Consider the following 55,205-nt stretch of genomic DNA (forward strand, 5'->3'; position numbering starts at 1 on the left):
TTTCTAATAAGCATATGAGTTTATCGCGCCTGATCGGTGGCTTCGTCCGCAGCCATTGGCGTCCTTACGCAGCCGCCGGCGCCATGCTGACCGGCGTTGCCGTCATCGGTATCTGTATTCCGCGCCAGATCGGCTATATGGTTGATGGCCTGGCGGCGGGCAAGCTTGGGCCTGAGGCTTTGTGGCAGGCGATCGGCCTGCTGCTCTTGCTGGGCGTGGCAAATTATGGCTTGCGCGTCGCCTGGCGCATGAAGCTCTTTTCGGCCGCTTATCAATTGGGCGTTGAGCTGCGCACGCGCTTCTACCGCCGCTTGTCGCTGCAAGGTCCGCAATTCTTCCAGAAGCAGCGCACCGGCGACCTGATGGCCCTGGCCACCAACGACATCGATGCGATCGAGATGGCGGCTGGCGAAGCAATGCTGGCCGGTTTTGACGGTTCGCTCACCCTGCTGCTGGTGCTGGGCATGATGCTGGTCGGCGTCGACTGGCGCCTGGCCTTGTTCGCGCTGATTCCGTTCCCGCTGATGGCCTGGGCTTTCTGGCGCATCTCGTCGCATATCCATACCGCTTCCGCCGATTCGTTGAAGCGCTTCAGTGCCTTGAATGATCATGTGCAGGAAACGCTGTCCGGGGTGCGTACCCTGCGTGCGCTTGGGCTGGAACAGCGCAGCAGCAGGCGTTTTGAAGAACTGGCTGGCGCCGCTGCCGACGCCAGCCTGACTGCCCAGCGCTGGGAAGCGGCGTACGAGCCCGCTGTCGGCCTGACGCTCACCGCGGCCACCGGCCTGTCGCTGGGCCTGGGCGGCTTTCTCGTGTGGCGCGGCGAATTGACCATTGGCGAGCTGACGTCTTTCAGCATGTACCTCGGCCAATTGATCTGGCCGATGTTTGCGGCGGGCTGGGTGCTGTCGCTGATCGAGCGTGGCCGCGCTGCTTACGCGCGCCTGCAACCGATGCTCGATGCCCCCTTGAGCATCGAGGACCATGGCACCCTGCCCCATGTGGCGCCCGGCAACCTCGAACTGCGCGGCGTGGGCTTCGCCTATCCCGGCCAGCACGAGCCGGCGCTGTCCGATATCTCGCTGACCTTGAAGCCGGGCCAGACCCTCGGCCTGGTCGGCCCGACCGGCGCCGGCAAGTCGACCCTGCTGCGCGTGCTGCTGCGCCAGGTCACGCCAACGCAGGGCAGCGCGCGATGGAGCGGCCACGCGCTGGACCAGTACACGCTGCAGGCGCTGCGCGCGGCCATCAGCTGGGTGCCGCAGGAAACGTTCCTGTTCTCGGCTTCGATTGCCGACAATATCGCGCTGGCCAAGCCCGGCGCCACGCGTGCGGAAGTCGAGCGCGCAGCCAGCCTGGCTGCGATCCACGACGACATCCTGCTGTTCCCGCACAAGTACGAGACCGAAGTCGGCGAGAAGGGCATCACCTTGTCCGGCGGCCAGCGCCAGCGTGTTGCAATCGCGCGCGCCCTGCTCTCGGACAACGATTTGCTGCTGCTGGACGATGCCTTGTCCGCAGTGGACACCGGCACCGAAACCGCCATCCTCGAACACCTCGAAGAACTGCGCCGCGCCCACGCCAGCCGTTGCGCCATCATCGCCAGCCACCGCCTGAGCGCCGTGGTCGATGCGGACCAGATCGTGGTGCTGCAGCATGGCCGCATCACCGAATCAGGCACGCATGAAGAATTGCTTGCGCTGAACGGCTGGTACGCCAGCCAGTGGCGCTACCAACAACTGGAGGCCAGCCTTGACGCAGCCTGATAAAACAAGCGCGCGCGAACAGACGCGCCAGGCCGTCGGCCTCCTCAAAGAAGCTTCCGGTCCGGACCTGCACCATCTCGGCTGGGCCGTGCTGTGGCTGGCCTTTGCAGCCGGCATGGAAGTGCTGGGTCCCCTGCTGGGCAAGCGCCTGATCGACGAACACCTGCTGCCAAGGCACCTGGACTGGACCCGCATGGCCCTGCTGCTGGGCGGCGTGCTGCTGACCGGCTGGATCGCCACCTGGGTGCGCTACCTGCAACTGGCCCGCCTGTCCGGCGTCGCCATGCGTTCAGTGCAGCGGCTGCGCGAGCGCGTCTACAGCCACGTGCTGCGGCTGCCGATGGCCTTTTTCGATCGCGCCATCACCGGCCAACTGGTGTCGCGCGTGACCAACGATACCGAGGCCGTGAAAGGCCTCTACATCCAGGTCCTGTTCGTGATCCTGGACAGCACCATCGTCCTGGCCGGCACCGTAGCCGCCATGGCTTGGCTGGATTGGCGCCTGATGACCCTCGTGGTCGCGCTGCTGCCTTTCGTGCTGGTGATCGTGTGGGCTTACCAGCGCCTGAGCGCTCCGGCCGTGACCCGCGCCCGCCAGCTGCGCAGCGACATCAATGCGCAGATCGCCGAATCCATCGGCGGCATGACCGTACTGCAGGCGAATAATGCGGAGCAGCGTTTCGGCGAACGCTTCGCGCAAACCAACGCGGAACACTACACGCAGCGCCTGGCCGAGATCCGCGCCAACGCCTGGCTGCTGCGTCCCGCGCTCGACATGCTGAACATCCTGCTACTGGCGTCCGTGATCTTCATGTTCGGCCAGCGCGACATGAGCGCGGCGGAAGTGGGCGTGCTGTATGCCTTCATCAACTACATCGCGCGCGTCATCGAGCCGCTGATCCAGATCACCATGCAGTTCAGCCAGTTGCAGCAATCGGTGGTGGCGACATCGCGCGTAGCGATCCTGCTCGGCGAACAGAGCGCGCCGGAACATCGCAGCGCTGCCGGCTCCCATGTGCGCCACGCCGCCAACGATGACGGCGCCCCCGCCATCGATATCCGCGCGCTGGATTTCGAATACATCGAAGGCCAGCGGGTGCTGCACCAGTTGTCGCTGGAGATTCCGCAAGGCGCCTTCTTCGGCATCGTCGGCCACACCGGCAGCGGCAAGTCGACCCTGCTGTCGCTGCTGCTGCGCTACTACCCCGCCCCGCACGGCAGCATCCGCATGAATGGCATGCTGCTCGATGAAATCGACAACGAGCAGTTCCGCGCCGACGTGGGACTGGTGCCGCAAGATCCCTTCCTGCTGGCCGCTTCCGCTCGCGAAAATATCGACATGGGCCGCGGCCTGCCGCGGCAGGAAATCGAGGCCGCGGCGCGTGCGGCGCACTGCCACGACTTCATCATGGCGATGGAAGACGGCTACGAAACCGTGCTGGGCGAAGGCGGCTCGCGCCTGTCCTCCGGCCAGAAGCAGCTCATTGCCATTGCGCGCGCACTGGCGGGCAAGCCGCGCATCCTGCTGCTTGACGAAGCCACCTCGCGCATCGATTCGCACACCGAACAGATCGTGCAGGTGGCGCTCAAGGAACTGCGCGGCCAGGTCACCATCATCGCCATCGCGCACCGCCTGTCCACCATCCGCGAGGCGGACCGCATCATCGTGCTGAACCACGGACGCATCGTGGAACAGGGGCCGCACGAGGATCTCATGCAGATTGACAACGGCTTGTACCAGCGCCTTTACCTTTTGCAACAGCTCGCCGCCTGATTCTGGTTTCCGCACGATAAGAATTACTAGTTGCCTGGTAGTCGGGGTATGCTGTCCTCCAGAGGGGGGACAGCGCCATGCAAAAGAACCTATCCATCAAACGTATCTTCCTGGCGTTTTTTGCCATTACGGTCGTGCTGGCAACACTGACCATGCTGGCATTGCTCCGTGTCTCCAGCAAAGGGGCGGAAGCCAAGCAGGCCGCCGATTCGCGCTACCAGTCCTATCTGCTTGCCGACGAATTGCGGCAAAGTTCGGACGACCTGACCCGCCTGGCGCGCACCTATGTGGTGTCGGGCGAGGCGGCTTACGAGCAGCAGTACATGGACATACTGGCCATCCGCAACGGCCAGAAGCCGCGCCCGAAAAACTATGAACGCATCTATTGGGACTTCGTCGCCGCAGGTACGTCGGTGCCGCCCTCCTCCGGTCAGGCCATCGCCTTGTCGGAGCTGATGAAACGCGCCGGCTTCACCGGCCAGGAATTCGCCAAGCTGAAGGAAGCGGAAGCCAACTCCAACGAGCTGGTTCACACCGAGGTCATCGCGATGAACGCGGTCAAGGGCAAGTTCGATGACGGCAAGGGCGGCTTCACGCGCGAAGGCCCGCCCGATCCGGAGATGGCCCGCCGCATCATGCATGACAAGGCCTACCACCAGAACAAGGCCAGGATCATGCAGCCGGTGAATGAGTTCCTGGCCCTGCTCGACGAACGCACCAGCGCCGAAGTGGCTGCAGCCAGCACCGCCTTCGAACGCGCCCAACGCCTGGCGCAGGCGCTGCAAGCCATGTCGGTCATCGCAGCCGTGGCATGCCTGCTGTTCGCTTACCGTTATATCCGCTCGGGCCTGCAACAGGCGATCGATACCGCCGAATGCATTGCAGGCGGTGATTTGAGCCGGGACATCGACTCCAGCCGCAGCGACGAAATCGGCCAGCTGCTGCAAGCGATGGAGCACATCAACAAAGGCCTGGCGGAAATGATCGGCAATATCCGCAACAGCACCGATCAGATGACAGTGGCCACCGGCGAGATCGCCAAAGGCAACGCCGACCTGTCGGCCCGCACCGAAACGCAGGCTTCCTCGCTGGAGGAGACGGCCAGCGCGATGGAGAACCTGACCGACACCGTGCAGCAGAACGCCAGCAACGCACAGCAGGCCAACCATCTGGCAGCAGATGCGGCGCAGGTGGCGGAGCAAGGCGGCGACGTCGTCTCGCAGGTGGTTGCCACCATGGGCGCGATCAAGGATAGTTCGGCGCGCATCAGCGACATCATCGGCGTGATCGATGGCATCGCGTTCCAGACCAATATCCTGGCGCTGAATGCGGCAGTGGAAGCTGCAAGGGCGGGCGAACAAGGGCGCGGCTTTGCAGTGGTGGCGTCGGAGGTGCGCAACCTGGCGCAGCGCAGTGCGGCCGCGGCCAGGGAAATCAAGGAATTGATCGGCACTTCGGTGTCGCGTGTGGAAGAAGGCGGACGGCTGGTCGATGCAGCCGGCGATACCATGCAGCGTATTGTCGCTTCGGTGCACAAGGTGGCCGGCATCATGGGGGAAATTACCAGCGCCAGCCAGCAGCAGGGCAGCGGCATCGGCGAAGTGAACCAGGCGATCGGACAGATGGATGCGATGACGCAGCAAAATGCGGCACTGGTCGAGCAAGCTGCTGCCGCGGCGGAAAGCTTGCAGGAGCAAGCCCAGGCTCTGGCGCATGCGGTCAGCATCTTCCGGCTGAAGGGCGGCGCCGTAGCCGCCAAAGCGCGCACCGGGGTCGCGCTGGCGGCCAAGGCGCCGGCAAACGTGGCGGCACCCCGCGCCACAGCCAGGGCCTCCGGCCGCAACGCTGCCGGCGCGGCTCCGCCCCGCTCAGGCGACCCGGAGCGATCCCGGCGCGCTACGGCGCGCAATACGGCGCCGGCAAGCGAAGGCTGGGAAGAGTTCTAAGCGCTGCGCCAGCGGCTGGCGTGCACGAATCCCGCGGCCCACGCGAGGCAGCCCGCAATCGCCCATGCCGACACGGTCGCCGCGTTTGCGGAGCCATTGAAGCCGACCAGGTCCAGCGCGGCTTCTTTCGGCGTATTGAGCGCGATATACCAGGTGAACAGGAACAACGCCAGGAACAGCCGCGACCCGCGCGTCAAGCCACCCAGCAGGCTGGCGGCAGATGCCAGCGCCAGCACGCCGGAAACTGCAGCAACAGCGCGCAGCGGAGCGTCGAGCGACCAGCGCAGGGCCACGATGGCAAGCGGCAGGGCGAGCACCAGGCTGGCCGCCCACTGCCGCAGGTAGCGCCGCGCCAAGCCTCCAGGCAGCGCCGCGGTCATCGCATCCGCCCCGCTCTGCCAATCGCGCGGCGCAATGCCGCACACAATCATGCCCCACCCCGCCACGCCGGCAGTCATCACGCCCGGAAGGACCTCGGGCGCGGCCAGCGCTGCCGCCACGGTGCCCGCTGCAAGAACCAGCGCTGCGGAAGGCGACATGGACAGCACAAGCGCCACTTCCGCCAGTACTTCGCCAGCAAAGCCCGGCACGCGCATCGCCAGTCCCGGCAAGGGCCGCAACACCACCGCCACCGGGCGCAGCGCACGGTCGGCCAGCGCCAGCAGGCGGTTGCCGCGCACCGATCGTGGCCGCACCCGGTCCGGCGAATAACGATGGAAGAACAGGGTTGCCGGCACCAGCAGCAGCATGGACAGCGACAGCGTCGCCGCACGGATGCCCCACGCTTTCAAGGTCCACAAGGACGCCGGAAAGAGCAGCGTCGCTCCAGCCGGATCGAAAGCACTCCGGCCGAGGACAAAGGATGTCGTCGCAAAATGTTCGCGCAGTGTCGTCACAGCCACCGACAGCCCCGAGAAATCGAGAAACATCGGCCACAGCGCTCCCGGGCTCTCGGTCACGCCAACCAGCGCGCCAAACTGCATGCACCACAGGAAGAAGAACAATACGTCGCCGCGCTTGCCCAGCAACGGCCCGATATTGTCGAACAGGACCGCGCAGGCGGCCGCGTAGCTGACGATCGGCAGCAGCATCAGCAGATAGGTTTGCAGGTAGACCAGCACTTCGATCGGCCCTTCGCCGCGCAAGGCATGCAGCGCCAGGGTGGAAGCAAGGTAGGCAAACACGAACAGCACCAGGTACGCCACGCCGCCCAGCCAGCGCCCGGCAACCAGCAAGGCATTGCTGGCGCCTGTTGCACCGATCACTGCGCCCATGCCGCTTTGCAGGTCGTCTGCAACGCGACCGCGCACCAGGTAGAAGCCTGCCAGTCCGAGCAGCATGCCGGCGATATGGGCACTGCCAAAGGCCAGCGCCTGGCTGGTGTACAGCACACGCTTTTGGTCGATCATCATCATCGTGACGCCATCGGCCGGATCGGAAATGCCGAGCCAGCACAGGGCCATCGCCGCCAGCAGCGCCACCAGCGTGGACCGCCGGCGCAGCCGCAAGCGCACTTCATTGAGCGCCATGACACCGATTGCATTCATGCGGCCTCCGCGAGCGGTTCCGACAGCGCATAGCGTTGCGCCATCAGCGCTTCTTCCAGGCTCGGCTCGACCGCATGCGCGCCCGCAAACGGCTGCCCCGGATGCGCCACGCGCAGCTGCACCTGCGGGCCCTGGCGTTGCGCCTGCAGCACATGGAAGCGGCTGCGCAGCGCATCGTAATCGGCGGCATCGACGCTGGCCTGCCACACCTGGCCGCGCGCCCGCTGCAGGATGGCGTCCGGCGTTTCCAGCGCCAGCAAGCGGCCCTTGCGCATGATGGCCAGTTGGCCGGCGATGCTCTCCACATCCGGCACGATATGAGTCGACACGATCACAAGCTTGCCGAAACCCAGTTCGGACAACAGGCGGCGGAAGCGCAGGCGCTCTTCCGGGTCCAGGCCCGCTGTCGGTTCATCCACGATCAGGATATCGGGATCGTTCAGCAGCGCCTGGGCGATCCCCAGGCGGCGCCGCATGCCGCCCGAGAACGATGCCGCCGGCCGCCGCGCATGCTCGGACAGGTTCACCAGTTCCAGCAAGTGGCGAATGCGGGCGGGATCGCGCACGCCCTTCAGCGCAGCGAAATACTGCATGCACTCCAGCGCGCTCAGGTTCGGATAGACCCCGAACTCCTGCGGCAGGAAGCCAAGGCGGCGCCGCATCGCATCCGGATTGCGCACAATGTCCTGGCCATCGAACAGGATGCTGCCGGCAGTCGGCCGCGACAGCGTGGCGACCAATTGCATCAAGGTGGTCTTGCCGGCGCCATTGTGACCAACAAGCCCGACCACGCCACTACCAAGTTTCAGGGAAACGTCATCCACCGCTTTCAGTTCGCGGAAGGCCTTGCTGACATTGCGCAATTCGAGCATCTTGTTTTCGCCTCAAGTATGTTGTTGAAGCAAACTTTATCGAGCCAGCGGCGGGCCCGCGCAGGAAATGCGATGAACGGTAAAAATCGAGGGCCAAGCGGAAAGCGATGGCAAGTAGTTTCACAAGTGGAAATTCCACTTGCATTTTCCCCACAGTTGGGGCGTCTATCATGCAAATAGTGAGTGGCATTGCGGATTTCCCGCTTGCAACAGGCATATAATGAACCGCACACGCTGCTCATGCGACCCCAAGGACTCAAGTTGCCAGGCTTTCCGGTTTTGACGATTTCCAAGCGCCTCCGAACGCTGGCGGGCGCCTGCCTGCTTGCGCCCTGCCTTGCATTTGCCCAGTCGCCCCTCGACAGCGAAATCGCGCAGATCCGCGAACTGGTGCGTTTCGTTCCCGACAAGGCCCTGGTCCAGTTGCAGCAGATGGAACCGGTGGCGCGCTCCGCCCCGCCCCTGACCCGCGCCGAATTCCTGGCCCAGCTCAGCCTGACCCACCGCAGCCTGGGCAAGCATGACGTGGCGCTGGCGCTGGCCGAAGAACTGCATGACTTCGGCCGTGCCCAGGACAACAAGATCATCATCGCCAAGGGCTTGCTGACCAAGGCCTACGTGCGCTCGGCGATGAACGAGCGCCAGGTGTCGCACGAACTGGCGTTCGAAGCGGAAAAGCTGGCCAGCGACACCAACGACATGTTGCTGCGCGTGCAGTCGACCATCACTGCCGGCCAAAGCTACGCTGAACAGGGCAATTATCCCGTGGCCCTGATTCGCCTGCAGTCGGCAGTGGAGCTGGCGCAAAAGGTCGAGAGCGACAAGGTACCGCTGGCCAGCGCGCTCAATGCGCTCACCCTGTTCTACACCCAGGTGCGCGAATACGACAAGGCGTGGGAAACGCTGGGCGAAACCTTCGAAGTGTCGGAGACCCTGAATTCGCCGGGTCGCATGGCGATCGCCAACAACACCGAATATGGCCTGGCGGTCGACACGCAGCAATACAAGCGCGGCATGCGCGCCCTGCTGGCCAACCTGGACCTGACCCGCAAGCTCGGCGCCAAGCGCATGATCGCCACCACGCTGGTGAACCTGTCCGATATCAACCTGAAGCTGCACGATTTCCCCGCCGCGCTGCGTTTTGCCAACGAAGCTTCGGCCGCCGCGCGCGATGCGAACGACGATGCCAACGAAGCCACGGCGCGCATCAATGCCGGCCAGGCCTACATGGGAACCAACAAGGTCGCGGAAGGAAAGAAGTCCTTCGCGCTCGGCATGGCCTATTACGAAAAGACCGGCGACAAGCCCGAGCTGCAAGCCCTCCTGACCGAATACGGCGAAGCGCTGGAACGCGTGGGCGACTACCAGGGTGCGGTGGAAGCCTACCATCGCGAGCGCCAGATCTCGAACGAATTGTTCGAGTCGCAGCGCAAGAAGACCATGTGGGAGCTGCAGGAAAAGTACGACACCGAAAAGAAGAAGCGCCAGATTGAACAGCTATCGCACGAAAACCAGGCCAAGGGCGCGGAGCTGACCGCGCGCCGCCTGCAGCAGCGCATCTGGTGGCTGCTGGCGGTGGTGTTCGCGCTGGCTGCCGTGATTGTCGGCCTGCTGTATCGCAAGGTACGCCAGGCCAATGCCCAGCTCGAGGTGAAGAACCTGGAGTTGAAGGCGCAAAGCTCGCTCGATCCGCTCACGGCGCTGTACAACCGCCGCCACTTCCAGGAATACATGCGCACGCACAACCAGGTGGAGCGGCGCGGCGCCAACGGTGAAGACATCGTCGGCGCCCTGTTCCTGCTGGACGTCGACCACTTCAAGCACGTCAACGACACCTACGGCCACGCCGCCGGCGACGCGGTGCTGAAGATGATAGCGGAGAGCCTGCGCATCGCGCTGCGCGAGACCGACATGATCGTGCGCTGGGGCGGGGAGGAATTCCTGGCCTTCCTGCCGGCCATCCCGCGCAACGGCGTGGACGAAATCGCGCGCCGCATCCTGAGCTGCGTGTCGTCGCAGCCGGTGCCGTTCCAGGACCACATGATCCACGTGAATGTATCGGTCGGCTTTGCGCCATTCCCGCTGGCGCCGGGCGGCCTGCCGCTGCCTTGGGAACGTGCGGTCAACCTGGTGGACATGGCGCTGTACCTGGCCAAGGCCCATGGCCGCAACCGCGCCTACGGGGTGCGCGGCTTCAGCAACTTCGAACAGACCTCGATGGAGGCCATCGAGCAGAACCTGGAGCAGGCCTGGCGCGCCGGCTTTGTCGACCTGACGCTGGTGTTGGGCGGCATGCCCGACGAGCCGCCGCCTTCCAATGTGGTGCCGCTGAAGAGCAAATCAGGGAACTAGTTCTTTTCCTTGCGCGCCTCGCGGGCCGACTCCTGCATTTCCTTGCCAGCCTGCTCGACTTTTTCGCCGATTTTTTCGGTGGCCTTGTTCAGCTTTTCGCCAGCCTGCTGGGCCGCCTGGTCCAATTTCTCGCCGGCCTGGCCCAGTTTTTCTTCAGCCTTGCTGGCCGCCTGGTCCAGCTTTTCGCCTGCCACGCTGGCGGCCTTGTCGATCTCGCGGCCGGCCTGTTCCGCCGGACCGATGCGCTTGTCTTCCGGTTTCTGGCAACCGCCCAGGGCCAGCGCCAGCGTTGCAAACAGCACGGCAATCATGCTTTTCATGGTGTCTCCTTTCCTTCCAGCATAGTGAAAATGTTACGCTAGAATACTCCAATGGACGCGCACATTCCCATCCTTAAGCGGGCGGGCATGGTGCTGGTGGTGCTGGGCACCTGCGACCTGCTGGCCATCCGGTCCGGCCTTTTCCTGCTCGGTGCGGCAGCCGGTATCGGCTTGCTGTCCGGCAGCCTGCACATGGCGTCGCTGGTGCGCTGGGGGGCCGCCTTTGCCCTGTGCGCGCTGGGCGTGATGATGCTGGCCTGGCCCCTGATGCAGCCGGTCGACCTGACCCTGACCCAGCTCAGGCTGCAGCCGCGCATCCTCCCCTCCCTCGTCACCAGCGCAACCTGGCTGTTGCTGCTGCACTGGCTGTACCGCACCCTTGGCGCGCCCGCTGTTCTTGCCGCGCGCCGCGCCGCCGGCCACAAGGCGCGCCACATGGGACTGGCGGCCGCCAGCGGCGCCGCGCTGTCGCTGATGCTCTGCGTCACACTGTCGCTACTGCTGCATGGCGATGCCGCGGAACGCGCAAGGCGCGCGGCCGAACGCCAGTTCGGGCCCGACTACCGCTATCACGTGGCAGCGCTGAAGGTCGACGGAAAACGCGTGGAAGGGCTGGTCACCGCGTGGAATGGCAACGAGATCCGCCACATCCCGGTGGCGTGGCAGGAAGATGCTAACGGCGACCGATGACGAAGGCGCCGACCAGCGCCGCCACGCCGAACACCAGCAAGGTGCTGCAAAACGCCAGGTTGAGGAACTTGGAAAGGTTCAGCACCCCGAGCACGGCGGCGGCCAGGAAAGCCAGCCCGAAGAACAGCAGCCAGCCGGCCGTGTCGGCAGCCGGCAGGTCGGCGCCGCGCGCTTGCACATGGCGCATGAAGGAACGCCGGATAGCGTTGGATGCCAGCAACACCAACAGGAAAACGCCACCTGCAGCTAAAAGATTTACCTGCATCTGCCCTCCAATGTTTGGCTTTGGGCTGATGGTAGCACCGAGTCTTAATCGGCGACGATCTTTTTGGGCGGCGGTGGCGGAGCGAAGGCGACGTTATCGCCTTCCGGTGCGGAATCCTGGGCGTCGGAAAACTCGAGCCAGCGATCCAGGCTGGCTCGGCGGCGGATGGTGATGCCCTTGTTGCTGATGTAACCGATCTGCTCGAAGTTATCCAGCTTGCACACCATCTTGGAGGTGGTGGGCAGGTTGTCGCGCAGGCGGTCGTAAGCCTTGCGCGCCTTCTGCTCCCACTTGGCCAGGGTTGGCTCGTTGAAGCGGTTGCTTTCGTAATAGATGGTCAAGGTATGGTCGTGATTGCCGAAGCCGACGACCGCCGCGCCCTTGCGGACAGCGGACAGGATATCTTCCTTGATATTGGCGGTCGGGACGAAAATGGCCGCACGGCTATCCGTTTCATCGGGCCGCTGAAGCGGCAAGTCCTGGCCAAACTGTACACCCATTGATGTTTCTCCCCGGCTATATTCGTCCGATTCTACCTCGCGCCCCTTCCCGGTTCAAGCGGCGGCACGCCGTATAATGCGCATGCCTCATCCTCTTTATAGCCTGATAATGACCGCTTTTCCACCTGCCGCCCGCGATACGGCAGCCCGCAATGTACGCGACCTGCTTGCCCACGCCATCGAATACGCCGCGCCGCAGCAGGCTTTGCTGGTGTTCGACCAGCGCAGCCCGCTTTCCATGGTGCTGGCGGACGCCTACCGCGCGGCCCTGCCGGAGGGCCGTTTCATCGACTTCGACACGGTGCAGCCGGCCGACGTGCTTGCGGCTTTCGAGCAACTACGGGCGGGCGACCTGGTGGTGCTGGTGCAAACCACCAGCTTCCGCCTGAACGAATACCGCATCCGCATGGAGCTGTTCAAGCGCGGCCTGAAGGTGATCGAGCATATGCATTTGTCACGCATGCCGGACGGGCAAGGCCTGGTCTATATCGATGCGCTGGCCTACGACCCGGCGTATTACCGCGGCGTCGGCCATGCTTTGAAGGAACGCATCGACCGCGCGCAGTCGGGCGTGGTGGAGAGCGGCGGCGAACGGCTGGTGTTCGCCTCTGCGTTTGAAGAAGCCAAGCTGAATATCGGCGACTACAGCGCCATGAAGAATGTCGGCGGCCTGTTTCCGATCGGCGAAGTGTTCACCGAAGCGCAAGACCTGGAAGCAGTCAACGGCCGCGCCAAGGTCTTCGTGTTCGGCGATACCACGTTCCACGTCAACCGCCCGGCCACGCCGATCACCATGATCGTGGAAAAGGGCCGCGTGACCGGCGCCGAGAAGAGCACGCCGGAGTTCGACAATATGCTGGCAATCATTCGCGCGCATGAAGGCGAAGTGTGGGTGCGCGAACTCGGTTTCGGCATGAACCGCGCCTTCTCGCGCGAGCGCACAGTGGACGATATCGGCACCTATGAGCGCATGTGCGGCATCCATCTCTCGCTCGGCGCCAAGCATGGCCAGTACCAGAAGCCACAGTTCAAGCGCAAGGACGCCCGCTACCACGTCGACGTCTTCGTCCAGACCGATGCGGTCTACCTCGACGACGACCAGGTCTACCGCGACGGCGGCTGGGCGCCTGCTTCCTGAGGCAACCACTGCCAGTTGGTGATGGCGCGCAGCAGCCACTCGGCGGGGCCGTAGGTGTAGTGCTTGAGCCACCAGGCGCTGAGGGCCATTTGCGCGAGATAGATCGCAGGCACCAGGGCAAGAACGGCGATCGGCGGGAGTTCATCGCACAGGCGCATGCCGTAACCGGTGAACAGCAAGGCCATGACCAGCGACTGCATCAGGTAATTGCTCAACGCCAGCTTGCCCATCGGCGCCAGCGCCGCGATCAGCCGCGCGCCGCGACGGCTCTCGAACAACAGCATCAGGACGACCACATAGGCCGCGGTCAGGATCGGCGCCGTCAGGTAGCTGAGCGCCGTCGAGAATATCATCAGCACGCCGCCCGGCGCGAACTCGGAAGCAGCCGCATACAGCAAGGCGCCAACCAGCCCGAACGTGGCGGCCAGGCGCAGGATCGGGCGCACCAGCTGCTCGATTGATCCGACACGCTCAAGCAGGTGCGCACGCCCCGCTCCCAGCCCCAGCAAGAACATCGCCAGCGCGCTCGGCCCCTGGCCAAACATCAGGAAGGCCACAGTCGACGGAAATTCGTCCATGATGAATGCCTGCGTGCTGCGGGCATCGCTATGGAAGGCGGCCAGCTTGGCAAAAACAGCCTTCAGCTCCGGGGGGCCCGCTTGCGGCGAGAGCATCACAACAACGCCCAGCACGACCAGCATGAAGGCCGCCAGCATCAGCAACAGCGCAGCACATTCGGCCGAGCGCCACCTGCGGCCATCCCACTCACGGCCATACCAGACCAGCAGCAAGAAACTCAGCAAACCATACAGGTGCAGGATATCGCCATAGAACAGGAAACAGCCATGCAATCCGCCCAACAACAGCAAGCCTGCCGCCCGGCGCAGCATGCGCGGCCGGAATGCGGCGCCTGCACGCTCGGCGGCCCAGGCCTGGAGCATGAAGCTGTAGCCAAACAGGAAAGAGAACAGCAGGTAGAACTTGGCTTCGAACAGCAGCGCGACGATGAAGCGCACCGCCATATCAAGCGCGCTCGCATAGCGCGGGTTGTTCACGCCGGAGGCAAAATAGGGATCGGCGAACGACCAGATATTGACGGCCAGGATGCCGAACAGCGCAAAGCCGCGCAAGGCGTCGACATTGAGCAGGCGCTCCTTGCTTTCCCTCATCGCAGCCCCAGCTCCTGCCACGTCGGCAATTTATTGACCCGTCTCGTGCGCAGGAAAAATGCAGCCATCAGCAAGGCCAGCGCCAGGCCAAACAAAGCACCGGACAGCAGGACCGAATTTTTCACAACCAGTCTTTGCGCTGTTCCAAACGCCATACCCAGGGTCGCGACAGCGCTGTAAGCCAGCCAAAACACCAGTAGATTGACGTGGAAAGGAGCAAACAGCGGTGGCGGAACCCGGATGCCAATGCTCCACATCATCCGATGCAACAAAGGCAGCAAATCCCGGCTGGGGAAGCCTGCTGCCTCCAGCAATTCAATTGCGCGCTCATGTCGTGAATTTTTCATCATCGGATTGTCGCATCACGGTTACAAAATAAGCAACCCCGCATCCGCCAAGGCTTTGTCCCAAGGGGGCGCGGGCTGGTACTCGTCCACCAGGAAATCGATCAGCGCCCTCACCTTCGGCGATAGCTGGCGCGTGGCCGGGTACAGGGCGCTCAAATGGTTCAGGGGTAAGTCCCAGTCGGCCAGCACCGGCACCAGCCGCCCTTCGATAAGGTCGCGCCAGGCCAGGAAGGTTGTCGTATAGACGATGCCCAGCCCGCGCAAGGCCGCATGCTGCAGAACCATTCCGTTATTGGCGGTGAAGGCCGGCGTCACGCGTACTGTGGCCTGCTCCTCGCCGCGAGCGAAGTGCCAGGCGATACCGCCGGTGAGGTGGCTGAAGTGCAGGCACTGGTGGCGATGCAGGTCCTCTGGAATCTCAGGCCGGCCTGCCCGCGCCAGGTAGGCCGGCGAGGCGCACAGGATGCCGCGGCAAGGCGCCAAAGGCCGTATTGCCAGCGCACGGCTGTCCGGAATCCCGCCCACGCGGATCGTCAGGTCGAAGCCGTGTTCGATCGGATCGAGCAGTGCATCGTCCACATGCAGCAGCGGCGACAACTGCGGATGCGGCAAGCTAAAGCGCGCCACCGCATCGGCCAGCCATTCGCTGCCGAAGCTGGACGGCGCCTGTATCCGCAGCGGCCCTGCCAGCTCGACGCCGGCATGCGTCACCACCCGCGCCGCTTCCTGCGCCTGCAGCACCGCCAGCGCGCAAGGCTCCAGGTAAGCCTGCCCGGCATCGGTCAGGCTCACATCGCGCGTGGAGCGGTGCAGCAGGCGCGCATTGAGCCGTTCTTCGAGCGCAATCACATGCTTGCTCACCATGGCGCGCGTCATGCCCAGCCGGCGCGCGGCGCCGCTGAAGCTGCGCTGCCGCGCCACCTCCACAAAGATTTCCATTGCCTTGAGCTGGTCCATGGGTCGATTGTCTCCATTTCAGAGACAATGTGTCAACCGTTTGCGCATTGTTGGCATCCAATGACTTCCCTACAATGACCTAAGTTAAGAAAAGGAGCGCCACATGCTGACCGATGCCCAGAAAGCCCAATACGCCAAGGATGGCTTCATCGTCATCCCCGGCTTCAAGACCGCGGAAGAAATCGCCGCCCTGCGCGCCCGCGCCGCACAAGTCGTGAACGACTTCGACCCGGCCGTCGCGCAAGGCATCTTCACCACCAAGGAACAGGAGAAGAAGGCCGACGACTACTTCCTCGGCTCGGACAACACGGTGCGCTGCTTCTTTGAAGAAGAAGCCTTCGGCCCGGACGGCCAACTGAAGCAGGCCAAGGAGCTTTCGATCAACAAGATCGGCCACGCCATGCACGACCTGGACCCGGCCTTCCGCGCGTTCACCGCCGATGCGCGCCTGGAGCAGATCGCCCGCGATATCGGCCTGGCCGAACCGCAGGTCTGGCAATCGATGTACATCTTCAAGCAGCCCGGCATCGGCGGCGAAGTGCGCTGGCACCAGGACGCCACCTACTTCGACACCACCCCGATCAGCGTTACCACCTTCTGGTTCGCACTGGAAGACGCCACGCTGGAGAACGGCTGCATGTGGGCCGAACCGGGCGGCCATCGCTCGCCGCTGCGCGAACGCTTCATCCGCGAAGGCGACCAAGTGAGCGTGGAAAAGCTGGACAACACGCCATGGCCGACCGACGCCACCGCCGTGCCGCTCGAATGCAAGGCCGGCTCGCTGGTCTGCTTCCACGGCCTGCTGCCGCACTACAGCGCGCCGAACCGTTCGCCTGTTTCGCGCCACGCCTACACGCTGCACGTCACCGACGGCCGCGCCGAGTACTCCAAACGCAACTGGATCCAGCGCGATGCGTCCTTCCCCGTGCGAGGCTTCCTGTGAAAATCAGCATCTTCGCGCCGCACTGGGGCAGCAACGACTTGCCGCCCGACGTCTTCATCGCCAAGGTGAAAGAGGCCGGCTTCGACGGCATCGAAATGTCGCTGCCGCTGGACCGCGCGCAGCGCGACAACTGGGTCTACAAAATCGCCAACGCCGGACTGGACCTGATTGTCGCTCAATGGGAGACAGTCTTCCACAGCGACTTCGACGCGCACAAGCAAGCGCTCGGCGAACTGCTGCGCAATGCCTGCGAAGTGCAGCCAGTGCTGGTCAACTCGCACACCGGCAAGGACTGGTACACGCCAAGGCAAAACGAAGAACTGATCGCGCTCGCCGCCGGCATTTCGAAGGAATATGGCGTGCCGGTGGTGCATGAGATCCACCGCAGCCGCTTCAGCGGCCACCCGATGCTGCTGCTGCCCTACCTCGATCGCCTGCCGCAATTGCACCTGAATGCCGACCTTTCGCACTGGTGCGTGGCCTGTGAATCGCTGCTCGAAGACCAGGAGCTGACACTGGCCAAGGTACTGCCGCGCGTGCGCCACATCCACGCGCGCGTAGGCCACCAGCAAGGCCCGCAAGTGGCCGACTTCCGCGCGCCGGAGAATGCCGATGCGCTGCAGGCCCACCTGTCCTGGTGGGACCGCATCATCGAACTGCGCCGCAACGACGGCGCCGAACGCATGACGCTCACGCCGGAGTTTGGTCCGGCCCCTTATACTTTCACCTTGCCCTATACCGGCCAGCCGGTGAGCAATGCGTGGGAGCAGAACGTGGCGATGCTGGACCTGCTGCGCAAGCGCTATTGCATATAATGCCGGTGGCAGATTGAGCTGAAGATGAAACGCCTATTCTCCATGTTGGTTCTTGCGGGTTGCTGCCACGCCGCGGCCGCGCTGGCGGACGACTTCCCGGCCAGCTACATCCGCGCCCAGCTGCAGAAGGCAAACAATCGCGTCGACGTCGACCTGGCCGCCCTTGCCCCAGGCAAGCCGGTCAAGGTCGATTACGTTGACGCGCCGGTGTGGATCTACCGTCGCACGGCCGAAGACCTTGAATATCTGCGCGGCGGCCCGACGACGCAGCTCGCCGACCCGGAAGGAAAAAACTGGGCTGAGTCGATCGCCGCCTCCAACCAGACCTCCGCATCGTCCGCGTGGACGCGACTCTTCATGTTCGGCCAGCCGCCGATAGAAAAGACACGCTATCGCTCATTCAAAGACGAATACCTGGTGATTGCAGCATGGAGTCCGCACTCGGGATGTTCGCTGCAATTCCAGGAGCCCGATCGCCGCCAGGAGAAGCAGGCGCTGTTTCTCGATCCTTGCCGAGGCGCCAGATTCGATGCTGCGGGACGCGTGCTGAAAGGTGAGCTCTACACCCCGCCCGGACAGCCAAAGGAAAACACCCGGTACAACCTCTTCGTGCCTCCACACTATTTCGTTTCAAATTCACGCCTGACGATAGGCCTGCAGGCTGGAGCATCCCTGCCTGAATTCGACGCAGCAACGCTGCGTAACTATCAAGGGATGGATCACAATGAGCGCCTGGCCGCCGCAGCTGCCTACAACGATATTGCGGAGGTACGGAAAGCCCTGAAAGCGGGTGCCAACGCCAGCGCTTATGTCCCCGGAAAGAGAAACCCCTTCGACGCTGCGATCGTCGGCGGCAGCATGGAGATTATTCAACTGCTGGTCGCGAATGGCGCCCTCCCCACCCCGAACTCCCGCAATGCCGCCACCTTCGTGAAGCGGCAGGAGGTGCTTGAACTGATCGACCGGCTCGAAAAACGCTAGAAGCAGAGCCCCGCGCGGCACATCCACGGGATTGGCGATTTTGCAATTAACTGGCATACTTTAAATTGCAAATCCGCAATAATTAATCCCGCAAAAATGCGCGCCGAGCCTTTATGACTTACACCAACAGGACCATTCCAGTCTTTCTCGGCACCGCCGCCGCTCTCGCTCTCGTCAACATCCTGGGCACCATCGCCGTCAATGTTTTGGTATGGATCGGCATGAACCAGGGAACAGACCTGGGCCAGGCAATCACGGCCGCGGTCGGAAGCCCCTGGTATCAGAAAGCTTCGATCACTACGCAAATTTTCGCCAGCATCATCGGCGGCTACATGACCGCGTCATTGGCTGCCAATCAGCGCTACCTGAACGCCGCGATCGTTGGAGCGCTACAGAGCGCATGGTTTGCCATCTTGCATACCTTCCCCATTCAGGGCGCGGAGTTCGACATAATTTCAATCATCATCTGGTTCGTGCTGCCGCTGCCGGCTTCCGTCCTTGGCGCATTCCTTTACACGCTGCTCCTGGTGCCAGGTCCGGCTCCCCAACACAAAATCAGCACGGAGAACATCCATGGATAAAGCAGGATTCTGGAACATCATCGACAAGTCGCGGCACGCTGCCGGCGGCGATCCGGAGCGGCAGCTTGACTCGCTTGGTGAACTGCTCGCAGAGATGTCGCCCGAAGAAATCGTGTCCTTCGACCGCCATTTGTCCGAGTACCATGCTCGGGCCTACCATTGGGACCTCTGGGGCGCGGCCTACATCATTGGTGGCGGATGCTCGGACGACGGCTTCCTTGATTTCAGGGGCTGGCTGATTTCCCGGGGCGAGAAAGTCTACGAAGCCGCAATGTCCAACGCCGATTCGCTTGCAGCGGTCGTGGAGGACCATGATGGCGAGTGCCAGGTCGAGGGCTACCAGTACATCGCCTGGCAGGCCTGGGAGGAAAAAACTGGCAAATCGTACGATGACTTCCCCGAGCACGACCTGCCAAAGGGAGGCGAAATTGAAGGCTCTCCATGGGAAGAAGAGGACCTGGATGCCCGGTTCCCCGAGCTTACCAGGAGGTTCGGCTGAGTAATGTCAAGGTGAAATGATGCCCTGGCTGGTCCAAACCTTCGCTCTTCTCTGCGCTCTCGCCTCTGTCCACGTCGCCGCAACAGCGCTGGCGGCGCACTGCGCCGGCATCCCTGTTCGCAAGGTCTCCTTCGGAACAGGAGCAGCGATTTGGGAGAGCGGCAAGTTCCGGCTCGGATGGTTTCCAATGAGCGGATACGTCCGATTGAAAGACTCACGCGAAGAGATTCTCTCCGACGCCGACATGGCCGACGCGTTCGACCATGCCCCGGTCTGGAAACAGATCGCCGTTCCAATTGCCGGCCTCGGATCGGTCCTGCTCATCACAATGCTGACACTGGGACATGAGGGAGCGGAAGCCTTTGCCGGCGCCTTCCGCCAATTGGTCCTTGGCGCGCTCAGTCCTTTCACCGACGCCCAGGAATACCTGCGGGCAGGCAGGACTTTTGCCGGCTCGCACTCCCTGGCCGATTTTGCGGGACTTCTCGGAGCAAAGATCGTGGCAATGAACCTCTTGCCGCTGGGCGGACTCAATGGCATGCATCTTCTCCTCACGCTGATACGCGGAAAGCAGCCCAGGCAGTGGGAGACTCCCCTCATCCGGTGGACTTTCCAGCTGATGCTGTTCCTGTTCGGCAGTTGGCTACTCGCGATCGCCGTTTTCGTTGGGGGGAAATGATGGGAGTTGAATATCGCCACTTCTTCGTAGTGGATCAGGAGAACTGGCATCCTGAGCAGGACACGTTCGAGCGCGTGAACAAGGTGCTCGGATCTTGGGGCCTTAACGACGAGCTGTTGGAGATCGTCGACCTCACGTCCGGAAAGCAAAGCCGGACCACCGATGCAAGCATTCCGAAAGGCCTTGCGGGCAAAGTGTTCAAGTTCGCAGGCCCAAGTGGGGGGGCAGTCGCTCGCCTTGCGGGTCCTTCTTTCCATGATTGCGAGGACGAGGAGCGCTATCTTTCGGAGATCCTCGTCATAATTGGCGAGGACTACAGGATTCAGTGGAGCTGTGAAGGGCTTTTCTTCGAGCTGCTGGAGGCGCCCACCATCGCTTACCAGGACGAAGAACCATATGGGACGGCCTACGCCGAGTCATTCCCGTCCACGAATACGACAGCGCCGAAGGTAAAGCTGCACGTCGAGGATTACGCGAGGAAGCATCTCGCTTCAACGGAATGCAAAGGATATTGGCGCGCGGCGGTAATCCTCGACTTTGGCAAGGACCTGCCCACGTTTGCCGATGAAGTACGCTCCTTGCCAAACCGTGAATTCGTGGAGGCGCTGCGGAATGCCTTGCGCGCCCAATCAATTATCGAAATTGGAGAGTTCTACTAGGACTTCCAAAGCCCGCTCGTTTGTATTTTTCGTCGCTCGCAGTCAGCGATCCTTTCAAGCAGCCGTTCAAATTCTATCCAAACCATGACCTACCCTACTGTCCTGGATCCGCTAAAAGTTGGTGAGTACCCCGCCTCTACCAAGGCCGGCGGTGGCTACGTGTGGGATGCTGTCCTCGAGTACCGCGTATGGTGCCACCTGGAGCGCGGCGCCTCGGACGAAGCCGACGGCAGCGATTACTACTACGCCTTCGAAACGTTCGAGGAAGCCAGAGAGTTTTCCGCTGAAAATCCCGGAACTGAAGAACCCCTTGCCCTGGTCCTGCAGCGCGAATATATCGACGAACCAGTGCCGGGCCAGTATTTCCACGTCCGCGAGGAGCGAATTACGGAATGGCCTGTAGCCTTCCTCTCGCGGCCACAGCGCGACGCCTTCACCATTCCCGAATTCCTCGCCCCCGACGCCCCGTCGAACCGGCTTGAAATCTTGCGCGGTCTCGCTCCACGGAGCAGGAAATGCTGACCATCGCCGCATTGCTGCTCTTCTTCACGGGCGTCGCCCACTCATACCTGGGCGAGCGCTACATCCTGATTCGCCTCTTCAAGCGCGACAACCTGCCCGCGCTCTTCGGCGGGACCGACTTCACCACGGGCACGCTCAGGTTTGTCTGGCATCTTCTGACCTTGGTCTGGTGGGGCATCGCGGCCACCGTCCTTCTGGCATCGGCAAAGCCGGTCGAGACCCGGACAGTTCTTCAGGTCTTCAGCATCGTCGCCTTGGTATCCGGTTTGTTCCCTCTCTACTTCACCCGCGGCCGGCACCTTTCCTGGATAGTGTTCTTCGCCGTCGCAGCACTTCTCTGGCTAGGCTCCCCGTGACCGCGGACTGCCACCGGTCCAGGGTTTGAAATGACGGCGTCCTGGTCTACGATGGACGCATTCCCATCCAGCAGCCAATTCAGGAGAATCAGGATGTACCACGCTATCGTACGTCGCAAGATCACGAAGGTATTCGCAGGGCTCAACGAAGGCAGAATAGATGCGGTGACCGACGAACTGGCGTCCAATGCCACGCACTACTTTGTAGGCACGCACGCCTTGTCCGGCACCCGCAGGACTCCGGAAGCCATCCGCGCATGGTACGAACGTCTGCTCCGCCTTCTGCAGGGAATTAACTTTACTCTTCATGAGGTACGGGTTTCGGGCTGGCCATGGCGCACGCAGGTTGAGGCCATCTGGACTGAAACCAACAATGGGACCGACGGCGTCAAGACCACCGCTGAAGGCGTCAACCTGATTGAGATCCGCTGGGGTCGCGTGACCAGTGTCCGCATCTATCCCGATACCGCCGCATTGGAACGAACCTTGCACCGCATAGCGGCCAAGGGCACGGCGGAAGCAATGGCAAGCCCCATTACATCGTGAATTCCACGCGCATAGCGGTCCATCTGTTGCGAAAACTGCGCAGGGCGCGCGCACAGGTTCCGCCTCCCTTATACTAGGGCACACCGCCCCCCATGAAGATGCCCTATGATCACCTGCTACCTTCGCTACATCATCGATCCGTACAAGCTCAAGGAATTTGAACACTACGGGAAAATGTGGATTCCGTTAGTTGAGAAGTTTGGCGGCGCGCACCACGGTTACTTCATGCCTTCCGAAGGTACGAACAACGTCGCGCTTGCGATGTTCTCGTTTCCGAGCCTCGCGAAGTATGAGGAGTACCGGATCAAGTCCCTCGAAGACCCGCAGTGCCAGGCTGCTTTCAAGTATGCCGAAGACACCCGCTGTATCGTCAGTTACGAACGAAGCTTCTTCCGCCCCGTCTTCGCGTAGAAGGCGTTCAGGCATAAGGGCGGACATGCCGGTCACCATGATCATTGAGGAGCATACATGCCTGTCATTCGCACCAGCCAACGACAAGTCGAGACCAGCGAGACCTCTACCCCCGGCGTCTTGAATCGGGAAGAGTGGATCAGTGAACCCGGCGGATTAACCCAGTTTGGCGCATTCATCCATGTGCTCATGCCGGGCACACGGTCCTCGCTCAAGCATTGGCATCAATCGGAGGACGAACTCGTGGTCGTCCTTGAGGGCGAGGTCACAGTTGTCGAAGGCGAGACCGAATCCCTCCTCGGCCCGGGCGACGCGGTGGCATGGCCGCATGGGACGCCAGTTGGACACTATCTCTGGAACCAGGGTCAAGTACCGGCCCGATGCATGGTCGTCGGAACACGGGCAACAATCGACCGGATTACCTACCCCGATCATGACCGGGTGCTGCACCGTGACAGATCACAAGATGGCGACATATGGACCGATTCAACAGGCTGCGCTGCTGACAGTCCTTATAAATTATGGACGCCATGAGGATCTGACCAATGAACGAGCTCGATCGATTGGAGGCGATGTTTCGTGCACGGCCGACAGAACTCACCATCGCTCAGCGCCGGGAGGCATGTGATGCCTTGGCCGGCCTCTATCCGACTGCCGCGGACGTCAGCGTCGCTCCCGTCATGGCGAACGGCGTTCCCGCCGAATGGACCTTCACTTCGGACGCGCGCGAAGACGGCGTCATCCTCTACCTGCACGGCGGCGGCTTCGTATGGGGTTCCCTGGAAAGCCACCGGCATTTTGTCAGCGAACTGGGTCGCGCGGCGGAAATGAAGACCTTCGCCCTGGACTATCGGCGCGCTCCCGAATTCCCCTTCCCTGATGCGCTGGATGATGCCGTTAACGGATACCAGTATTTGCTTGATCGGGGAATGCAGCTTACAGTGGCAGGCGATAGCGCTGGCGCCGGCCTTGCCATCGCCATGCTGGTGCGTTTGCGGGAATTGGGCCTGCCCCAGCCGGCGAGCACGGTCCTGTTCTCGCCCTGGGCCGACATGACCATTGCGGCAGGCAGCTACGCACGAAACGCCGAACGCGACCCGGTGCTGAACCGCGAACTCATGCTGTTCCTGGCCGAGCAATACCTCGGCGACCGGCCGCGGAACGTGCCCCTGGCCTCCCCTGTTTTCGCCGATCTGCACGGCATCGCCCCGCTCAACATCTTCGTCGGCGCCACTGAAGCGCTGCTCGATGATTCCATCGCCCTCGCCCGTGCAGCCACCATCGCCGACGTACGCGTGCGGCTCGAAATATGGCCGAAGATGTTCCACTTCTGGCCCAACTATTACCAGGAACTGAAGGAAGGCAAACAAGCCCTGGACATGGCGGGGTCGATCCTGCGTGATGCCATGCTGGTGAAGTGATCAGCTAGCCATTCGCTTGCCGAAGCGTGAACTGGCGGAACCGCGACTTCACCTGGCCGGCCAATTCGCCGTGCAAAACGCCTTCGCTGGCGGAATTGATCAAATCCTGGCTGCGGCAGCCAACCGAACGGAAATCCTGCAGTGCATACGTCTCGCAACCCATGCCGGAAATCTGCTCCACCAACGCGGCCAGGTGCCGGGGTGTAGTCAGCCTGGGATGGATCGTGGTCCTGAATTCGTACGGAACGCCGCTCTCAATGACAAGGCGGGCGGCGGTGCGCGCTGCTTGCGCGCTGCAGCTGACGCCAGTGATTTCATCGTAGGCCTCGAATGAGGTCTTGATGTCGAGGCCTACCCAGTCCGTCAGCGGAAGCACCTGCTTCAGGCGCTCAGGGTAGATGCCTGCGGTGTGCAAGCCCACCTTGAAGCCGAGCGCTTTCACGCTGCGCATCGCGTCTTCCAGCGCCGGATCGAGGGTCGGCTCGCCGCCGGAAAACACCACGGCGTCAAGGAGCCCTGCCCTGCCGGCGAGAAAAGCGAGCATGTCGCGCCAGGCGATCGCCGGCGCAACGTCCCTGGGCTGCAAGTGCGGGTTGTGGCAGTACCCGCAGCGCCAGGGACAGCCCTGGACGAACACAACGGCTGCCAGCTCGCCGGGATAGTCGGTCGACGTAAACCTGGCGTAGCCGCCGACCTTGAGCTCCCTGTCAGCCATTGTTCCGGCGCTCGACGAAATAAGTGCGCTCATTGAATTCCCCCTTCTTGCCAACGTTGAAGGACGAGTACGGGCGGTGATACCCCATTACACGCGTCCAGATTTCGCAAGGCTGGCGCTCTGCGTCGGTGAGGGCGATTTCCTGGTTTGGCTGCTTGGCGGTCATGCCTATCTCCTTAGTCAAGTGAAAGTTCGCGCGTCTTGCGCGCAAGGATGTCCTCATCGCATTTCGGACAGAATTCGTGCTTGCCGCTCAAGTAGCCGTGTTTCGGACAGATCGAGAACGTCGGCGTCACCGTGATGTACGGCAGGCGGAAGTGCGTCAGTGCGCGCTGCACCAGGTGGCGGCAGGCATCGGCGCTGGATACCTGCTCGGTCATGTACAGGTGCAGCACGGTGCCGCCTGTGTATTTCCGTTGCAGCTCGTCCTGCCGCTCCAGCGCTTCGAACGGGTCATCGGTGAAGCCCACCGGGAGCTGCGAAGAGTTGGTGTAGTAAGGCATTTCCGGCGTGCCTGCCTGCAGGATCGACGGCATGCGGGCACGGTCCTCCTTGGCAAAGCGGTAGGTTGTGCCTTCGGCCGGCGTAGCCTCGAGGTTGTACATATGTCCTGTCTCTTCCTGGAACTCCAGCATGCGGGCGCGGATGTGATCGAGCAGGCGTATCGCCAGCGCGGCCCCGGCTTCGGTGGTGATGTCTTCCGTGTCGCCGCTGAAGTTGCGCAGCATTTCGTTCATGCCATTCACGCCAAGCGTGGAGAAATGGTTGCGCAGCGTGCCGAGGTAACGCTTGGTATAGGGGAACAGGCCGCCATCCATCAGGCGCTGGATCACCTGGCGCTTGATCTCCAGGCTGGTCTTGCCCAGTTCAAGCAGTTCGTCCACGCGTGCAAACAGCGCCGCCTCGTCGCCTGCATACAGGTAGCCAAGGCGGGCGCAGTTCAACGTGACCACGCCCAGCGAGCCGGTTTGTTCGGCCGAGCCAAACAGGCCGTTGCCCCGCTTGAGCAGTTCGCGCAGGTCGAGTTGCAGGCGGCAGCACATGGAGCGGATCATGTTCGGCTTGAGTTCCGAGTTCACGAAGTTCTGGAAGTAAGGCAAGCCATAGCGGGCAGTCATTTCGAATAGCAGGTCGGCATTCGGGCTGTGCCAGTCGAAGTCCGGCGTGATGTTGTAGGTCGGGATCGGGAAGGTGAAGGCGCGGCCTTTGGCGTCGCCGCGCATCATGACTTCGATGTAGGCGCGGTTGATCATGTCCATCTCTGCCTGCAGGTCGCCATAGGTAAACGGCATCTCTTCGCCGGCGATCACCGGCACCTGCTCCTGCAAGTCTTCCGGACAGGTCCAGTCGAAAGTGAGGTTGGTGAAAGGCGTTTGCGTGCCCCAGCGCGAGGGGACGTTCAGGTTGTAGACCAGTTCCTGCATGGTCTGCAGTACCTGTTCATAGCCCAGCCTATCCTTGCGGACGTAGGGCGCCATATAGGTGTCGAAGGAGCTGAAAGCCTGGGCGCCGGCCCATTCGTTCTGCAAGGTGCCAAGGAAGTTCACGATCTGGCCGGCGGCGCTGGAGAGGTGCTTCGGCGGCGCCGATTCCACCTTTCCCGGCACGCCGTTCAGGCCTTCGTTCAGCAGCGTGCGCAACGACCAGCCGGCGCAATACCCGGCCAGCATGTCGAGGTCATGGATGTGGATATCGGCATTGCGATGCGCTTCGCCGACCGTGCGCGGGTAGACGTGGTCGAGCCAGTAGTTGGCGACCATCTTGCCGGAAATGTTGAGGATCATGCCGCCCAGCGAATAGCCCTGGTTGGCATTGGCGTTCACCCGCCAGTCGAGCTGCTGGAGGTATTCATTGATCGAGGACTCGACGTCCACGGTAGTCTTGCGGGCAGGGTTCATTATTCTCTTAAACTAGATGTTGTGTTGCGATGGATATTACACACTAAATGTAGTGAACAGCGACTTGACGGCGCTGATTTTTGATTTCCTTGATCTGGTTTAAATTTGATAAGATTCGTGCAAAATTCGCCTATACCATGAAACGAGCACTCTTCATCTGCACGCAAAATCGCTTGCGCAGCCCGACAGCGGAGCATGTATTCGCGAGCTGGCCCGATGTGGAGACCGATTCCGCAGGCCTGGGCAATGACGCCGACGTCCCCCTGTCGAGCGAGCAGATCGCGTGGGCCAACATCATCTTCGTGATGGAGAAGACTCACCGCAACCGCCTCTCCCGCGATTTCAGGGCGCACCTGAACGGGAAGCGCGTGATTTGCCTCGACATTCCTGACGACTACGAATACATGCAGGCCGAACTGGTTCGGCTCCTCGAAGCCAAAGCCGGCAAGTTCCTGCGCTGATCCTAAAATGACGATGCCTACCAAAAGCGTTGATGACTACGAGATTGAGTACACCGGCGAACTACTTGAAGGCACGAAGCAATGGGGCGCCTACGTCTCCATCTTCGCCCCTTCCGCGAACCCGATGCATATGACCCATATCTATCCGAAGCGACGCGTGTCGGCAGACCAGACCTTTCTGGACCAGCATGCCGCCGAAGGCGAAGCGGAGCGTGCTGCATTGAAAATCCTGGAAGGCTTGCGCACCTGACTTCTGGCTTTGCCCGACTACTGCGCATGAAGCAGGTCGGTTTCAGCCAGTTCCTCCTTCGCGGGAACCTGGCGCGGCAAGTTCATGATCACGGTAGTGCCTTTTCCAGGCTCGGATTCAACGTGGATGGTCCCGCGCAAGACGCCGGTAACGAGGTTGTAGACGATGTTCATGCCGAGCCCTGACCCGCCCTGCCCCATCTTGGTGGTGAAGAAGGGATCGTACACCTGGCGCAGCGTGCGTGCACTCATGCCATTGCCGTCATCGGCAAAGCGCAGTTCGACATTATCCTCGTCCATCTCGACGGCGCTGATGGTGATATGCCCGGACTCCCGGCCCTCGAAGGCATGCATGATGGCGTTCTGGATCAGGTTGCTCAGCACCTGGCCCACGCTGCCGGGGTAGGACATGAAGTTGAGCGTCTCCGGCATCCACACCTTCACTTCGCAGTTGGCACGGCGCAGCTGGGCGGAATAAGTCGCCAGCGTGTCGTGCACCACGCCATGCAGGTTGAACGAACGCCGTTTGTCGGAGGTCTGGTCGACCGCCACCTGCTTGAAGGAGTGGATCAGGTCAGCCGCCCGCGTCAGGGAGTTGGTGATGATCGAGCACGCCATACGCGCATCCTTCAGATGCGTATCGAGGGCCGAGCGCTTGATGCCGCCCTCGGAGAGCTGGCGCTCAAACTCCTTGCACATGTCGCTCAAGGCCGTCGCGGTCAGCAGGCTGTTGCCGATCGGCGTATTCAGTTCGTGCGCAATGCCTGCTACCAGCGCGCCCAGCGATGCCATTTTCTCGGACGTGATCAGGTTGGCCTGCGCCTGTTTCAACGTCAGCAGCACGGCCGACAGATCCTTGTGCGCCATTTCCACGTTAGACTTTTGCAGTGCCAGCTCATTCAGGCTGCGCTCCAGGCCATGCTTGGTGTCGACCAGCGCTGCCTCGGTCTGCTTGCGCTCCGTGATATCGATAATGACCCAGACGCAGCCTTTGCGCGGCTCATTCTCGTCCAGCATGCGTCCGTTCACCATGCACCACAGGCGCCGGCCGCTGGAGCTGGCCAGCTCCAGCTCGAAATGCATCGGCGTGCCATCGGCCACGCAGGCAAAGGGATCGCTCAGCCCGCCCGTCAGCATATTGCAGGAGCGGCCCGCCAACTGGCCCGGCTGGTAACCCATCATCTCTTCCAGCCCTCGGTTGCAGCGCACGATCAGCCCGTTGGCGAACAAGCCGATGCCGACAATGGCGCTATCCTGCAACGCACGCAATTCGTCGGCAGTGACGCGCAGCTTTTGCGCCAGCGCGCGGCGCCGCTGCAATGTCATGATCTGCGCGCCGATCAGGGCACTGATGATAAAGCCGGCCAGGCCGATCACCGTGATCAGCCTCAAGTCGCGGCTATAACGCTCGCTCGCATGGCCTTCGAATTTCATGATCCAGCGCCGCTCGCCGACATCGAGAGGGATGTTGCTGGTCAGGCCTGGCAGCGCCGGCATGCGCTCGCCCGAACCTAGCTTGCCGAAGCTGTTGAACATCAGGTTGTCGACCGTGGCCGGCATCTTGCCGCCGTCGTTGATGTAGCCCGCATCGTTGATGCTGACATAAAGGTGCTGCAGCATCGGACTGTCGATCGTTTCCGACATCAGGTCGTTGACACGGAAAACAATGGCGACAAAGCCCACCAGCGCTGCGTCGCGCTCCTGCTCCGTCAACAGCGAGGCGCCACGGCGGTAGATCGGTGCGCGCGCAACGAAGCCGGGCTGGCCGCTGGCGTCCTGCACCAGGGTGATGCGTTCGGTGGCCACCACGCGGCCGGTGGCCTTGCCCAGCTGCAGGGCCTTGTAATGCGGAGGCAGTGCGGCCAGGTCCAGGCCGAAGGCGTTTTCATTGCCCCTCATCGGCTCGTTGTATTCGATCAGGAAGTGCTCCTGCCGCACCGAAGCCGGATGCACCTTGTAGTCGGGATAGCCGCCGCTTTGCAGGCTGTCATCAGCACGGATGCGTACCGCATAGGCATCCAGTTGGCTGGATGGCACGCGCCGCACGAACTGGATGGCCTGGAAGCCGGGATAGCGGCGCTTGAGGTCCAGCTCGCGCACATAGCGGCTGAATTCCACGCGCGAGACATCGTCCTTCACCGCGAACACGCCCTTAATGCTAAGCAGCATGTCGAAGTAGGTTTGCAAGCGAAGCTGGGTGTCGCGCGCAATTTTTTGCGTGTCGCGCTGGAAGGCTTCATTGGTCTGGCGGTCCTGCACATTCATCACGAACATGCAGACCCACACGGTAACGCAAATACCGACAATAAAGGCCAGGTATCCGTGTATGCGCATGCTTGCTCCGACGGGACTATGGAGACGACTATAGCATAGTGAAATCCCTCATACGCCAGGGAAACGGTCAGCCGTTGTTACCCTGTCGCATCCTGGTATCGCAGCGCAATTTCCCTGACCTGTTCCTCGGCGGCCAGCAGCGCATCGACCACATCCGGGTCGAATTGCTCGCCGCTGCCCTGGCGGATCAGTTCGATGGCAGTTTCGTGGGTAAAGGCCGGACGGTATACGCGCTCGGATACCAGCGCATCATAGACATCGGCCACCGCGACCAGGCGCGCCGCTACCGGAATGGCATCGCCAGCCAGGCCTTGCGGATAGCCGGAGCCATCGTAGCGCTCCTGGTGGCTGTAGGTGATCTCGCGCGCGAAGCGCAGGAAGGCGTTGGAGAAGCCCAGCTCGCGCTCCACCCCGGCGATGGCATCGCGGCCGTGCACCGTGTGCAGCTTCATGATCTCGAATTCTTCCGGCGTCAGGCGGCCCGGCTTGAGCAGGATCGCATCGGGAATGCGCACCTTGCCGATATCGTGCAGCGGGGCTGCCTTGAACAGCAGCGGGATATGGGCCTCCACCAGTTCATTGGCAAAACGCGGGTTGCCCTGCAACTGGCGCGCCAGCGCCAGCACGATGTGCTGGATGCGGCGCAGGTGCGAAGGGTCTTCCTCGTCGCGCCATTCGGCCAGGCTGGCGATGGCCCAGGCAGCGGCATCGGCGATCTGGCCCAGTTCATTGAGCCGGTTGCGCTGGCGCTGCACCTTGGCGCGCGCCTCGCGCAACTGCAGGTGGGTGGCGATGCGCGCGCGCAGCAGCTCCGGCACCAGCGGGCGCGCCACCACGTCGGAAGCGCCTTCGGCCAGGGCGCTTTGCTCCAGGTCCGGCTGGCCGCGCTCGATCATGGCGATCAGCGGGATGCCGGCAGTGTCCGGATTGCCGCGCAGGCATTGGCAAACCGCAAAGCCATCGCGCACCACGTCGACCAGGATCAGGTCCGGGCGCGGCAACAGCTCCGCCGAGGCAAGCGCGTTGTCGCCATCTTCGACCAGGCGCACGGCATACCTGTCTTCCAGCAGGTGGCTGAGCTGTTGCAGGTGGTCGGCCGATCCGTCAACGATCAGCAGCAGCGGCTTGGTCTTTGGGCTCTTCATTGCGGCATGATACCGCACGGGAACAATACGCAGGGAATGTTCAGTCGGCGAGGGCCGGCGAGCCATCGGGCAGGAAAGCGCCGAAACAACGGGTGCATTCGATGCAGAACAGGTGCGCCACCCGCACGTTCTTCTGGCGCAGGACAAGTTGCAGGTGGCCCTCTTCGCAAATCGGGCAGGTTTCGCGCATGGTGCCGCAGGCCAGCACGTCATCGGCCAGGTAGTTTTCGTCGTAGCGCACACCATCAACGACGCGCTGCGGGTCCAGTTCGACCAGGAAAAGCACGGGCTCCGGGCCTCGCTGGTCGGGCACTGGGTAGGCGCCTGAATGATAGTGATTCATTTGATTCATTGTCATCCCCTTTGCCCAGCGCAGGTTACGGGCACTTTAACGATAGTCAAAGATTCCTCATCAGGCAAGGTCAACGGAAAAATTTGCTTGCAATTAGATCGCGCACTATCTATACTGCCAGGCATGGATACGAAATCATTTGACCTCGAGCAGGTTCCCAAGCTGGACCAGCAATTGTGCTTCGCCTTGTACTCGACTTCGCTGGCGATGAACAAGCTGTACCGCAAGCTGCTGCGCAAGCTGGGCCTGACCTACTCGCAATACCTGGTGATGATGGTGTTGTGGGAACAGGACGAGCAAACGGTGTCGGCCCTGGGCGAGCGCCTCTTTCTCGACTCGGCCACGCTGACGCCGCTGCTCAAGCGGATGGAGCAGGCCGAACTGATCACCCGCACCCGCTGCCCGCAAGACGAGCGCCAGGTGATCATTGCCCTCACCCCGCACGGCAGCGAGCTGCGCAACGAGGGTGCCAAGCTGCCGGCTTGCGTGCTGGGCGCCAGCGGCTGCGACCTGGAGCAAGTGATTCGTTTGCAGCGCGAGCTGTCGGTCCTGCGCACCAGCCTGATGAACAACGCGTAACAGTCTGGTGCCCACCTTGGTGTCGCCAGTGTGGGCATTTTTTAAAGCCAATTAAGTAGCGCACTATTTAATCGTTAACTAAAGGAGATTTGCCATGAAAACCCTTATCGCCGCTTCCGCCCTTACCCTCCTCGCCGGTTCCGCCGTCGCCGCTAGCCTGCCGGGCGTAGAACCGCAAACCGCGCAATTCCTGAAAGCGCTGGAAGGTGGCAAGCCGCTGGAATCGCTGAGCCCTGCCGATGCACGCCAGGTACTGGCCGGCGCCCAGCAAGGCGCCAGACTGCCTGCCGCCGACGTGTCCGACAAGGTGATCGATGTCGATGGCGAAAAGATCAAGCTGCACATCGTGCGCCCGGCCGGCGCCAAGGGCACCCTGCCGGTCTTCATGTTTTTCCACGGCGGCGGCTGGGTGCTGGGCGACTTCCCCACCCACGAACGGCTGGTGCGCGACCTGGTAGTGAACTCTGGCGCCGCAGCCGTCTTCGTTGACTACACCCCTTCGCCGGAAGCCGGCTATGGCGTGGCAATCAAACAAGCCTATGGCGCCACCAAATGGGTCGCGAAAAATGGCAAGGAAATCAACGTCGACGGCACCCGCCTCGCAGTGGCCGGCAATAGCGTCGGCGGCAATATGGCTGCGGTAGTGGCGCTGATGGCGAAAGACCAGGGCCAGCCGAAACTGCGCGCCCAAGTCCTGTTGTGGCCTGTCACCGATGCCGATTTCGACAACGCCTCCTACAAGCAGTTCGCCGATGGCCACTTCCTGACCCGCAATGCGATGAAATGGTTCTGGGACAATTACACCACCGACCTCGCCAAACGCAAGGAAATCTACGCCTCGCCCTTGCAGGCCACGACCGAGCAATTGAAAGGCCTGCCGCCAACCCTGATCCAGACCGCCGAATTCGACGTGCTGCGCGACGAAGGCGAAGCGTATGGCAAGAAGCTCGATGCCGCCGGTGTCGAAACCGCCACAGTCCGCTACAACGGCATGATCCACGACTTCGGCCTGCTGAACGTGCTGAGCAACGTCCCCGGCACCAAAGCCGCGATGCGCCAAGCCGGCGAAGAGCTGAAATACCGCCTGAAGTGAAAGATGAAAGTCGGGGTCAGGTCTGGCAATCCGCCAAAATGGCGGATTGCCAGACCTGACCCCGACTTTCCGACTTTCACCACAGATGTTTCAGGTTTTTTACAAATAAACGAAGTGTCGCAGGACAAAGCTCTCTAGAATAGCCCGGCATTTATTACAACAAGCTTGGGGATTCGATGAAACGCTTTCATTTCGGCCTTGCCGCACTTTGCCTGACGGCGACGGCTTTCGCTGCCGAACCATTCGATGACAAGTTCCGCCAGCTCGATGAGCTGCTGCCTTCCGCCAACCAGTACCGCACCGCTTCCGGCGCTCCCGGCCATGCCTACTGGCAGCAGCGCGCGGACTACACCATCCGCGCCACCCTGGATGAGGCCAACCGCGCCATTTCCGGCAGCGGCCAGGTCACTTACCACAACAATTCGCCGGATACCCTGCATTACCTGTGGCTGCAGCTTGACCAGAACATCTACAAGCCGGATTCCGATGCCCGCATGACCATGACCGCGCCTTCGCGCGAGGCCTGGGGCCGGGCAAAGAGCGATGAAGAAGGCATGAAGTATGAAGGCCTGCGCAATATCCTGGCCGGCCGCGATTTCGATGGCGGTTTCAAGATCGGTTCCGTCAAGGGTTCCGGCGGGGCTCCGCTGCAGTACACCGTCAACCGCACCATGATGCGCATCGATCTGCAGCAGCCGCTGAAACCGGGCGAGAAGTTCAGCTTCTCCATCGATTGGACCTACAAGATCAATGAGCAGAAAGTCCTTGGCGGCCGCTCCGGCTACGAGTACTTCGCAGAGGACAAGAACGCGCTGTTCGAAATCGCGCAGTGGTTCCCGCGCATGGCCGCCTACTATGACGTGTACGGCTGGCAGCACAAGCAGTTCCTGGGCTCCGGCGAATTCACGCTGGAGTTCGGCGACTATGACGTGCAGATCACCGTGCCGGCCGACCATATCGTGGCCTCCACCGGCGAATTGCAGAATCCCGGCGAGGTTCTGACTGCGGCCCAGCGCGACCGCCTGGCAAAAGCCCGCACCAGCAAGACCCCGGTCGTCATCGTGACCCAGGCCGAAGCCGAACAGGCCGAGAAGAACCAGGCCAAGGGAACCAAGACCTGGCACTTCAAGGCGAAGAACGTGCGCGACTTCGCCTGGGCTTCTTCGCGCAAGTTCATCTGGGATGCGCAGGGCTACAAGAGGGATGGCAGCAACCTGATGGCCATGTCCTATTATCCGAAGGAAGGCAACCCGCTGTGGGAGAAGTATTCGACCGCCGCCATCATCCACACCATCGAACAGTACAACAAGTACAGCCTGGATTACCCGTACCCGACCGCGATTTCCGTCAATGGCCCGGTGGGCGGCATGGAGTATCCGATGATCTCCTTCAACGGCCCGCGTCCAGTGAAGGACAAGAAGACCGGTGAAATCACCTATACCAAGCGCGCCAAGTACGGCCTGATCGGCGTGGTGATCCACGAAGTCGGCCACAACTACTTCCCGATGATCGTCAACAGCGACGAGCGTCAGTGGACCTGGATGGATGAAGGCCTGAACACCTTCGTCCAGTCGCTGGCCCAGGAAGCCTGGGAAGACAACTACCCGGCCGGCCGCGGCGATCCGCGCTTCATCGTCGACTACATGCGTTCGAAGAACCAGGTGCCGATCATGACCAACTCGGAGTCGCTGCTCCAGTTCGGCAACAACGCTTACGCCAAGCCTGCCGCTGCGCTGAACATCCTGCGCGAGACGGTGCTGGGCCGCGAGCTGTTCGACTACGCCTTCCGCGAATACGCTCGGCGCTGGAAGTTCAAGCGCCCTACCCCGGCCGACTTCTTCCGCACCATGGAAGACGCGTCGGGCACCGACCTTGACTGGTTCTGGCGCGGCTGGTTCTACACCACCGATGCGGTCGACGTGTCGATCGACGGCATCAGCGAGTACGGCGTGAGCACCAGGAATCCGGAAACCGAGAAGGCCTGGAAGAAGGCGCAGCATGATGCGGAGCCGGTCTCCATCATCGACCAGCGCAACAAAGGCATGGTGCGCAAGGTGGACGAGCAGCCGGCCCTGAAAGACTTCTACAACGAGCACGACGACTACACCGTCACCAACGCAGACCGCAACAAGTACGCCGAGCAGGCCAAAGAGCTGGAACAATGGGAAAAGGACCTCCTGGCACAGGGCAAGCACCTGTACCTGGTGGACTTCTCGAACCTGGGCGGCCTGGTGACGCCGCTGATCCTGCAGATCGAACTGAAGTCGGGCAAGAAGTATATCGAGCGCATTCCCGCCGAAGTATGGCGCTATTCGCCGAAGAAGATCACCAAGGTGATCGTGACCGACGAGCCGCTGCTGTCGCTGGTGCATGACCCGTACTGGGAAACCGCCGACATCGACCAGTCGAACAATGCCTGGCCGCGCAAGGTGACGCCTTCCCGCCTGGAGCTGTTCAAGTCGCGCCAGCCGGAAAACATGATGAAGGACTTCAACACGCCGCTGAAGAAGCAGGATGCTGAAGGCGACAAGGAAGGCGCCAAAAAGGAATGATGCGTTTCAAGGCCGTCCTCGCGGCGGCGCTGCTCTGGTGCAGCGCCGCCGCCCAAGCCCATAATTTTCACGTGGGTTTGACCGAGATCAGCTTCAATCCGCGCTCAGGCAGCACGGAAGTGGTTCATACTTACACGGCGCATGATGTGGAGGCGCTGCTGATGAACCTGTACCAGCGCCAGTTCGACCTTGGGTTGGAGGAGGATCAGGCCGTGTTCCGTCGCTACCTCGAAAAGCAGTTCCGCATCAGCGTCAACGGCAAGCCGGTGGCGCTGCAGTGGGTCGGCATGCAAGCCAATGCCGACAGCATCAACGTGTTCCAGGAAATCGAAAAGACCGCCTTGCCGCCTGGCGCCGTCCTGCGCGATGGCGTGCTGACGGATTTCCTGCCGCAGCAAGTCAACAACGTCAACGTCAGCGGCCCCGGCCGCCCGGCCGCTTCCATCGTCTTCAACCGCGATCGTCGTGAACAGCCGCTTCCCTGAGAGGCGGCGGCTGCCAGCCCTCGCGCTGGCCGGGCTGCTCGCGCCGGCGGCCGCCCATGCCGACGATCCCTTCATGCAGCGCGTGCTGGTCGAAGGCGCGCGCGCCAGCCAGCTTGGCGTGGCCGATTCGGCCGGCATGGGCAGCGTGTTGCAGCGCCAGCTCGAGGCGCGCACCATTTACCGTCCGGGCGAATTGCTCGAGGCAACCCCTGGGCTGGTGGCCAGCCAGCATAGCGGCGAAGGCAAGGCCAACCAGTTCTACCTGCGCGGCTTCAATCTCGATCACGGCACCGACCTGCGCACCACGGTGGACGGCATGCCGGTCAACCAGCGCAGCCATGCGCATGGCCAGGGCTGGACCGACCTCAATTTCATCATCCCCGAACTGGTGGCGCGGCTCGATTACAGCAAGGGGCCGTACAACGCGAGCAACGGCGACTTTTCCTCCGCCGGCGCCACGGCGATCAATTATTCCAGCCGCCTGCCGCAGGACCAGGCCAGCGCCACCGCAGGCCAGAACGGCTACGGCCGCGCCCTCCTGGCGGGCTCGCGCGAATCCGGCGACAAGGGATCGCTGCTGTACGCAGTGGAAGCCGTGCACAACGACGGCCCATGGACGCGCGGCGACAACTACCGCAAGCTGAACGCCGTGCTGCGCTACAGCGAAGGCTTTGCCAACAACGGCTACACCATCACCGCCATGGCCTACCGCGGCGCATGGAACGCCACCGACCAGATTCCACAGCGCGCCGTGGACAATGGCTTGCTGGGCCGCTTCGACGGGATCGACCTGACGGACGGCGGCCAGGCACGCCGCTTCAGTCTCTCTGCCGCCTGGGCGCGCAGCGACGACAAGCAGACCACGCGCGCCAACGCCTACGTCATCAACAACCGGCTCGAGCTGTTCTCCAACTTCACGTATTTCCTGGACGATCCGCTGCATGGCGACCAGTTCGCCCAGCCGGACCGTCGCGTGACCAGCGGTTTCGATGTGAGCCATAGCTGGCATGACCATATGGACGATATGGCGTGGAGCACCACGCTGGGCCTGCAGGCGCAGAACGACAATATCTTCAATGCCTTGCAACATACGCAGGCGCGCCAGGTGCTGGCGACCGTCCGCGCCGACCATATCGTCGAAACCAGCGCCGCCCTCTACCTGCAGCAGCGCCTGCGGGTCACGCCATGGCTGCGCGGCGAAGCCGGCGCGCGGCTGGACCGCTACCGCTTCGGCGTCGGCCAGGCACGCGCCGGCGATACGCTGGCGAGCCCGGGCATCAGCCTGGCTTTCGGGCCATGGGAACGCACCGAGTTTTACCTGAACGCCGGCCGCGGCTTCCACAGCAACGACGCGCGCGGGGTGACGCAGGCGCAGGAGCCGGCCACGCCCCTGGCCCGTTCGCGCGGCCTCGAATTCGGCCTGCGCAGCGAAGCAGTCAAGGGCCTGCAAACGGTGCTGGCCCTGTACCGCCTGGACTTCGACTCGGAACTGATCTACCTCGGCGACGCCGGCAGCACCGAAGCGGGCCGCCCGAGCCGCCGCTACGGCATCGAGTTCTCCAACTACTACAAGCCGTTCAAATGGCTGTCGCTTGATGCCGACCTGGCGTTTGCGCGCGGCCGCTTCCGCCAGGCGGCGCCAGAGGGCGAGCGCATCCCCGGCGCGGTAGAGGGCGTGGCGCAGCTGGCCGCCACTCTCACCCCGGCAGGCCCCTGGTCCGGCTCCCTGCGCCTGCGCTGGTTCGGCCCGCGCCCGCTGGTGGAAGACAACTCCGTCCGCTCGAAAGCCAGCGCCACCGTCAACGGCCGCCTGGCCTACAAGCTGGCCGCACGCGCCACGCTGGAGCTGGAAGGCTTCAACCTCGCCAACCGCCAGGTATCGGCCATTGACTACTTCTACGCATCGCGGCTGGGCGGCGAAGCCGAGGCCCGGGCGGACATCCACTTCCACCCGATCGAGGCGAGATCTTTCCGCCTCAGCCTGAATTACGCATTCTAAGTACAATAAGGGGCATGATGACGCCACTGCCCCAATTGATCCTCACCCTGCGCAGCGCCGGCTACGCCCTGCTCAAGCCGGCCGACGTGGCCAGCCTGGCCGGCTGCTCCCTGGATGAACTGAATTCCCTGGTCCCGAGCTGGGACGACCTGGCACCGGACAACTACCTGAAAGACGGCGGCCGCTATCGCCGCCGCCGTCACTCCTGCTTCGTGCAGGATGGCCTGGCCCTGGACCAGACTGCCCACCGCGCCCACTGGCAGCCGGTCGAATACAACGCCCTGCACGGCGGCATGCGCCGCCTGTTCGAACCCATTGCCCCGCAAACGGTCGCCAACCAGGCGTGGACCAAGCTGCTGGCCGCCATCGGCCAGGCCTGCGCCCAGGTACGCGGCCAGCATCCCTGGTACGTGGAAGCCCACCAGTTCCGCATCGACACTACCGACGGCATCGGCCGCCCGACCCCGGAAGGCGCCCACCGCGATGGCGTCGACTTCGTGGCCGTGCTGCTGGTCGGCCGCCATGGCATCAAGGGCGGCGAAACCCGCGTGTTCGAGGCCGACGGCCCGAACGGCAAGCGCTTCACCATGACCGAGCCCTGGACCATGCTGCTGCTGGACGACGCGGCTGTCATCCATGAATCGACCCCGATCCAGCCGCTGGCCGAACATGGCCACCGCGACACCCTGGTCATCACCTATCGTGACGGCGGTTTCCAAGGCGGGTGAAAAAACGGTATAGTCTGAACACCCAACCATTTCGGAGGTGACTTGGACTCCAGCTACGAAATCGAGCCCGATGAGCTGGAAATACTCATCGTGGAGGACAGTCCAACCCAGGCCGAGCGCCTGCGGCGGCTGATCCGGTCCTCGGGCTATCATGCCAGGGTGGCGGCCAACGGCAAGCTGGCACTGGCCGATATTCGCGAACACAAGCCGCACCTGGTGCTGTCCGACATCGTCATGCCCGAGATGAACGGCTATGAGCTGTGCCGTGCCGTCAAGGCCGATCCGGCCCTGCGCGATATCCCGGTCATCCTCGTGACCTCGCTGACCGATCCCAAGGACATCATCCGCGGCATCGAATGCGGCGCCGACAACTTCATCCGCAAGCCCTACGCCGAGGACTACCTGCTGAACCGCATCGGCCAGATGCTGGTCAACCAGAAGCTGCGCAAGAATTCCAGCATGGAGGTCGGCATCGCCCTCTACCTGGGCGACCAGAAACACTTCATCAATGCAGAACGCCAGCAGATCCTCGACCTGCTGATCTCGACCTACGAGCAAGCGGTGCAGGTCAACAGCGAGCTGCAGGCGCGCGAGCGGCAGGTGATCGAACTGAACATGCGCCTGGCGCACCATGCCGGCGAGCTGGAAACCATCAACCGCGAGATCGCGCTGAAGAACCTGGAACTGGCCGAGGCCAGCCGCATGAAGTCGGCCTTCATCGCCAATATGTCGCACGAGCTGCGCACGCCGCTGAACGCCATCATCGGCTTCACCGGGGCGCTGCTGATGAAGCTTCCCGGCCCGCTGACCGACGAACAGGACCGCCAGCTCAACACCATCCGTTCCAGCGCGCGCCACCTGCTCTCGCTGATCAACGACATCCTGGACGTGGCCAAGATCGAAGCCGGCAAGGTCACCCTGACGGTGGAATCCGTGCACTGCCAGCAGTTGATAGGCGAAGTGGCCGATACCTTGCGCCCGCTGGCCGCGCAAAAGGGCCTGGAAGTCTTCATCGACATGCCGGAGCAGCCGATCGTTCTGCAGACCGACCGCCGCGCGCTGGCGCAAATCATCATCAACCTGGCCAACAACGCCATCAAGTTCACTGAAAAGGGCATGATCAAGCTGGCGCTGAAACAGCGCACTGACGAAGAGCAGGCTGTGATCACGGAGTTCAGCGTGACCGACAGCGGCAGCGGCATCAAGGAAGAGGACCAGGCCAAGCTGTTCCAGGCCTTCTCGCAGCTGGATAACACGTCGACGCGGCATGCGGAAGGCGCCGGGCTTGGCCTGTACCTGAGCCAGAACCTGGCCAACCTCCTCGGCGGCTCGCTGTTCTTCAGCAGCGACTTTGGCAAAGGCAGCACCTTCACGCTTGCGCTCAAATGTCGGCACGCATCCTGATCATTGAAGACAACCAGGCCAATATGGACCTGATGACGTACTTGCTGCAGGCCTTCGGCCATCGCCCGCTGTGCGCCAGCGACGGTGAAATGGGGGTAGCGCTGGCCACCAGCGAAAAACCGGACCTGATCCTGTGCGACCTGCATCTGCCCAAGCTTGACGGGCCGGGCGTGCTGGCGCGGCTGCGCGCCGATCCAGCCACGCAGGCGATTCCGATCCTGGCAGCCAGCGCGCTCCCCGTCACCGACGGCTGCGCAGCCCTGCGCCGCGCCGGATTCTCCGGCTGCCTGCCCAAGTCGATGGAGCCGGATGTGCTGATTCCGGCCCTGGAATCCTTCCTTCCGGCGCACCTGCGCCGCGCCAGCGCGCAACCGGTGCCCGCCACTGCGGCGCCGGCCGCGCCATCCGCAGCGGCCGCGGCGCCCTTGGCCTCGCCGGCACGGTCCCGCGTGCTGCTGCTCGACGCCGCGCCCGAGAATTCCGGGCTGGTGGCGGCCATCCTGGCACACAGCGGCTACTCCGTCAGCACGGCTGCCAATCCAATGGATGCCGGCGTGCTGCTGGACGGCCATCAGTTCGACCTGGTGCTGTGCGAGCTGGGCTTGCTGGAGGCCGGCCGCCTGGCCTTCCTGGGCGATGCGCTGGAAATGGCGCCGGGGCTGCCGGTGCTGCTGATCCGCCCCGATGACGAAGACGAGCTGGGAACGCTGGGCGCCGGACGCAAACGCAGCGTGCTGTCCCACCCGCTCGACCCGCAACAACTGGTCGGCGCCATCGAAGCCCTGCTGCGCAGTTAAGGGTTCCCCTCACTTGCAATGCGAATGATTCGCATTTATTATTGCGCATTTTTCAACTTCGTTAAACCAGTTCAATGCGCAAACATGTCGTACTGGCCGCCGGCTTGCTGGCCGCCTTGCCCGCCCTCGCGGATGAAAACCTGTTCGGCTACGTCCGCGGCTCCGAAGTCCTGCCAAAAGGCAGCGGCGAGTTTTACCAATGGGTCACCCAGCGCAACAACAAGGGCAGCGGCCACTACCGCGCGGTGGACACCAAGACCGAGATCGAATACGGCGTGACCGACCGCTTCCAGGTATCGGCCGAAGTGAACGGCCTGGCCGTCAAGAGCCAGGGCCTGCTGATCAACGGCTACCTGCCGAAGGACATTGATTCCAACCTGCGCCTGCAAGGCTTTGAAGTCGCAGCCAAGTACAACTTCCTCAGCCCGGCCAAGGACGATTTCGGCCTGTCCGCCTATACCTCCTTCGAATACGGCCGCCTGGACGTGCACTCGGGCCAGCGCAAGCGCGAACTGGAATTCGAAGCGCAACTGCAGGCGCAGAAGTACTTCCTGGAAGGCCAGCTGACCTGGGTGGGCAATATCGGCCTGCGCGCAGCGCACGAAAAACGCAAGGCCATTGCCGACCTGCCGGAAGACTTCGAATGGCCGACCGATCCGGAGATGGAAATCTCGACCAAGATCGGCACCGGCCTGTCCTACCGTTTCGCACCGGGCTGGTATGCCGGCGTTGAAGCGCTGTTCGAAAACGAGTATGAGACCGAGGTTGGGCAGGAGCGCTGGTCGGTCTTCGGCGGCCCTTCGCTGCACTACGGCGGCAAGCAATGGTGGGCGACGCTGACCGTGTTCCGCCAGCTGCGCGGTGGCGGCGAGCGTTACGACGGCCAGCCTGCGAAGCAATTGCACCTGATCGAGCGCACCAAGAACGAGCTGCGTTTGAAGGTCGGCTACAACTTCTAAAGGGAATCGCCATGAGTGCACTTCGCTGGAATGCCTTCTTCCTTCCTGTGGCTGTGCTGGCCGGTCCCACGGCCTACGCCACCGACTACCTGACGGTGGCGCAGGCGCAGGAGCAGTTGTTTCCCGGCGCCCAGTTCAGCGAGCAGACCCTGAAGTTCAGCGGTGAACAGCGCGACCGCATCAAGGCCGCTGCCGGCGTGCGCCAGCGCAACGACGAAATGAAGCTCTGGCGCGCCGAGAAGAACGGCAAGCTGCAGGGCTGGCTGATGGTCGATGAAGTGATCGGCAAGCACGAGTTCATTACCTACGCCACCGCCATTGGCGCCGATGGCAAGGTAGTCGGCATCGAAATCATGAGCTACCGCGAAACGCACGGCGGCCAGGTACGCGAGCCGGCTTGGCGCAAGCAGTTCGCCGGCAAGTCGGTCAGCGATCCGTTCAAGCTGGACCAGGACATCCAGAACATCAGCGGCGCCACCCTGTCGTGCCGCAATGTGATGGATGGCGTCAAGCGGCTGCTGGTAATCCAGCAGATGTTCCTCAAGGCCTGATGGACGTAGTGCGCCGCATGCGCCCTGCATTGGGCACTTTCGTCGAGGCAGGCTGCTCCGGCAGCGCCGGCCTGCCCGCCCTCGACGCGGCCTTTGCCAGCCTGGCACTGGCGCAGGAACGCTGGAGCTTCCAGGACCCGGGCAGCGAACTGTCGCGCATCAACGGCAGCGATGGCGGCTGGGTCGCCGTGCATGGCGACACGGTCCGCCTGCTGCGCCTTGCACGCGGCCTGATGCTGGCCAGTGGCGGCTACTTCGACTTTACCGTCGGCGGCGCGCAGGTGCGCCGGGGCAGCCTGCCCGACCATGGCGGCTTGCCCGCGCTGGAACGCGGCTCGGCGCTTGACGTGGAACTGGGCAGAGGAGCTGTCCGCTTGCGGCGGCCGGTGCGCCTGGTGCTGGACGGAATCGCCAAAGGCTTTGCCGTCGATGTGGCCTGCCGCGCCATGCGCCGGGCCGGCGCGGCGGCGGGCTGGATCAACGCCGGTGGCGATCTCCGCGTCTTCGGCGACATCGAACTGCCGATTGCCCTGCGCGGCGAAGACGGCGGCGTGCGCCCTTGCGGCACGCTGCGCAACGCAGCTTTCGCCAGTTCGATGGTGGCCTCCCGGCGCGACGAATCCTTCGGCGCCGACATCATTGGCCCGGCCGGTCTGGCGCCGCAACAAGGCGTCTGGTCGGTGACCGCGCGCAGCGCGTGGCGCGCCGACGCATTGACGAAGGTGGCCGCCATCGCGCCAGCGCAAGTACGCGCAGAACTGCTGGCAAGCCTGGGAGGGCAAGTGGCATGAAAGGCTACCCACGCTGGTTCTTGCGCGCGCTGCTCGGCGCGCTGCTGATGATGCTGGTCACCGGCCTGTTGCTGGCGCCCGGCACGCTGGTGATGCGCGCCGAAATGGACCTGCCCTGGCGCCTGCCGGGCGAGGCCCGCGTTTACACGGCGATGCTGCACGCAGCCGGCGGCTTCAGCCTGGCGGCGTTTACCGGGTCCTTATGGAGCCTGCACATGCGCGCGGGCTGGCGACGCCGGAAGCACCGTGGCAGCGGCGTGTTCGTCGGCTCTTTGCTGGTGCTGCTGTGCATGAGCGCCGTGGCAGTCTATTACCTGGGCGAGGAACAAGCGGGCACCATGGCGGCGCTGCTGCACCTGGCCCTGGGCATCGTCCTGCTCGGCCCTTTCGGCTGGCACTGGCTGCGCGGCTACCGTAGCCGGCATCATCATGGCCCAGCGGTTTAAGCCAGCACCAGCCAGCCCAGTGCGATCAGGCTGAACACCGCGGCAATCATGCCGAGCGTGTTCTCCGACCGCTCATCGGGGCTGGTCAACTTCCATAGAAACTTCAGCATGATTCTCGTCCCCAACCGCGTCCCAACGCCAGGCAGACGTCAGGCGTACCTGCAGGTAATCAAGGAAGAGGCGAACCCGGAGCGGCAGGTTGCGGCCGTGCGGCAGGATCGCCTGCAGCGGCGCGGCCGGCATGCCATAGCGTGGCAACAGGCGCTGCAAGCGCCCGGCCAGCAGGTCATCGCCCACATCCCAGATCGATTTTACTACCAAGCCACTACCTTGCAGCGCCAGCATGTGCGCAGCCTGGCCATCATTGGTGAGGAAGGTTGCGGCCACGCGCACGCTGGCTTCACCAGCAAAGCGCCAGTCGACGCGCCGGGCGTCACCGATCACGATGCAACGATGCCCGGTTAGCTCAGCAGGACTTGCCGGCGTGCCGTGCTGCGCCAGGTAGGAGGGCGCGGCGCACAGCACGCGGAAATTCGGCGCCAGCCGGCGCACCACCAGGTTGGGATCTTCCACGCTGCCGAAACGGATCGCCATGTCCTGTCCGGTTTCCAGCAGGTTCACTACCGTATCGGTCAGTTCAAGCTGTACCTGCAGGCCGGGATGCTGGCGCTGGAAGTCGGCGACGATGGGAACGATGTGCTGGCGTCCAAGTTCGGCTGGAGCGCTCAGGCGCAGCAGGCCATCCACTTCTTGCCGGCTGTGCGCGAGCAGGGACTCGGCCTGGCCAACCTCCTCCAGGATGCGCAGGACGCGCGCATGGAACAAGGCACCGTCGGCCGTCAGCGCCTGGCGCCGGGTGGTCCGCTGCAGCAGACGCAGGCCGATATTCTTCTCGAGCTGCGCCAGGCGTTTGCTCACCACCGATAGCGGCAGTTCAAGTTCACGCGCCGCGGCCGACATGCTGCCTGCCGCAACGATGTGCGCAAAAGCCCGCAGGGCCGGCAAATCATCAAGCATGGGCCGATTCTCCCTGAATTGGAAAGTATGTATTCGTCATTGCCGTCTATTTTAGCCACACCAGGGCGAATACCATGCAATTCTTTCCAAAGGAGATATGATGAAACAGCTGACCACCCTGTTGCTGGCTGCCCTGCCCCTGGCTGGCGCCCACGCGGCCCCCGAAGCGCAACTGGTCCATCCCCGCCAGCAGCTTGTCGACCCTTCGCTGCCGGCGGCACAGGCCGAAGCCAGCGTGCTTGCCGCCCGCCGCTACGCATCGTTCTGGAACAACGGTGACGAAGCGCTGGCCCGCGCCGCGCTGGCGCCAGGATTCACCGACCGCACCCTGCCGCCTGGCCGCGCACAAGGATTGCCAGGCCCGTTGGCGGCATCAGCCTTCGTGCGCGCTGCCGTACCCGATATGAGCGCCGAGATCGAGCAACTGATTGTCAGCGGCGACCGCGCCGTCGTGCACTTGCGCTTCCGGGGCCATTTCACCGGCAGTTTCAAGGGCGTGCACGGAAAAGGACAGGCGATCGACTTCATCGCCACCGACATCTACCGCGTCGTTGACGGCCGCATCACCGACAACTGGCACATCGAAGACAACCTCGCCTTCCTGCGCCAGCTCGGCGTGATCGGAGACTAAGCCAGCAACTGCAGGCGCGCAGCGGAAGGCAGGCCGGGGAAGGTGCGCGCCAGCGCCGTGTCGGGCAGGCGCAGGTGGCGCTCGGCCACGTGCGCCAGCACATGGCGGAAGTCGGTGGTCACAGGCAGGTCGCGGCCCTCGTTCAACTGGGCCTCGGCCAGGCCTTTCCATTCGCCTGCGACCTTGCCGCCCTGGAGCTTGCCGCCCAGCAGCCACATGGCGTTGCCGTGGCCATGGTCGGTGCCCCGGTTGCCGTTCTCGCGCGCGGTGCGGCCGAACTCGGACATCACGACAATCACGGTATCGTCGAACAAGGGGCCAAGGCGCTGCGCCAGCGTCGCCAATCCCTGCCCCAGCGGCTGCAGGCGGTTGGCCAGTTGCCCGGTGCCGGCACCCTGGTTGGCATGCGTGTCCCAGCCGCCCAGCGCAACGAAGGCGAGCTGGATGTTGGGGTTGTTGCGCATCAGCGTGGCAAGCCGGCCGGCATCGTCAGGAAAGCCGTTCGGCAGCGGCGCGCCGTTATCGGCCGCCTGCATCTCGGACATCATGCCGCCGTTGGCAGCGGCCATCACTTCCTCATGGGCCTTGCGCCCGGCCTGGTACACTTTGCCGTAGCGTTCATTGCCGGCGTACAGCGCGTCGAAAGCCTTGGCGATCTGCGGCCGGTCGAGCGGCGTGGAGCGGGTTCCGGCCGCGCCATTGGCAAGGTTGGTGGCCGGCTGCGCGCCGGACAGCACGCGCGGCATGACCGGGCCGATGCTGAGCGCCCGCGTCGGCGTGGTGTCGCCCGGCAGGCTGCCAAGCAGGCGGTTCATCCAGCCATCCTGCGTGCTCTTCACGCCCGGCGTGGCGGACTCCATATAGTCTTGCGCATCGAAGTGGGACCGGCTCGCATCCGGCGAGCCGCTGGCGTGCACGAAGGCCAGCTTTTTCTGCTCCCACAGCGGCATCAAGGGCGCCAGCGCCGGATGCAGGCCAAAGTAGCCGTCCAGGTTCAGCGCGCCGTCCTCGGCGCCCGGCCTGGCCAGCGCAATATTCGGGCGCAGGCGGGCATATTCGGGGTCGGCCACCGGCGCCACCACGTTCAGGCCGTCCACCGCGCCGCGCAGCATGACGACGATCAGTTTTTTCGCGGTGGGCGAGCTGCTGCCGGGGGCCATGGTCGCTGCCCAGGCATGGGGACCGAGCGGCAGCATCAGGCCGGCGCTGGCGGCAAAGGCGTTCAGGAATTGGCGTCGTTGCATGGCGCGCTCCGTTAGCGTTGCATGAAGTCGGGGCTGCCGAGCAGCATGGCGGCGCGCAGGCGTTCATTGCTGTCGGCGACGATGGCGGCAGTCTGTTTCGACACCGAGGCGCCTAATGCTTCCTGCACCTTGTCGGCATCGGCGCCGTTGGAAAGTGACAGCGCGTAGCTGATGCGGCGGCTCAGGCCATCCGGGTTCAGCCAGGCGCCTTCGGTGTTCTTGTAGCCGTCCGGCGTCTGGCAGCCGTACAGGGGCATGCCGAGCCGGTTCAGGATGCCGACCAGCGGCTTCACTTCGGGCATCGGCATGGCAGCGGCGCGCGAGGCGGATACCACGTACTGGTAGGGCGTCTTGAACTTGGCGCCGGCATATTGCTGGTCCATGAACTCCGGGCTGGAGAACAGGGTGCGCAGCACGGTGCGGATATCGCCCTTGCTGGCGATCCAGCTTTGCGCCAAGCGCTCCACCAGCGCGGGCGGCGGCTGGTCGGCCACGAAGTACTGCGCCAGCTTGCTGCTGACATGGCGCGCGGTCGCGGGGTGCGTCGCCAGCACGTCCAGCGCATACTCGCCTTCCGCTTCCCCGCGCGCGGTGACCGGCTTGCCCAGCCAGGTCTTGGCGCCGTTATCGTGGCGGCGCGGATCGAAGGCGAACTGGGCGTCGCGCTTGGGGCGGTAGGTCCAGCCGGTCAGCATGCGCGCGAGCTCGGTCACGTCTTTCTGGGTATAGCCGCCGTCCACGCCCAGGGTGTGCAGCTCCATCAGCTCGCGGGCGTAGTTTTCATTCAGGCCGCCAGCCTTCGAGACCCAGTTATCAAGATAGAACAGCATGGCTGGATGATGGGCCGTGGCGCCGAGCATCTGGCGGAAGGAGCCAAACACGTAGGGACGGATCGCATCGCGCTCGTAGCTGGCGACCAGGGCGCGGTCCTGGCCTTTGCCTGAAAATACGTTGAAGTGGTTATACCAAAAGTCAACCATCACCTCTTCCAGCTGGCGCGGACTTTCGATGGCGCGCAGCAGGCGGGCTTCGGCGGCTTCGGACGCCATCTGCTGCACGACTTCCCGGCGCTCGCCCTGGTCGCCGCTGCGTGCTTCCTGGAATCGTTCCAGTGCATCGCCCGCGCTCATTTTCAGCGTTTCCAGCCTGTCCAGCCGCTGGGCTAACGCACCAGGCAAGGCCGGCGGGGTGAGTTGCTCATCAATATAAGCTTGCACGCCGGACTGGCGCACCCGCTCGATATCGCCGGGCCGCGGTCCATATGCCAGCCGGTTCAGCACATGGACAGCTGCCTGCTCGCCGGCCAGTGGCGCAGCCCACAGGGCGGCCTGGGGGAGCGCCGCAAGCACGGCGCCGAGTATCCAGCTTCGCATGATGTCGTCTCAATACAATGATCTACAGGACTTTCTTTATACGCTAGCCGCCGGATTGAGGGCAAAGACTCCTTTGTATCAGGATGTTAATTGTTTGATTTGTATGCTCTAATTCACGTTGCGCAAATTGAAAGGACGGCATGAAGAGATATCAGGTCCCGCTATCGGTGGCGGCCATGCTGGCGCTCAGCGCCTGCGGCATCACCGGACCGGCGAACAAGGTCGCGGCGGATGCGCCGCAACAATGGCAGGCCCCCCTGCCCCATAACGGCAGTACCGGTGAACTGGCCAATTGGTGGCAGCGCCAGTCCGATCCGCTGCTGGTGCAGTTGATCGAGGCCGCACAGGCGGCCAGTCCCACCATCGCCAGCGCCCAAGCGCGCTTCGCAACAGCCAGCGCCGAGCGCACCGCCGCCGGCGCCGCCCTCGCACCTTCGCTGACCGGTGTACTGACCTCCACCCGCATGAGCCAGCAGTCCGCCAGCGCTCCTACCAATACCACCACCCAGCTGCTGGCCCAGGCCCAGTGGGAAATCGACCTGTTCGGCGGCGGTCGCGCGCGCCGCAACGCTGCCATCGCGCGCCATGAAGGCGCGCAGGCGGGCTGGCACGAAGCCCGCGTCAGCGTGGCGGCCGAAACGGCCAACCAGTATTACAGCCTGCGCGCCTGCGAAAAGCTGCTGGACGTTGCCCGCATGGATGCCGCCTCGCGCGCCCATACCGCGCGCCTGACCGACATCACCACCAAGGCCGGCTTCCAGTCGCCCTCCGCCAATGCCCTGGCCCGCGCCAGCGCCGCCGACGGCAATAACCGCGCGGTAGCCCAGCGCGCCGCTTGCGACAGCGAACTGAAAGTGCTGGTGGCGCTGACCGCCATCCCGGAACCGGAGCTGCGCACGCGCCTGGGCGACAGCGCAGCCGAAGCCGTGCTGTCGCCGGAAGCCGGCGTCGCCATCGATACGGTGCCGGCCCAGGTGCTGGCACAGCGTCCGGACGTGTTCAACGCCGAGCGCGAAGTGGCTGCTGCCAGCTACGACGTCGCCAGCGCGCGCGCCGAACGCCTGCCGCGCCTGGGCCTTTCCGGCTCCATCGGGCGCGGCCGCCTGCATGCCGGCGGCCAGGACATCACCGCCAACGTGTGGACCATCGGCCCCCTGCAAATGACGCTGCCCATCATCGACTGGGGCGTGCGCCGCGCCAATGTGGAAGCTTCCCGCGCCCGCTATGACGCAGCCGTATCGAGCTACAAGGCCAGCGTGCGCCAGGCAGTGTCGGAGGTTGAACAGGCGCTGGTGGCGCTGCAAAGCACGCAGGAGCGTGCCGAGGATGCGCAAACCGCGCTGGACGGCTATCGCAGCTTCTTCACCGCGACCGAAGAACGCTACAAGAACGGGCTGGCCAGCCTGCTTGAACTGGAAGACGCCCGCCGTACGCGGCTGGCCGCAGAAAACACAGTGGTGAACCTGCAGCGCGAACGCAGCGCCGCCTGGATCGCCCTGTACCGTGCAGCAGGCGGCGGCTGGACCGCACCTGCCGCGCAATAAGATTGGACAAACTATGAAACCACTGCACCGCACTCCCTCCGCTGTCGCCGCCCTGGCAGTTGCTACTGCCCTTGCCGCCCTGGCCCAGGCGCCCTGCGCCATGGCCGAAGACAAGAAGCCTGCCGCCGCCAAGCCATCGCTGACCGTCACGACCGTCCGCCCTCAGAAAACCAGCCTGCCGATCCGCCTGACCGCCAACGGCAACGTCGCCGCCTGGCAAGAGGCAATCATCAGCAGCGAATCGAACGGACTGCGCCTGTCGGACGTCAAAGTCAACGTGGGCGACGTCGTCACCAAGGGCGAAGTACTGGCCGTGTTTGCGCCGGAAACCCCGCAGGCCGAAGTGGCGCAAGCCAAGGCCGCCTTGATGGAAGCCGAAGCTGCCGCCGCGGAAGCGAAGGCCAATGCCGAGCGCGCACGCTCGATCCAGGACACCGGCGCCCTGAGCGCCCAGCAGATCAGCCAGTACACCACCGCCGAAGCCACGGCCCAGGCGCGCGCCGCCTCCGCCAAGGCCATGCTGGCGTCGGCCGAACTGCGCCTGCGCTACACCAGGGTGGTCGCGCCCGACGCGGGCGTGATCTCGGCCCGCAGCGCCACCGTCGGCGCCGTCGCCGGCCCGGGAACAGAGCTGTTCCGCATGATCCGCCAGGGACGCCTGGAATGGCGCGCCGAAGTCACGGCCGCCGACCTGCGCAACATCAAGATTGGCGGCAATGCCGTCGTCAAGGCCGCCAATGGCAGTGAACTGACCGGCAAGGTGCGCATGGTGGCGCCGACCATCGACCCGCAGACCCGTTCCGCCCTGGTCTATGTCGACCTGCCGCCGAATAACGGCAAGCAGGCGCCGTTCAAGGCCGGCATGTTCGCCACCGGCCAGTTCGAGCTTGGCGCATCCGATGCGCTGACCGTGCCGCAGCAGGCAATTACCGTGCGCGATGGCTTCAGCTACGTCTTCCGCCTGAACCAGGACCAGCGCGTGAGCCAGGTCAAGGTGCAGCCGGGCCGCCGCATCGGCGACCGCATTGAAGTGCTGTCCGGACTGGCGCCCGATGCGCAGATCGTGGCTGCCGGCGCAGGTTTCCTGAACGACGGCGACCAGGTACGCAATACCGGCGCGCCGGCGCAAGCCGCTGCGGCGGTCAAGCCGGCACGCTAAGGAGGCGCCGTGAACTTTTCCGCCCTCTCAATCAAACACCCGGTTCCGGCGATCATGCTGTTCATCCTGCTGTCGCTGGCAGGCTGGATGGCCTACCGCGCCAACCCGGTGCAGGACTTCCCGGACATCGAACTGCCGATCGTCACCGTTTCCGCCTCGCTGCCCGGCGCCGCGCCGGCCCAGCTGGAAACCGAAGTGGCGCGCAAGATCGAGGATTCGGTCGCCACGCTGCAAGGCGTGAAGAACATCTACGCCAAGGTGCTGGACGGCACCGCCACCATCACCGTTGAGTTCATCCTCGAGAAGAACCTGTCCGACGCAGTCAACGAAGTGCGCGACGCCGTCACCCAGGTGCGCGCCGACATGCCCGGCGAAATGCGCGACCCGGTGGTCAGCAAGGTGTCCACCGCAGGCCGCGTGATCCTGGCCTTCACCGTCACGCCGAAGCAAGGAACGAAGATCGACGATGCGGACCTGAGCTGGTATGTGGACAATACCGTGGCCAAGAAGCTGCTGTCGGTGCCAGGCGTCGGCGCCGTCAAGCGCGTCGGCGGCGTGAGCCGGGAAATCCGCGTCGAGCTGGATGACGAACGCATGGCGGCCCTGCGCGTGTCCGCGCTGGACGTGTCGCGCATGCTGCGCCAGGTGCAGAAGGAAGCGCCGGGCGGGCGCGGCGACGTCAGCGGCGCCGAGCAATCAGTGCGCACCATCGCGACCGTGAAAAGCGCGCAGGAACTGTCGCAGATGGATATCCCGCTGGGCGACGGCCGCCACATCCGCCTCGAGCAGGTGGCCGACGTGACCGACACCATTGCCGAACCGCGCTCGGAAGCGACGCAGGACGGCAAGAAAGTGGTCGCCTTCGAAATCTTCCGCACCAAGGGCGCCAGCGAAACCCAGGTTGCCGCCGACTCGCGTGCCGCGGTGGAAGAACTGCGCAAGGCGCATCCGACCATCGACATCACACAATCGATCGACAATGCCGAGCCGGTTGCCGAGAACTTCGACGGCTCGATGGAACTGCTGTACGAGGGCGCCATCCTGGCCGTGCTGGTGGTGTGGTGGTTCCTGCGCGACTGGCGCGCCACGCTGGTAGCCGCTTCGGCGCTGCCGCTGTCGGTGCTGCCGGCCTTCCTCGGCATGTACTGGATGGGCTTCACGCTGAACACCGTGACCTTGCTGTCCCTGGCCCTGGTGGTAGGCGTGCTGGTGGACGACGCGATCGTGGAAATCGAAAACATCGAGCGCCACCTGCACATGGGCAAAACGCCGATGCAGGCCGCGCTTGAAGCGGCCGACGAAATCGGCATGGCGGTGATCGCCACCACCTTTGCCCTGGTTGCCGTGTTCCTGCCGACCGCCTTCATGGGCGGCATTCCCGGCAAGTTCTTCAAGCAGTTCGGCTGGGCCGCCGTGCTGGCGGTGCTGGCATCGCTGGTCGTGGCGCGTTTGCTGACGCCGATGATGGCGGCCCACCTGCTGAAGCAGACCGACAAGCCGCAGCAGGAAGACGGCTGGATCATGCAGCGCTATATGAAGACCATGCGCTGGTGCCTGAATAATCGCGGCAAGACCGCGCTGGCCGCAGGCGCGTTCTTTGTCGGCTCGATCATGCTGGTGGGTCTGCTACCGACCGGCTTCGTGCCGCCGGCCGACCGCGGCCAGACCATGGTCAACCTGGAACTGCCGCCCGGCTCCACGCTGGCTGAAACGCGTGCCATCGCCGAGCGCGCCCGCCTGGCCATCATGGAAGTCAAGCCGGTCACCAACGTATTCAGCTCCATCGGCGGCGGCTCTTCCGGCGACGCCTTTGCACCCGGCGCCGCGGCCGAAGCGCGCCGTGCCGTGCTGACCATCACGACCAAGCACCGCAACGACCGCAAGGAGTCGATGCCCCAGATCGACGACATGATCCGCGAAAAGCTGTCCGCCCTGCCGGGCGCGCGCTTCACCGTCGGCCCACCGGATACCGGCGTGAAGATGCAGCTCGTGCTGCGTTCGGAAGACCCGGTGGCGCTGATCGAGTCGGCGCGCAAGGTGGAGCGCGACCTGCGCACCCTGCACGGCATCGGCAATGTCACCTCGAGCGCTTCGCTGGTGCGTCCGGAAATCATCGTGCGCCCCGACTTTGCCAGGGCGGCCGACCTGGGCGTGACCGCCAATGCCATCGGCGAAACGGTGCGCGTGGCCACCGCCGGCGACTACGACTTCGAACTGACCAAGATGAACCTGGCCGAACGCCAGGTGCCGATCCGCGTCAAGCTGCCGGACAGCGTGCGCGCCGACCTGGATGCCATCGGCCGCCTGACAGTCCCCGGCCGCAATGGCCCTGTGATGCTGGCCAATGTGGCGACCATCACCATGGATTCCGGCCCGGCCCAGATCGACCGCCTGAACCGCAGCCGCAACGTGACGCTGGATGTGGAGCTGGGCAGCCGCTCGCTGGGCGAACTGGATGAAGAGGCACGCCAGCTGCCGTCGATGAAGAACCTGCCGCCAACCGTGACCCGCGCCGAACTGGGCGACACGCAGGAAATGCAGAACCTGTTCGCCAGCTTCGGCATCGCCATGCTGATCGGCGTGCTGTGCATCTACGGCGTGCTGGTGCTGCTGTTCCACGATTTCCTGCAGCCGCTGACCATTCTTGCCGCGCTGCCGCTGTCGATCGGCGGCGCCTTCGTGGCGCTGCTGGTGACGCAGAAAGCGCTGTCGATGCCATCCATGATCGGCCTGATCATGCTGATGGGGATCGTGACCAAGAACTCGATCCTGCTGGTCGACTATGCCATCCTGGCGCGCGCCGAAGGCATGAGCCGCTTCGATGCGCTGGTCGACGCCTGCCACAAGCGAAGCCGCCCGATCCTGATGACCACCATCGCCATGGGCGCCGGCATGATGCCGCTGGCCATGGGCTGGGGCGCCGACCCGAGCTTCCGCTCGCCGATGGCGATTGCCGTGATCGGCGGCCTGATTACTTCCACCCTGCTGTCGCTGCTGGTGGTGCCGGCCGTGTTCACCTATGTGGACGATGCCGAACACCTGATCAAGCGCATCGTGCATAAGGTACGCAAGCCGCACAAGCATGCAGCGGCGCCCGTCGCCGAATGAGGAGCCTGCCATGAAAGTCCGCACCGTAGCAATCGAACCGGCCCGCGTTGCCTGCCTGCGTCACACCGGGCCCTTTGGCCCGGCCCTGGGTGAATTCTGGCGCGACGTGGTGGCGCCGTGGATGCAGTCTAACGGCCTGATGGGACGCGTCACCTACGGCGTGGCGATGGATGATCCCGGCAATACTCCGCCAGAGAAGTGCCGCTACGACGCCTGCGTCGAAGTCGGGCATGACGACCCGGCGCCGCCGCCAGCGGCGCTGGCAACCATTCCCGGCGGGCGCTATGCCGTGGCGGACTATTATGGCCCGGCAGGCGGTATTGGCGACGCGTGGCATGAATTCTATTCACGGGGCTTGCCCGAGGCGGGCTTGAAAGGCCGCCCCGGCCCCTGCTTCGAACGTTATGCCGCAGATTTTCGCGCGGACCCGCAAACGGGCGAATTCGCCTGCGAACTCTTTATCCCGATCGACTGATCATGAGCAGCCAGCCAGGCCACGACAGCGACCACCTGCGCTTTCATCGCGAACATGAACACCTGAGCAAGACCTTTGGCGCGGACACCTTCGGCCTCAAGGCCGAAGCGTTCGCCCGCTTCTTCGGCACGCCGCTGTTCCTCGGGGCGCAGACTGTCATCGTGGCGGTGTGGATCGGTGCGAACATCTGGGGCCTCACGCGTTTCGACCGCTACCCCTTCATCCTGCTGAACCTTGCGTTCAGCCTGCAGGCAGCTTACGCGGCGCCGCTGATCCTTCTCGCGCAAACGCGCCAGGCCGAACGGGACAAGGCCCACAACGATGCCGACGCGCGCCACCGCGAGGCGCTGGCACAGCAGGCGGCCCGCCACACAGCGCAGATGATGGAGCTGCTTCGCCAGAATACTGAACTGACCCAGACCACCAAGGAGCTGGTCGAGCGCATCGACAAGCTGACCGCTGAAGTTCACGGCCACCTGCTGCATGAGCGGAAGGACGGTTCCTGAGCATCACGCAGCTTCACAGGAAACACATAATCAACGCATAATCGGCATTCACAATTGCGCTTCCACCATCCACCATGGAAGCGCAATGCCAACAAATTCCGCCGTAGCAGGCCGGCCGGCAAACGGGACTATCGCGTTTGTCGCACTGTTCGGGGTCGCCCTGCCCATCGCCGCGCTGCTGTTTGAGTCAATCACCGGCATGTGCCGCCAGATCTTCTTCGATCCCCTTCCGACGCCGATTCACTTCGCCTTGTACGCCACCATTCCATTGGCAAACGTACGGCTATTGCTCGCACTGAGGCGCGGCGCGGCATTGCCGCCGCGCTGGGCCCTTTTGCATGCATTCTCCGCCGGCGTTGCCGTGTTTTACAGCCTGGTATTCCTGCCGATATCCCCCATTGCGGCATTCGCGGTCATCGCGCTCGGCATCGGCCTGCTTGGCCTCTCGCCGATGTTTGCCGTCGCATGCGTCGTATTCTCCAGAAAGGCATTGAGGGCTGGAAGCGGACAATCGCCTGGCAAGCTGTGGCAAGGCATCGCGCTCGCATTCCTGG

The 55,205-nt window shown here is 63.5% G+C and carries 57 protein-coding genes (1 of these 57 only partly in view); 40 read left to right on the forward strand and 17 right to left on the reverse strand.

All coding sequences use genetic code 11. The features are described 5' to 3' along the window. The first annotated feature begins 14 nt into the window (after positions 1–14). The 3 genes from ACN9MU_RS26390 (at position 15) to ACN9MU_RS26400 (ending at position 5,486) form a co-directional block, all read left to right on the forward strand. Positions 15–1,766, forward strand: a complete 1,752-nt coding sequence (locus ACN9MU_RS26390) for an ABC transporter ATP-binding protein (protein WP_426343651.1) — start codon at positions 15–17, stop codon at positions 1,764–1,766. Next, positions 1,753–3,540: an ABC transporter ATP-binding protein gene (locus ACN9MU_RS26395; RefSeq protein WP_426319078.1), complete on the forward strand. Its 1,788-nt coding sequence runs from the start codon at positions 1,753–1,755 to the stop codon at positions 3,538–3,540. The genes ACN9MU_RS26390 and ACN9MU_RS26395 overlap by 14 nt, the downstream gene beginning before the upstream one ends. A gap of 77 nt (positions 3,541–3,617) precedes the next feature. After that, the gene (locus ACN9MU_RS26400) at positions 3,618–5,486 is read left to right on the forward strand and encodes a methyl-accepting chemotaxis protein (protein WP_426343652.1); all 1,869 of its coding nucleotides are present in this window, start codon (positions 3,618–3,620) and stop codon (positions 5,484–5,486) included. Here the strand turns inward: ACN9MU_RS26400 and ACN9MU_RS26405 are convergent. Further along, a complete protein-coding gene (locus ACN9MU_RS26405; protein ID WP_426343653.1) occupies positions 5,483–7,033 on the reverse strand; it encodes a hypothetical protein in 1,551 nt (516 codons plus the stop codon). The genes ACN9MU_RS26400 and ACN9MU_RS26405 overlap by 4 nt on opposite strands. Next, entirely contained in the window at positions 7,030–7,905 is an 876-nt protein-coding gene (locus tag ACN9MU_RS26410; RefSeq protein ID WP_426343654.1) for an ABC transporter ATP-binding protein, read from the reverse strand. The genes ACN9MU_RS26405 and ACN9MU_RS26410 overlap by 4 nt, the downstream gene beginning before the upstream one ends. A 279-nt stretch (positions 7,906–8,184) precedes the next feature. Here ACN9MU_RS26410 and ACN9MU_RS26415 point away from each other — a divergent pair, with 279 nt between their 5' ends. Continuing rightward, positions 8,185–10,257: a GGDEF domain-containing protein gene (locus tag ACN9MU_RS26415; RefSeq protein ID WP_426343655.1), complete on the forward strand. Its 2,073-nt coding sequence runs from the start codon at positions 8,185–8,187 to the stop codon at positions 10,255–10,257. Here the strand turns inward: ACN9MU_RS26415 and ACN9MU_RS26420 are convergent. Then, entirely contained in the window at positions 10,254–10,577 is a 324-nt protein-coding gene (locus ACN9MU_RS26420; RefSeq protein ID WP_426164222.1) for a hypothetical protein, read from the reverse strand. The two genes, ACN9MU_RS26415 and ACN9MU_RS26420, sit on opposite strands and share 4 nt — an antisense overlap. 51 nt (positions 10,578–10,628) lie before the next feature. Between ACN9MU_RS26420 and ACN9MU_RS26425 the strand changes: the two genes are divergently transcribed. Next, complete coding sequence (locus tag ACN9MU_RS26425) at positions 10,629–11,267, forward strand: hypothetical protein (protein ID WP_426164224.1); 639 nt, start codon at positions 10,629–10,631, stop codon at positions 11,265–11,267. Here ACN9MU_RS26425 and ACN9MU_RS26430 read toward each other — a convergent pair. Beyond that, positions 11,251–11,532 carry a hypothetical protein gene (locus ACN9MU_RS26430; protein ID WP_426164226.1) on the reverse strand — a complete coding sequence of 94 codons (282 nt, stop codon included), beginning with the start codon at positions 11,530–11,532 and terminating at the stop codon, positions 11,251–11,253. The genes ACN9MU_RS26425 and ACN9MU_RS26430 overlap by 17 nt on opposite strands. 44 nt (positions 11,533–11,576) lie before the next feature. Next, positions 11,577–12,032: a hypothetical protein gene (locus ACN9MU_RS26435; RefSeq protein WP_426164228.1), complete on the reverse strand. Its 456-nt coding sequence runs from the start codon at positions 12,030–12,032 to the stop codon at positions 11,577–11,579. Positions 12,033–12,141: 109 nt separating this feature from the next. Between ACN9MU_RS26435 and ACN9MU_RS26440 the strand changes: the two genes are divergently transcribed. Beyond that, a complete protein-coding gene (locus ACN9MU_RS26440; protein ID WP_426164230.1) occupies positions 12,142–13,170 on the forward strand; it encodes a hypothetical protein in 1,029 nt (342 codons plus the stop codon). On the opposite strand, the gene ACN9MU_RS26445 is transcribed toward ACN9MU_RS26440, so the two are convergent. Genes ACN9MU_RS26445 through ACN9MU_RS26455 form a run of 3 tightly spaced genes read right to left on the reverse strand, consistent with a single transcriptional unit; the run spans position 13,137 to position 15,643 of the window. Then, entirely contained in the window at positions 13,137–14,339 is a 1,203-nt protein-coding gene (locus tag ACN9MU_RS26445) for a DUF418 domain-containing protein (RefSeq protein ID WP_426164232.1), read from the reverse strand. The two genes, ACN9MU_RS26440 and ACN9MU_RS26445, sit on opposite strands and share 34 nt — an antisense overlap. Next, positions 14,336–14,689 carry a DUF6404 family protein gene (locus ACN9MU_RS26450; RefSeq protein WP_426164234.1) on the reverse strand — a complete coding sequence of 118 codons (354 nt, stop codon included), beginning with the start codon at positions 14,687–14,689 and terminating at the stop codon, positions 14,336–14,338. The genes ACN9MU_RS26445 and ACN9MU_RS26450 overlap by 4 nt, the downstream gene beginning before the upstream one ends. Positions 14,690–14,707: 18 nt before the next feature. After that, entirely contained in the window at positions 14,708–15,643 is a 936-nt protein-coding gene (locus tag ACN9MU_RS26455) for a LysR family transcriptional regulator (protein WP_426164236.1), read from the reverse strand. A gap of 103 nt (positions 15,644–15,746) precedes the next feature. Here ACN9MU_RS26455 and ACN9MU_RS26460 point away from each other — a divergent pair, with 103 nt between their 5' ends. The 13 genes from ACN9MU_RS26460 (at position 15,747) to ACN9MU_RS26520 (ending at position 24,056) form a co-directional block, all read left to right on the forward strand. Further along, positions 15,747–16,586 carry a phytanoyl-CoA dioxygenase family protein gene (locus ACN9MU_RS26460; protein ID WP_426164239.1) on the forward strand — a complete coding sequence of 280 codons (840 nt, stop codon included), beginning with the start codon at positions 15,747–15,749 and terminating at the stop codon, positions 16,584–16,586. Beyond that, positions 16,583–17,401 carry a sugar phosphate isomerase/epimerase family protein gene (locus ACN9MU_RS26465; protein ID WP_426164241.1) on the forward strand — a complete coding sequence of 273 codons (819 nt, stop codon included), beginning with the start codon at positions 16,583–16,585 and terminating at the stop codon, positions 17,399–17,401. The genes ACN9MU_RS26460 and ACN9MU_RS26465 overlap by 4 nt, the downstream gene beginning before the upstream one ends. Positions 17,402–17,425: 24 nt before the next feature. After that, positions 17,426–18,382 carry a hypothetical protein gene (locus ACN9MU_RS26470; protein ID WP_426164243.1) on the forward strand — a complete coding sequence of 319 codons (957 nt, stop codon included), beginning with the start codon at positions 17,426–17,428 and terminating at the stop codon, positions 18,380–18,382. 113 nt (positions 18,383–18,495) lie between these two features. Then, positions 18,496–18,963: a hypothetical protein gene (locus ACN9MU_RS26475; RefSeq protein WP_426164245.1), complete on the forward strand. Its 468-nt coding sequence runs from the start codon at positions 18,496–18,498 to the stop codon at positions 18,961–18,963. After that, positions 18,956–19,462 (forward strand): DUF4240 domain-containing protein, encoded by a 507-nt coding sequence (locus tag ACN9MU_RS26480; protein WP_426164247.1) that lies wholly within the window; start codon positions 18,956–18,958, stop codon positions 19,460–19,462. The genes ACN9MU_RS26475 and ACN9MU_RS26480 overlap by 8 nt, the downstream gene beginning before the upstream one ends. A 16-nt stretch (positions 19,463–19,478) precedes the next feature. Continuing rightward, entirely contained in the window at positions 19,479–20,141 is a 663-nt protein-coding gene (locus tag ACN9MU_RS26485; RefSeq protein WP_426164249.1) for a site-2 protease family protein, read from the forward strand. After that, positions 20,138–20,800: a hypothetical protein gene (locus ACN9MU_RS26490; protein WP_426343656.1), complete on the forward strand. Its 663-nt coding sequence runs from the start codon at positions 20,138–20,140 to the stop codon at positions 20,798–20,800. Before ACN9MU_RS26485 ends, ACN9MU_RS26490 begins: the two co-directional genes overlap by 4 nt. An 84-nt stretch (positions 20,801–20,884) precedes the next feature. After that, positions 20,885–21,322 carry a GCN5 family acetyltransferase gene (locus ACN9MU_RS26495; protein WP_426343657.1) on the forward strand — a complete coding sequence of 146 codons (438 nt, stop codon included), beginning with the start codon at positions 20,885–20,887 and terminating at the stop codon, positions 21,320–21,322. Further along, entirely contained in the window at positions 21,316–21,678 is a 363-nt protein-coding gene (locus ACN9MU_RS26500; protein WP_426343658.1) for a hypothetical protein, read from the forward strand. Before ACN9MU_RS26495 ends, ACN9MU_RS26500 begins: the two co-directional genes overlap by 7 nt. 93 nt (positions 21,679–21,771) lie before the next feature. After that, complete coding sequence (locus ACN9MU_RS26505) at positions 21,772–22,224, forward strand: nuclear transport factor 2 family protein (protein ID WP_426164256.1); 453 nt, start codon at positions 21,772–21,774, stop codon at positions 22,222–22,224. Positions 22,225–22,329: 105 nt separating this feature from the next. Beyond that, on the forward strand, positions 22,330–22,635 hold the full coding sequence (locus ACN9MU_RS26510; protein ID WP_426164259.1) for an NIPSNAP family protein: 306 nt from the start codon (positions 22,330–22,332) through the stop codon (positions 22,633–22,635). Positions 22,636–22,692: 57 nt separating this feature from the next. Continuing rightward, a complete protein-coding gene (locus ACN9MU_RS26515; protein WP_426164261.1) occupies positions 22,693–23,169 on the forward strand; it encodes a cupin domain-containing protein in 477 nt (158 codons plus the stop codon). Between the two features lie 11 nt (positions 23,170–23,180). Further along, positions 23,181–24,056 (forward strand): alpha/beta hydrolase, encoded by an 876-nt coding sequence (locus ACN9MU_RS26520; RefSeq protein WP_426164263.1) that lies wholly within the window; start codon positions 23,181–23,183, stop codon positions 24,054–24,056. Positions 24,057–24,060: 4 nt separating this feature from the next. Here ACN9MU_RS26520 and ACN9MU_RS26525 read toward each other — a convergent pair whose 3' ends face one another. The 3 genes from ACN9MU_RS26525 to ACN9MU_RS26535 are packed head-to-tail and all read right to left on the reverse strand — an operon-like array spanning position 24,061 to position 26,669. Further along, positions 24,061–24,804 (reverse strand): anaerobic ribonucleoside-triphosphate reductase activating protein, encoded by a 744-nt coding sequence (locus ACN9MU_RS26525; protein ID WP_426343659.1) that lies wholly within the window; start codon positions 24,802–24,804, stop codon positions 24,061–24,063. After that, positions 24,764–24,937, reverse strand: a complete 174-nt coding sequence (gene nrdD, locus ACN9MU_RS26530) for an anaerobic ribonucleoside-triphosphate reductase (protein WP_426164268.1) — start codon at positions 24,935–24,937, stop codon at positions 24,764–24,766. Before nrdD ends, ACN9MU_RS26525 begins: the two co-directional genes overlap by 41 nt. A 10-nt stretch (positions 24,938–24,947) precedes the next feature. Continuing rightward, positions 24,948–26,669 (reverse strand): ribonucleoside triphosphate reductase, encoded by a 1,722-nt coding sequence (locus tag ACN9MU_RS26535; protein ID WP_426343660.1) that lies wholly within the window; start codon positions 26,667–26,669, stop codon positions 24,948–24,950. A 137-nt stretch (positions 26,670–26,806) separates the two neighbouring features. On the opposite strand from ACN9MU_RS26535, the gene ACN9MU_RS26540 reads away from it, so the two are divergent. Together ACN9MU_RS26540 and ACN9MU_RS26545 are read left to right on the forward strand one after the other, a co-directional pair. Beyond that, a complete protein-coding gene (locus ACN9MU_RS26540; RefSeq protein WP_426164274.1) occupies positions 26,807–27,130 on the forward strand; it encodes a low molecular weight protein tyrosine phosphatase family protein in 324 nt (107 codons plus the stop codon). Between the two features lie 7 nt (positions 27,131–27,137). Continuing rightward, positions 27,138–27,380: a hypothetical protein gene (locus ACN9MU_RS26545; protein WP_426343661.1), complete on the forward strand. Its 243-nt coding sequence runs from the start codon at positions 27,138–27,140 to the stop codon at positions 27,378–27,380. 17 nt (positions 27,381–27,397) lie between these two features. Here the strand turns inward: ACN9MU_RS26545 and ACN9MU_RS26550 are convergent, their stop codons facing one another. The 3 genes from ACN9MU_RS26550 to ACN9MU_RS26560 form a co-directional block, all read right to left on the reverse strand. Beyond that, positions 27,398–29,713, reverse strand: a complete 2,316-nt coding sequence (locus tag ACN9MU_RS26550) for a CHASE domain-containing protein (protein WP_426343662.1) — start codon at positions 29,711–29,713, stop codon at positions 27,398–27,400. Positions 29,714–29,790: 77 nt separating this feature from the next. After that, positions 29,791–30,858, reverse strand: a complete 1,068-nt coding sequence (locus ACN9MU_RS26555) for an HD-GYP domain-containing protein (RefSeq protein WP_426164282.1) — start codon at positions 30,856–30,858, stop codon at positions 29,791–29,793. Between the two features lie 40 nt (positions 30,859–30,898). Further along, on the reverse strand, positions 30,899–31,210 hold the full coding sequence (locus ACN9MU_RS26560; RefSeq protein WP_426164285.1) for a hypothetical protein: 312 nt from the start codon (positions 31,208–31,210) through the stop codon (positions 30,899–30,901). 123 nt (positions 31,211–31,333) lie between these two features. On the opposite strand from ACN9MU_RS26560, the gene ACN9MU_RS26565 reads away from it, so the two are divergent. The 12 genes from ACN9MU_RS26565 (at position 31,334) to ACN9MU_RS26620 (ending at position 43,594) form a co-directional block, all read left to right on the forward strand. After that, positions 31,334–31,789 carry a MarR family winged helix-turn-helix transcriptional regulator gene (locus tag ACN9MU_RS26565; protein WP_426164288.1) on the forward strand — a complete coding sequence of 152 codons (456 nt, stop codon included), beginning with the start codon at positions 31,334–31,336 and terminating at the stop codon, positions 31,787–31,789. Positions 31,790–31,883: 94 nt separating this feature from the next. Next, entirely contained in the window at positions 31,884–32,882 is a 999-nt protein-coding gene (locus ACN9MU_RS26570) for an alpha/beta hydrolase fold domain-containing protein (RefSeq protein ID WP_426343663.1), read from the forward strand. A 176-nt stretch (positions 32,883–33,058) separates the two neighbouring features. Then, the gene (locus ACN9MU_RS26575; RefSeq protein ID WP_426343664.1) at positions 33,059–35,434 is read left to right on the forward strand and encodes a M1 family metallopeptidase; all 2,376 of its coding nucleotides are present in this window, start codon (positions 33,059–33,061) and stop codon (positions 35,432–35,434) included. Next, on the forward strand, positions 35,431–35,919 hold the full coding sequence (locus tag ACN9MU_RS26580; RefSeq protein ID WP_426164297.1) for a DUF6702 family protein: 489 nt from the start codon (positions 35,431–35,433) through the stop codon (positions 35,917–35,919). The genes ACN9MU_RS26575 and ACN9MU_RS26580 overlap by 4 nt, the downstream gene beginning before the upstream one ends. Positions 35,920–35,992: 73 nt before the next feature. Beyond that, the gene (locus ACN9MU_RS26585) at positions 35,993–37,918 is read left to right on the forward strand and encodes a TonB-dependent receptor (RefSeq protein WP_426344906.1); all 1,926 of its coding nucleotides are present in this window, start codon (positions 35,993–35,995) and stop codon (positions 37,916–37,918) included. 14 nt (positions 37,919–37,932) lie between these two features. Next, positions 37,933–38,646: a 2OG-Fe dioxygenase family protein gene (locus ACN9MU_RS26590; protein ID WP_426343665.1), complete on the forward strand. Its 714-nt coding sequence runs from the start codon at positions 37,933–37,935 to the stop codon at positions 38,644–38,646. Between the two features lie 42 nt (positions 38,647–38,688). After that, positions 38,689–40,050: a hybrid sensor histidine kinase/response regulator gene (locus ACN9MU_RS26595; RefSeq protein WP_426343666.1), complete on the forward strand. Its 1,362-nt coding sequence runs from the start codon at positions 38,689–38,691 to the stop codon at positions 40,048–40,050. Continuing rightward, positions 40,032–40,847: a response regulator gene (locus ACN9MU_RS26600; RefSeq protein ID WP_426343667.1), complete on the forward strand. Its 816-nt coding sequence runs from the start codon at positions 40,032–40,034 to the stop codon at positions 40,845–40,847. The genes ACN9MU_RS26595 and ACN9MU_RS26600 overlap by 19 nt, the downstream gene beginning before the upstream one ends. Positions 40,848–40,921: 74 nt before the next feature. Continuing rightward, on the forward strand, positions 40,922–41,806 hold the full coding sequence (locus ACN9MU_RS26605) for a DUF6662 family protein (RefSeq protein ID WP_426164309.1): 885 nt from the start codon (positions 40,922–40,924) through the stop codon (positions 41,804–41,806). 11 nt (positions 41,807–41,817) lie between these two features. After that, the gene (locus ACN9MU_RS26610) at positions 41,818–42,357 is read left to right on the forward strand and encodes an FMN-binding protein (protein WP_426164311.1); all 540 of its coding nucleotides are present in this window, start codon (positions 41,818–41,820) and stop codon (positions 42,355–42,357) included. Next, positions 42,357–43,148: an FAD:protein FMN transferase gene (locus tag ACN9MU_RS26615; RefSeq protein ID WP_426343668.1), complete on the forward strand. Its 792-nt coding sequence runs from the start codon at positions 42,357–42,359 to the stop codon at positions 43,146–43,148. Before ACN9MU_RS26610 ends, ACN9MU_RS26615 begins: the two co-directional genes overlap by 1 nt. Continuing rightward, positions 43,145–43,594, forward strand: coding sequence for a hypothetical protein (locus tag ACN9MU_RS26620; protein ID WP_426336362.1), 450 nt, complete (start codon positions 43,145–43,147; stop codon positions 43,592–43,594). Before ACN9MU_RS26615 ends, ACN9MU_RS26620 begins: the two co-directional genes overlap by 4 nt. Before the next feature lie 72 nt (positions 43,595–43,666). Here ACN9MU_RS26620 and ACN9MU_RS26625 read toward each other — a convergent pair whose 3' ends face one another. Continuing rightward, positions 43,667–44,611, reverse strand: a complete 945-nt coding sequence (locus ACN9MU_RS26625) for a LysR family transcriptional regulator (RefSeq protein WP_426164317.1) — start codon at positions 44,609–44,611, stop codon at positions 43,667–43,669. A gap of 97 nt (positions 44,612–44,708) precedes the next feature. On the opposite strand from ACN9MU_RS26625, the gene ACN9MU_RS26630 reads away from it, so the two are divergent. Beyond that, positions 44,709–45,242, forward strand: coding sequence for an ester cyclase (locus ACN9MU_RS26630; protein ID WP_426164319.1), 534 nt, complete (start codon positions 44,709–44,711; stop codon positions 45,240–45,242). Here ACN9MU_RS26630 and ACN9MU_RS26635 read toward each other — a convergent pair. Both ACN9MU_RS26635 and ACN9MU_RS26640 read right to left on the reverse strand, forming a co-directional pair. After that, on the reverse strand, positions 45,239–46,486 hold the full coding sequence (locus ACN9MU_RS26635; protein ID WP_426343669.1) for a DUF1501 domain-containing protein: 1,248 nt from the start codon (positions 46,484–46,486) through the stop codon (positions 45,239–45,241). The genes ACN9MU_RS26630 and ACN9MU_RS26635 overlap by 4 nt on opposite strands. 11 nt (positions 46,487–46,497) lie before the next feature. Then, positions 46,498–47,859, reverse strand: coding sequence for a DUF1800 domain-containing protein (locus tag ACN9MU_RS26640; RefSeq protein ID WP_426343670.1), 1,362 nt, complete (start codon positions 47,857–47,859; stop codon positions 46,498–46,500). Positions 47,860–47,999: 140 nt separating this feature from the next. Between ACN9MU_RS26640 and ACN9MU_RS26645 the strand changes: the two genes are divergently transcribed. From ACN9MU_RS26645 to ACN9MU_RS26670, 6 genes are all read left to right on the forward strand, one after another. Next, positions 48,000–49,403, forward strand: coding sequence for an efflux transporter outer membrane subunit (locus ACN9MU_RS26645; protein ID WP_426343671.1), 1,404 nt, complete (start codon positions 48,000–48,002; stop codon positions 49,401–49,403). Between the two features lie 13 nt (positions 49,404–49,416). Next, positions 49,417–50,562 (forward strand): efflux RND transporter periplasmic adaptor subunit, encoded by a 1,146-nt coding sequence (locus ACN9MU_RS26650; protein WP_426343672.1) that lies wholly within the window; start codon positions 49,417–49,419, stop codon positions 50,560–50,562. Between the two features lie 9 nt (positions 50,563–50,571). Continuing rightward, positions 50,572–53,670, forward strand: a complete 3,099-nt coding sequence (locus ACN9MU_RS26655; protein WP_426343673.1) for an efflux RND transporter permease subunit — start codon at positions 50,572–50,574, stop codon at positions 53,668–53,670. Positions 53,671–53,680: 10 nt separating this feature from the next. Further along, positions 53,681–54,145: an AraC family transcriptional regulator gene (locus ACN9MU_RS26660; RefSeq protein WP_426343674.1), complete on the forward strand. Its 465-nt coding sequence runs from the start codon at positions 53,681–53,683 to the stop codon at positions 54,143–54,145. A gap of 2 nt (positions 54,146–54,147) precedes the next feature. Continuing rightward, positions 54,148–54,651 (forward strand): DUF1003 domain-containing protein, encoded by a 504-nt coding sequence (locus ACN9MU_RS26665; RefSeq protein ID WP_426164334.1) that lies wholly within the window; start codon positions 54,148–54,150, stop codon positions 54,649–54,651. A gap of 85 nt (positions 54,652–54,736) precedes the next feature. Beyond that, positions 54,737–55,205 carry the beginning of a VIT domain-containing protein gene (locus ACN9MU_RS26670; RefSeq protein ID WP_426343675.1) on the forward strand. 1,865 nt of this gene lie beyond the right edge of the window, so only the first 469 of its 2,334 coding nucleotides appear in the window; its start codon is at positions 54,737–54,739; its stop codon lies off the right edge, out of view.

This window comes from Pseudoduganella sp. R-32 (assembly GCF_049913245.1).
GTDB lineage: Bacteria > Pseudomonadota > Gammaproteobacteria > Burkholderiales > Burkholderiaceae_D > Rugamonas.

Excerpts from the sequence above, each read along its gene's own strand:
- ACN9MU_RS26540 (WP_426164274.1), top strand. The coding sequence starts at position 26,807 with ATGAAACGAGCACTCTTCATCTGCACGCAAAATCGCTTGCGCAGCCCG.
- ACN9MU_RS26610 (WP_426164311.1), top strand. The coding sequence starts at position 41,818 with ATGAGTGCACTTCGCTGGAATGCCTTCTTCCTTCCTGTGGCTGTGCTG.
- nrdD (WP_426164268.1), bottom strand. The coding sequence starts at position 24,937 with ATGACCGCCAAGCAGCCAAACCAGGAAATCGCCCTCACCGACGCAGAG.
- ACN9MU_RS26555 (WP_426164282.1), bottom strand. The coding sequence starts at position 30,858 with ATGAAGAGCCCAAAGACCAAGCCGCTGCTGCTGATCGTTGACGGATCG.
- ACN9MU_RS26425 (WP_426164224.1), top strand. The coding sequence starts at position 10,629 with ATGGACGCGCACATTCCCATCCTTAAGCGGGCGGGCATGGTGCTGGTG.
- ACN9MU_RS26435 (WP_426164228.1), bottom strand. The coding sequence starts at position 12,032 with ATGGGTGTACAGTTTGGCCAGGACTTGCCGCTTCAGCGGCCCGATGAA.
- ACN9MU_RS26525 (WP_426343659.1), bottom strand. The coding sequence starts at position 24,804 with ATGAGCGCACTTATTTCGTCGAGCGCCGGAACAATGGCTGACAGGGAG.
- ACN9MU_RS26410 (WP_426343654.1), bottom strand. The coding sequence starts at position 7,905 with ATGCTCGAATTGCGCAATGTCAGCAAGGCCTTCCGCGAACTGAAAGCG.
- ACN9MU_RS26635 (WP_426343669.1), bottom strand. The coding sequence starts at position 46,486 with ATGCAACGACGCCAATTCCTGAACGCCTTTGCCGCCAGCGCCGGCCTG.
- ACN9MU_RS26510 (WP_426164259.1), top strand. The coding sequence starts at position 22,330 with ATGATCACCTGCTACCTTCGCTACATCATCGATCCGTACAAGCTCAAG.
- ACN9MU_RS26450 (WP_426164234.1), bottom strand. The coding sequence starts at position 14,689 with ATGATGAAAAATTCACGACATGAGCGCGCAATTGAATTGCTGGAGGCA.
- ACN9MU_RS26665 (WP_426164334.1), top strand. The coding sequence starts at position 54,148 with ATGAGCAGCCAGCCAGGCCACGACAGCGACCACCTGCGCTTTCATCGC.
- ACN9MU_RS26650 (WP_426343672.1), top strand. The coding sequence starts at position 49,417 with ATGAAACCACTGCACCGCACTCCCTCCGCTGTCGCCGCCCTGGCAGTT.
- ACN9MU_RS26470 (WP_426164243.1), top strand. The coding sequence starts at position 17,426 with ATGAAACGCCTATTCTCCATGTTGGTTCTTGCGGGTTGCTGCCACGCC.
- ACN9MU_RS26660 (WP_426343674.1), top strand. The coding sequence starts at position 53,681 with ATGAAAGTCCGCACCGTAGCAATCGAACCGGCCCGCGTTGCCTGCCTG.
- ACN9MU_RS26570 (WP_426343663.1), top strand. The coding sequence starts at position 31,884 with ATGAAAACCCTTATCGCCGCTTCCGCCCTTACCCTCCTCGCCGGTTCC.
- ACN9MU_RS26440 (WP_426164230.1), top strand. The coding sequence starts at position 12,142 with ATGACCGCTTTTCCACCTGCCGCCCGCGATACGGCAGCCCGCAATGTA.
- ACN9MU_RS26545 (WP_426343661.1), top strand. The coding sequence starts at position 27,138 with ATGACGATGCCTACCAAAAGCGTTGATGACTACGAGATTGAGTACACC.
- ACN9MU_RS26535 (WP_426343660.1), bottom strand. The coding sequence starts at position 26,669 with ATGAACCCTGCCCGCAAGACTACCGTGGACGTCGAGTCCTCGATCAAT.
- ACN9MU_RS26430 (WP_426164226.1), bottom strand. The coding sequence starts at position 11,532 with ATGCAGGTAAATCTTTTAGCTGCAGGTGGCGTTTTCCTGTTGGTGTTG.
- ACN9MU_RS26580 (WP_426164297.1), top strand. The coding sequence starts at position 35,431 with ATGATGCGTTTCAAGGCCGTCCTCGCGGCGGCGCTGCTCTGGTGCAGC.
- ACN9MU_RS26620 (WP_426336362.1), top strand. The coding sequence starts at position 43,145 with ATGAAAGGCTACCCACGCTGGTTCTTGCGCGCGCTGCTCGGCGCGCTG.
- ACN9MU_RS26490 (WP_426343656.1), top strand. The coding sequence starts at position 20,138 with ATGATGGGAGTTGAATATCGCCACTTCTTCGTAGTGGATCAGGAGAAC.
- ACN9MU_RS26615 (WP_426343668.1), top strand. The coding sequence starts at position 42,357 with ATGGACGTAGTGCGCCGCATGCGCCCTGCATTGGGCACTTTCGTCGAG.
- ACN9MU_RS26455 (WP_426164236.1), bottom strand. The coding sequence starts at position 15,643 with ATGGACCAGCTCAAGGCAATGGAAATCTTTGTGGAGGTGGCGCGGCAG.
- ACN9MU_RS26565 (WP_426164288.1), top strand. The coding sequence starts at position 31,334 with ATGGATACGAAATCATTTGACCTCGAGCAGGTTCCCAAGCTGGACCAG.
- ACN9MU_RS26575 (WP_426343664.1), top strand. The coding sequence starts at position 33,059 with ATGAAACGCTTTCATTTCGGCCTTGCCGCACTTTGCCTGACGGCGACG.
- ACN9MU_RS26475 (WP_426164245.1), top strand. The coding sequence starts at position 18,496 with ATGACTTACACCAACAGGACCATTCCAGTCTTTCTCGGCACCGCCGCC.
- ACN9MU_RS26445 (WP_426164232.1), bottom strand. The coding sequence starts at position 14,339 with ATGAGGGAAAGCAAGGAGCGCCTGCTCAATGTCGACGCCTTGCGCGGC.
- ACN9MU_RS26480 (WP_426164247.1), top strand. The coding sequence starts at position 18,956 with ATGGATAAAGCAGGATTCTGGAACATCATCGACAAGTCGCGGCACGCT.
- ACN9MU_RS26550 (WP_426343662.1), bottom strand. The coding sequence starts at position 29,713 with ATGCGCATACACGGATACCTGGCCTTTATTGTCGGTATTTGCGTTACC.
- ACN9MU_RS26505 (WP_426164256.1), top strand. The coding sequence starts at position 21,772 with ATGTACCACGCTATCGTACGTCGCAAGATCACGAAGGTATTCGCAGGG.
- ACN9MU_RS26585 (WP_426344906.1), top strand. The coding sequence starts at position 35,993 with ATGCAGCGCGTGCTGGTCGAAGGCGCGCGCGCCAGCCAGCTTGGCGTG.
- ACN9MU_RS26560 (WP_426164285.1), bottom strand. The coding sequence starts at position 31,210 with ATGAATCAAATGAATCACTATCATTCAGGCGCCTACCCAGTGCCCGAC.
- ACN9MU_RS26605 (WP_426164309.1), top strand. The coding sequence starts at position 40,922 with ATGCGCAAACATGTCGTACTGGCCGCCGGCTTGCTGGCCGCCTTGCCC.
- ACN9MU_RS26515 (WP_426164261.1), top strand. The coding sequence starts at position 22,693 with ATGCCTGTCATTCGCACCAGCCAACGACAAGTCGAGACCAGCGAGACC.
- ACN9MU_RS26520 (WP_426164263.1), top strand. The coding sequence starts at position 23,181 with ATGAACGAGCTCGATCGATTGGAGGCGATGTTTCGTGCACGGCCGACA.
- ACN9MU_RS26640 (WP_426343670.1), bottom strand. The coding sequence starts at position 47,859 with ATGCGAAGCTGGATACTCGGCGCCGTGCTTGCGGCGCTCCCCCAGGCC.
- ACN9MU_RS26500 (WP_426343658.1), top strand. The coding sequence starts at position 21,316 with ATGCTGACCATCGCCGCATTGCTGCTCTTCTTCACGGGCGTCGCCCAC.
- ACN9MU_RS26645 (WP_426343671.1), top strand. The coding sequence starts at position 48,000 with ATGAAGAGATATCAGGTCCCGCTATCGGTGGCGGCCATGCTGGCGCTC.
- ACN9MU_RS26495 (WP_426343657.1), top strand. The coding sequence starts at position 20,885 with ATGACCTACCCTACTGTCCTGGATCCGCTAAAAGTTGGTGAGTACCCC.
- ACN9MU_RS26600 (WP_426343667.1), top strand. The coding sequence starts at position 40,032 with ATGTCGGCACGCATCCTGATCATTGAAGACAACCAGGCCAATATGGAC.
- ACN9MU_RS26590 (WP_426343665.1), top strand. The coding sequence starts at position 37,933 with ATGATGACGCCACTGCCCCAATTGATCCTCACCCTGCGCAGCGCCGGC.
- ACN9MU_RS26625 (WP_426164317.1), bottom strand. The coding sequence starts at position 44,611 with ATGCTTGATGATTTGCCGGCCCTGCGGGCTTTTGCGCACATCGTTGCG.
- ACN9MU_RS26405 (WP_426343653.1), bottom strand. The coding sequence starts at position 7,033 with ATGAATGCAATCGGTGTCATGGCGCTCAATGAAGTGCGCTTGCGGCTG.
- ACN9MU_RS26630 (WP_426164319.1), top strand. The coding sequence starts at position 44,709 with ATGATGAAACAGCTGACCACCCTGTTGCTGGCTGCCCTGCCCCTGGCT.
- ACN9MU_RS26390 (WP_426343651.1), top strand. The coding sequence starts at position 15 with ATGAGTTTATCGCGCCTGATCGGTGGCTTCGTCCGCAGCCATTGGCGT.
- ACN9MU_RS26485 (WP_426164249.1), top strand. The coding sequence starts at position 19,479 with ATGATGCCCTGGCTGGTCCAAACCTTCGCTCTTCTCTGCGCTCTCGCC.
- ACN9MU_RS26460 (WP_426164239.1), top strand. The coding sequence starts at position 15,747 with ATGCTGACCGATGCCCAGAAAGCCCAATACGCCAAGGATGGCTTCATC.
- ACN9MU_RS26400 (WP_426343652.1), top strand. The coding sequence starts at position 3,618 with ATGCAAAAGAACCTATCCATCAAACGTATCTTCCTGGCGTTTTTTGCC.
- ACN9MU_RS26420 (WP_426164222.1), bottom strand. The coding sequence starts at position 10,577 with ATGAAAAGCATGATTGCCGTGCTGTTTGCAACGCTGGCGCTGGCCCTG.